This window comes from Aquimarina sp. AU58, assembly GCF_900312745.1.
GTDB classification, from domain to species: Bacteria; Bacteroidota; Bacteroidia; order Flavobacteriales; family Flavobacteriaceae; genus Aquimarina; species Aquimarina spinulae.
The window spans coordinates 288,358-343,948 of the sequence record NZ_OMPD01000013.1 but is presented as its reverse complement, the minus strand read 5'-3'; the positions used below and the strand labels follow the sequence as shown (position 1 = coordinate 343,948).

Genomic DNA, 55,591 nt, shown 5'->3' with positions numbered 1-55,591 from the left:
TGTTTTGAGAATCTCTAATAAATACTGTAGTTGTACCTCCTGGCAGATTATCTATAAACAAATTCGCAGGATCGGTAACAGCTTGATAAGTTACCCCATCGATACTCCAGAAATAACTAGGATCTGCAGGATTTGCCGGTGGTAATCCTCCTGTGATAGATAAGGTAGCTGTACCATTCATATCTCCCGCACAATCCTCTGGAGTTGTAGCATTTACAGTAGCCAAAATTGGTGCCGGTTCTATAATCTGAATATCAAGAATAGTTCTTGGACAACCGTTATCATCTTCTACTTCTACTCGATAGGTGTCTGCCGGTAAATCTGTAAACGTATGTTCATTATCCGGATTTTCAGATTCATCTTCAATAAAGGTAAATACTGCATTACCTGCGCTATTATATAACGAGAAGTAATATTGTGCAGTACCTCCAACAGCAGTTACTCGTATAGTACCATCGGTCTCTCCATTACAAGAAATAGGCGTTGCAAATGCTTGTGCTATAAACTCTGCTGGTTGACTTATTTGAAAAGGTACACGAACCTCATCACAACTTGTTAATGGATTTACGGGAATAGCCGTACTAGTAACAATATATTCATAATTCCCAGTACTTGCTAACAAGTCTCCAAAGAAACTGGTGTCTTGAGTATCAGTAGGACCAGGACCTGGCAGAAATACTGGATTACCTAAATAATCCGTTCCTTCAACCCTGTACCTATAATTTCCTATTCCTCCGGTAACACTTGCATCAATAGAACCTGTTGGCTCACCAAAACAAACAATAGACGTATTACTTAAGTCCAGGATTGTGGTTAGTGGAACAGGATCTCGTACTGGTATCGTATTAGATGCCGGAGAAACACATCCATTTATATCTCTAACATAGAAATTATAATCTCCCGCAAGTAAAGTAAATTCATGGGTGGTAGGAGTTAGATTACCAGCAACAAAGGTAGTACCATCACTACTAAATTCATATCCGCCAGGAGTTCCTCCTCCTGCAGTAACCGTTATCGGGTTAGGACTAGCACCACGACAACTTATAGGTCCTTGAACCACATCTATCGTCACAGCTGGTGGAGCATTGATAATTACAGGGTCTTGAGCAATTTCACACGCTAAGTTATCTGTAACTGTAACAATATAGTTTCCTGGTTTTAGATTATTCCATACATAACGATCTGTAGTACTTGCAATCGCTCCAGATTGTGAACCATCAGGGAATGTTAACATAAAGAGATATGTTCCTGGTCCCTGGCCATCTGTAGCAATAGCAGTAATTGTACCATCCTCACTATCAGAACAAGCTAATAGCGTTGGTGCAATTGCATTTAATCCTAAAGGTGTCGGTGGTTGGATATTAATAGTATCTGTTACCTCACAACCTCTGGCATCTCTAACTCTTACTACATAATCTATTCCTGCGGGTGCAGCGCCAGCATCCAATAAGAAACCTCCAAATCTTGGATCACTGCCAAATGGTACTATTGGTGCTCCTCCTGTATCTTCTAACTGGTATTGTAACGCTCCAGTACCTCCACCGGCAACTGCCTCTATTGTGGCATCATCACCTGGATTACAGGTTTCGTCTTGTATTTGATTTATAGTAAGATTAATAACTGGTGGCTGAGTAATGGCAACTATATTTGAATCAGCATCACAGAACGGTGCATTCGTAGCGGTTACAGTAACCACTATATTACCTGCTTCTAATCCTGGGATATTAAGCCCTGTAGCCGGATCTGTAATGGTATTACCTCCTCCACTAACAACAGTAGTCGTAGTAGTATTGGTAGCATCATAGGTATATGGACCTATATATCCTGTCACAATTAAGTTTACTGACCCATCTGGTGGAAGCGTATTGAAACATGTAATATCATTACCTAAAGTAATTGCAGCATCAATAGTGTCAAATGGAGCTACAGTATAAGGTGCTGTATCAATAAAACATCCTGTATCAAGATCGGTAATCCTAAACACATAAGTTCCTGGTGTTGTCAAGCTGAAGTTTCCACTTGTGTGTGTTCCAGAGGCATCTTCTACAATCGTTTGTACCTCTGGTCCTCCAACAGGTAGTAAATCAAAACTATATCCACTAAGATTAGCAGGAGTAGTAATTCTATCTACCGAAACCGTTACCAGCTCTGCATTAGGAGCATTACAGGTAATAGCCGCAACTTGATTAACTAACGGGTTAGTCATTATAGGAAGCGGATTTATAGTCTCTGTAATAGTAGGGCCAGGAGGTGTTGGTATATTACAACCATTACTATCGGTAACTGTAATTACATAATTACCTACTTCATCACCTGTAAATATATATTGTACTCCTGCTGTACCTCCATCAGCATCAGTTATATTCAAGTCAGTTACTACGGTTCCTAAGGGAGATGTATATGTTACACTGTATGGTGGTGTTCCATCTAGTATTGTTACTATAATATCGGGGAAATTCTCTGTGGTTCCCGTACACGTATATGGGGTTTGACTTGAACTTGCAGTTACCTGTGAAGCATTTGGTATTACAAAAGCAACTAAAGCAGAACATCCTCTTGCTGAAGTTACCTCTACCAAGTACTCTCCTGCAGTTGGGTGAGGAGCAGCCAATGCATTAAACGATAACCCAGTAAATGTAGGGTTATCTATCTGAGGAGCTCCTATAGCAGCTCCAGTTATTGCCAATGTTCCTCCATTATTCTCATATAATTGGTATGAGTATGGACCTTCTGTATCGGTACCTGCTTGTAATGCTATAATAACACTTCCATCACTGGCTCCAACACAAGAAACACCAGTAGGAGTTGCAGTTGGTATTGGATCTACTGGAATTGGAAGGTCAACTGTATCACTTGCCGTACACCCTGAACCAGTTGCAGGAAGTACATTACTGTCAGTAACGCTTACGGTGTAAGATCCTGCAGTAACGTTAGTAAATACATTCCCGCCTGCACCTATTTGAACAACTGGTACAATTGGTAATCCTCCACTATTTGTACCTGTTAATGTAAATATAAAGTTAGCTGGGTTAGCAACAAAGTCAGAACCTCCTGTTACCGTAGCAGTAATCACTCCGTTTACATCACTTCTACATACAGGGCTTCCGGTGAAATCAGCACTTACTGATAATTCTGAAACAATAACTACTGTTTCATCTGTAGATACACAACCATTTTCGTCATATACTCTAACTGTGTATGTTCCTGGTGTAGTAACGGTAAAGTCATGGGTAGTACCATTTACATTTCCTGCTACTTGTCCGCTACCCACAGGCCCTATTTCAAAAGTAAGGGCATTGGTAGCCGGAGCTACTACAGGTACATTACTTGTACCCACTACTCGAATGGTATAGTTATCATCAAATACACAAGAATCTGTCCATGTTACCGAGTCTACCGTTGGGTCTGGTGTTCTAAACACAGTTTCATTGATCGATACTGGTGTTGATGTACAAGAATTATTATCTATTGCACTAATAACATATGTTGTACCGGCAATAGTTGCTGGCAACAAGAATGTTTCAGTAGTATTCGCTGTCGTGGTTTCGAATAAAAACGGAGCAACACCATCGTCATCTGCTCTAAAGGTATATGGTCCTGTTCCTCCTGTTACAGATACCGTTACTCTGGCATCTTCATTACAATTCGCATTGATATTCTCAGGAATCGCCAGTCTTAATTGTTCTGGTTGTGTTATTGTCACAGCATCAGTTATAACATCGCAGAAAGGAGCATCAAGAGCTTCTATTTCTACCACATAGTTTCCTGCTGGCAATCCATTTGCTGGTAACCCAATAAGTACAGGGTTCGTAAATCCTGTTGCTACATTACCTGTCGTTTCTGGAAGCGCTGTTACTGTATTTCTTACAATAAAATTAAATTCTCCTGTATAATTTAACACATTTAAGTTAAGCTCTCCTGTCGATGCACCGTTACAAAGAACATGAGTAGCTACAGCTGCATTTGCTTCAATTTCGTTGAACGTAGCTACAGTATAGGGTGCTGTATCAATAGAACACCCTGTATCAAGATCCGTAATTCTAAACACATAAGTTCCTGGTGCAGTTAAACTGAAATTTCCACTTGTGTGTGTTCCGGAGGCATCTTCTAGTATTGTCTGAGTCTGCGCATCTCCTAGTAAATCAAAACGATACCCATTAATATTAGCAGGAGTAGTACTTCTATCTACCGAAACCGTTACAAGTTCTGCTGTATCACAATTAATAGGTGATACTTGAGTAACTATTGGATTAGTCATTACTGGGAAAGCAGGTATTGTTTCTGTAGGTTGTACAGTAGGGCAATTATTACTGTCATAAATGGTAAATACATAATCTCCTGCTACACTAGCCACAATCTGAATCCCAGCTGCTGGGTCCGTATCTAAGGTAGTAGGGTCAACTGGAGATGCTACCACAGGGGTTCCATCTACAGTATAAGAAATAGTATAATCAGGTCCTGTTCCTCCAGCAATATTATCTATAGTAATTACAGGGAAATTTTCTGTTGTCCCTGTACAACCGTATGGCGTACTCGAAATAGTTGCATTTACAGCAGTAGGATCATTTATGATATAATCATCTGTATCAAAACAGAATACATTTAGTGCTCCATTAGGCTTGGTCACCCTTACCTCTACTGTATATGTTCCATTATTTAAACCTGAAAATATTGGACTTGTCTGGTATGCAGTTGGTACTGCGATTGGTGGTATTGACGTAGTAGCTGTAATTCTATATTCATAGATTACTGTTGGATCCGGATCTATAGATGCTGGTGTTAATGCAGCAGTAACTACACCATCAGTATCTCCGGCACACGTTACAAATGTCGTTTCTGGAACTAACACTGGTGTTGTTGGAGCTTCTATACTTATTGGTAAGCTATCAAAAGAACAACCTGGTGCTGTCCCTCTTCCATCATCTGTAACTCGAACTATATATGTTCCAGGAGCCACAAGATTGTATGTACCATTAACATCACCACTCGTATTGCCAACTACTGGAGTACCAGTACCGTCAAGCAAATCAAATGTTTCCGTTCCTTGTACTACTCCCGTTATCGTCGTTGTAATTGTTCCTGTTGCATTCGTACAATCAGGTGCTACTGTAAATGCAGCGCTAATCTGTAATGGTCCATACACATCTACAGGAGTAGTTACCGTACAACCTGTTTGATCGGTAACTCCAATAGTATATGTTCCTGGTGTTGAAACTGTAAATTCATGGTTATTGTTATTAATACTTCCAACAACCGCAGTACCACCATCAAGCTGATATGTTAATGTTCCTAACCCACTAGCTTCAATTCGTATAACGTTACTATTGTCATAAGCACAATCATCTATAAAGCTAGCTGAAACTATTGTAGGAAGCGGATTCGCTACTGTTGTAACAGTAACTGGTCCAAAAGTACACCCATTATCATCTATAACAAATATATGTTGTACCTCTGTATCATTATTACCCAAATCAATGACATTACTAGTCAATGGGAAATCTGCTAACAACGCTGGTGTAGTAACCGGAGCTCCAAAACCATCATCGGCTATTAATGCATATCGATATCCATCGGCTGTTGGAGGAATTGCAAATGGTGTACCTCCATCGGTATCCATAATAACCTGTGCATTGGTACCACAACCATTGGCTGGAGTTTGATTTGTCGCTACTGATGTTAACGGATCTGGAAGATCAATTGTAAAATCATATCTAGTTGGACATTGCGTACCATCAACTTCTCGTATAGTTACATAATATTGACCAGGTGGTATATTGTTAATTGTAACCGGAACATTTGGTACTGCCGGACTTGGAGTAGTATTATCAGAGCCTGTATATGCAGCCCCTAAGCTTACATTAGTAAAGGCATTAAACACTTCCCAGGATATTTCTGTTACCGTAGGATCATATGCAGAAACATCAAATGTAACGCTACCATCATCTAAAGCCGGTGTTTCATTACAACTTACATCTGTAACCACATCATTTATAATACTCGGTTCTGATGGTGGGGATTCAGGAGGAACCATTTCTTGGTATAAACATCCTGTTGCATTATCTCTTACTTCTAAAATATAGGTTCTGTTAAAATCTAAACCACTATAGGTATGATCTCTTATTGGTGTATTTGCATCAACTGCTGTTGGTCCTCCAACACTATCATCTAGTGGCACAAAATCTCCAAGACCTGGAGATGGCTCTCCAACAATTCTAATATCAAATCCAGGTGGTGGATTTGTTGGTGGACTACTAACTCCCGAACCTCCTTGTACATCGATTTCAAACGTTACTCCCCCCGGACATGTTGCAGAAACCGTAATGTTCTGTACTAAGTCATTCGGTGGAGAAAAGATGTTAAACGGTCCAAAAGGAGCATTATCTGTACATCCATTCGCATCGGTTACAAAAATAAAATATTGACCAAAGTCTAAGCCTTCAAATCTTATAGTAGTTCCTGTAGGCACAGGGTTTGGGTTTGGAGTTGTAGCCGCTGTTGCAGCTGGCACCAATGGTCTAACTGCAAAATTCGCTGCAGTAACCAAAGTATAAGTATAATCTGCTGTACCACCAGCTATTTCAAAATCAATAGCTCCTAAATCGGTAACAGTCCCTGAACCTCCACAAGTAACCGGTGTCTCCACTCTGCTTACCTCGGTAATAGGGTCTGGTGTAGTAATTTCTACTGTATCTGTATCAGTACATCCACGATTACTTCTAACAGTAAATGGATAAATAGCTTCTCCCAAATTCGGGAAAGTAATCTCAGTACCTATTATGGTAACAAAGGTCCCTGTATTTTGGAAATCAATTTCATAAGGGCCTTCTGTACCAGTAACTTCAATTACCGCTGTTCCTGTATCCCCATCACAGTCTAAATTCACTGTTGGTGCATTAATATTAATCGCTGCAGGGTCTGTAACTGTAAATGGTGCTGTTGTAAAGGTGCACCCTCTATCATCGGTCACTCTAAACACATACGATCCTGCGGTACCATTTGTATAATTTGCAAATGGCGCCGTAGCATTAGTTAAGTGATCTGCAAATGCGGCACCATCTATAGAAACTGCTATATCGTAAGGGGTATACCCTCCATTAACCACAAATGAAAATTCTGCAGGAACTGGATTACCTAGAGCATTACAAGTATTATCTGCAACTTGAGTAACTACCAATTCTACTGCTGGTGCAATAGTTTGCGTTGGTAATACTACCGGACAACCATTACTATCTGTAACGGTTATTACATAATCTCCTGGTAAAGTTAATGCAGGAGTTGTCGTGAACGTAGTTAATGCTCCAACATTGGTATCTGGTATTACTACCACGCCACTTCTGGTTACGTTATATGTATAATCTGGGGTACCAGAATCAGTACCATCAATATCGATAGTAAAGCTCACTGTTCCATCATCTAAACAGAAATCAGAACTAGTGTTAACACTTGCATCTAATTGTGGTAATTGATTAATATCTAAAGTTTGTGTTGCCGAAACACAACTATTACTGTCTGTAACGACAAGTTGATATCCTGTCCCATTAGGAACATTTAAATAGGGATCACTAGCTGGTCTGCTAGGTCCTACTAACACACCACCTGAATCACTTAAAGTATATGTATATCCAGTTCCACTACCACCTCTAGGGTTGCTAATTGAAACAGTATTGGTGTTTGCAGCACAATCCTGAACAACCGGATCGATATCAAAATCAACTACATCTGGTTGATTAATTGTCACCGTAGTTGTTGCTTCACAAAGGGTTGCTTCATCGGTAACCGTTATGGTATAAATTCCCCCTGGTAAAACATCTCCTGTCACTATCGTAGCAGCAGTTTGTCCCGTTGCGGTAATTGGTGCTATTGGAGGTGTTCCTCCTGTAATTTCATATTCGTAGGTCGCAGTAGCCGGAATATCAATTCCTGTAACCGTAAATGACAATTCACCATCACTATCGCCATTACACGTAGGTTCATTTACTGGTGTTGCATTTACCACAATTTGATCGATATCTTCTATTACATAGTTTTCGGTATACTCACAACCATCATCTGTTCTTGCTAGGAAAGTATACGTTCCCGGAGCTAGATTATTAAATAGATTTGAGGCCTGAGGTCCAACAGGGGCAGGTGCTGTGATTTCATATTCAACTACAGTTCCTGTACCACTTATTGTAGGAGTTAATGTTACATTTGATGTAAGTGCCGGACACTGGACTGCAGTTTGAGCAAAATCAAGATCTGTTACTCTAGTTACAGGTTCTATTGTAATGTCTGTTTGAACAGCACATGTTTCTGGTGTTCCTTGATTAGCAACAAATACCGTATATGTTCCTGCTGTAGTGATAGGTATATCAACCGGAAAACCAGCAATATTAGTGTATCCTGAGGCAGGATTTAGACTATATGCCCAACTTCCTGAACCACCAACAATACCTGTTATACGAATAATAGCATCTGTTGGTGCAACACAACTTAACTCTCGACCTATTATTATTGTCGGTGTTAAGACAGCAGGATCTGTTAATGTTGTATTGAAATCAAAAGTACAAGGTGGTGCTCCTCCAGATCCATCAGTTATGGTTACAGTATGAGCTCCATCATCAACATTGTTAAATGTTACTGTAGTATCTCCTGTTGGTCCAATTTGAGTAGCCACATTACCATCAAGTACATAGGTAAAAGGACCTTGTCCTGCTGTTACTGTAACTTCAATTGTACCGTCGGTATCTCCATTACAAGTTGGATTAGTAGGAACCAATGTTGCCGTAACCACATCAAAAGGCGTAACCGTCACTGTATTGGAAAAAGCTGTACAACCAGCATTGTCAACAACTCCAACTACATAATCACCTGGCACTAGTATTGCGCTTGTAAATGGAGAAGCGATGTTACTTCCTCCTGCAATAGGAGTTCCTAAAGATCCTGCTGCATATAAATCGAATTGGGTATACACTCCACTTCCATCTGCAGCTGTAAATTCTATGGTAGCTTCAGGGTTGTTACAATCTATATCCTGAGTTAAAGTTGCTGTAATAGTAAGTTCTGGATTAATCGTAAAGTTTTCAACATTAGATACACAGTTGGTAGTTGTATTCCTTACTACAACAGTATAAGAACCTGCAATTAGATTCGGTATCTCAAAAGTATCATCATTAGGTGGAGCCAAAAATGTTACTGCAACATTATTTAAGTTTATCGGTCCGGTTAAGTCATACTCAAAAGGGCCTACCGCAGGAGTTGTTGCATCCGGTGTTATTTCAATCCATTGCGTTGCAGGGTCTGTATCTACACACACATCACCACCAGATATTGCATCTATTACTGGAGCAGAAAACTGACCTACTGTTACTGGTGTTGAAATCTGACACGCAGCATTAGAATTACCGTCTCTAACAAATACGGTGTAATTACCCGGTGCTAATCCTGTGAATATATTATTGGTATTTGGGTATCCAACAACTACCACATTTGCAGCGTTTCTTAATTCAAATTGATGATTACCATTTCCTCCTCCAGCTGTTGCCGTTATCGTACCAGTAGTAGCACTACAATTTGAACTTTGTGATGTTGCACTTAAAGTTAGTTGTGAAGGTGGACCAGTAATATCTACAGTGGTGGTTGCTGTACAATTACCTGATGGTAAACTAGTATCGGTTACCGTAATAGTATAAGTGCCTATCCCAACAGGGCCTATAACTACAGGTGTTCCTCCAACTCCTCCTCCAGGAATTACAGCTGTTGTTCCACCAGTAATAGTGTAGGTAAAAGCGGCACTGTTACCAACCGTAAATGAAAACTCTCCATCAGCACCACCAAAACATGTTACCGCATTAGTTTCTGTTGCGCTTGTAATTTGTACTTCAGGAACTGTAGTTCCTGTAAAACTTTCTGTGTTTATACATTGATTATCACTTCTTCTAGCCGTAACCGTATAAAGTACTCCATTAGTAAACGTATATGCTGCAGTAGTACTAAATGCTGTTGTACCTGTAGCACCAGTTCCTGTAGCAGGGTCTGGTGTAATACTATATTCATAAAATGCCGGTAAAGTAAGAGCCGGAGATGCCGAAACTACAACATCAACCGTTTGATTAGAACAATTCTGATCTCCAGGTGTGATGGTTACACTATCAACTTCTAATATCGGATCTATAGTAATTGGGAAAGGTGTCAAACAATCATCGGTAGCCTGATTTCTAATATATAATGTATAAGAACCATCAGTAGCAAAATCAATTTCAAAAGGTATTGCTCCTACTGCTGTAAAAGGACCTGCTGGGTTTAAACTCCACTCATAAGTTCCTGAACCTCCGTTTATAGCAGTTACCTGAGCTTGAGCACCAGGAGTTGCCGTACAACTCAATAACCTGAAATCATCATTTATTGTAGCTGTAATACTAGCTGGTGTTGTAAAGGTCACATCTGGAGTAACTGTAAAATCACAACCAAATCCATCTTGAACAGTAACGGTATGCGATACCGATGGGTCTACATTATTAAATGTTTCTGTAGTATTAACAGTAGGCCCGATTGTTACCTCTGAAGCTGTTCCTTGATCCAGAATATAGGTAAAAGGTCCTGTCGATCCTGCACCAATAGTTACCTGGATAGATCCGTTATCTGCATTACAAGCGGGATTAATAGGCGTAGCAGTTGCTGTAATTGCCGTATAAGGGCTTACATCGACACTACCGGCAGCAATAGTACAATTATTATCTAAGTCATTAACAAACACTGGATAGTTACCCGCAGAAGTCGCCCTAAATTGATAAGTAGTTGCTGTTATCGGTGCTAATGCAGTACCTAGGAAATCTGCCTGGTTATTAAATGCAAAATTACCCGAACCTCCTGTGACTGTAACCTCATAAATGGCTATTTCTGGATCATTATCATAATCGGGAAGACTAATATCTGGTTGATAATTTGGATTACAATGTAGATCCTCAACGAGTCTTATTGTAGCCGAAAATGCTGCAGGATCATTTATGGTTATTGTAAAAGGTTCTGAACAACTACCATCAGCAGATAATACCTGCACGTTATAGGTATCAGGATTAAGCCCTATAAATGTATGATTAGGAACCGTTGTAGGTCCTTCGGTATCATTAAAAGCTGTTGTAGTACTATTAATGATATACGTATAATTAATTTGAGAATCTGTTACTGTTATTTCAATCTGCCCTTGATCACCTGGACATGTAGGAGAGGTTGGAGTAACTGTCTCAGTAGCATCTAATTCATCTAAAAAGATAGTTTCCTGAAAAACACAAGCTGTAGGCAAACCTCCTACCTGACGAACATTTACAGTATATGTTCCTACTTCTGTTAATCCTGTAAATTCTGCCGAAGCCTGATATCCAATTACTGTATTTGTTATAGGTGTAATTAATTGGTATTCGTATTGAAGAGAAGAATTTTGTACTCGTATCGTTCCTGGCGTACCACAAATAATTTGTCGTATAACTGTAAGATCAGGGTCAAAATTATTCTGAAATACATTAAAGTAAAAAGGTATCGTACAATTACTATCAAAAGTAGCATTAATCCTATATTCTCCTGCTTGTGAAATTGTAAAACTATTAATATCTGTACTTAAAGTTTGCCAATCCCCATCACATCCTGAATCTGTAGTAGGACAATTAGGGTCTCTTGGTACTGCAGGACAATCCATAGGATCTAATAGTTGCCATTGAACTGTAGTTCCGACAGGAAAACCTAAGGTATTTCCTGGAGTTGGAATAGTTAATGTAGTTCCTGCTCCACATAAAAAGATCTCTGGTAGTGGATCTCCCGTGATTGGACAGGTACGAATATTACCATTTACATTAGGATTAGATCCTAAGTTATTTGCAATATCTACAACCGGATTTACAACGGTATTAAAGGCATCAACATTAAAAGTTTGTTGAGCATCCTGGCAACCAGGAGCACCGGTTTCGGTTACAATATAGGTTCCTGCGGCTGTAACTACTAAATCTCTATTAGTACCAATAACAACTCCAGGGCTACTTGCATTTACCCATTCATAAGAAGAAAAGCCTGCACCTGCTGTAAGCGTTAAAGATCCTGTACATATAAAAGCTGGTTGAGCCGTAGTAAAACAAATACCATCATTAATCAAAACGTTAGAGGAACCAACAATATCAGATCCACATGCATCTTGGTCCAAAATACTTTGCTCACCAGTTCGTGTAATACCAGATTCAACTCCTGTATAGGTTGAAATTGCTATATTATTAATTTGATTAGAACAAGCATCTCGTAAATCGGCACAAGTGGCCACTACGCTAACTCCAAAACGAACGGTATGAACACCACCGTTACGAACAATCAACGGATCTGCTATTGTAATATCTATCTGTCGATTTGTACCATTAGGAGTGGCAACTATACCCGGATTACTAGTCGTTATAGTTCCTAATGTAAAATCTACATTATCAGGAAGCACATCTCTAATACTTGCGGCAGTAATATCTTCATTTCCTTGATTCTCTATAGTAAGCTCATAAAACAACTGATCTGCAAAATTTACAGGATCCCCTGTAATATCAATACCGTTATTATCTAATACTCTCTTGGTTACTGTAAGCTCCGGTTCAATAATTTCTACCTGAAAAGAGTTAAAAAACACACTATAGGCATCACCCGTAGAAGTCGTAAAAAAAGTAGCTGAAGCTGTACTGCCAGAAGGAGTATTTGGTATAACACTATTACCAGGGTTAGGGATATCAAAAATATCAGCATCAAACCCTAAAGTATTACGTGAATGTGGTTCTCGAATAGGTGGATCACCAGGAATAGGTGCTACCGCAGCATTTCCATAACTCCCATCTACAGATATTGAACTATCAAAAAAGTTACCATTAGGGTTCGCAGGAGTAGTGAAGATGTTTTGTCTTACACCATCAGGTCTTAGGATCTGAAATACATCACCAGCAAATGGTCTATCTCCTTCCAGTGTTGCAATAGAATATCGTGCACGTACTGGTAACGGTGCTGGTAGTGTCTGGAAACCTGAATAAGTAAAGTTCTTTAAACATCCCGGATTAGCAGGGTCACAAGGTTGATTATTTAAATACCCTTGTCTGGTACTTATAAACTTTGCAGATAAGGTAGGATCTTCATACGCAACCACAAGTACCCATCCACCAGAGATACCATTAGAATTAAATCCAGAAAAACCTGTAGAAGCACGCATATCTGCAACAGTATAGGTTCCATTAGCATTTGCTAAGCCTTGTATTAATGTGGTAACATCTGCATAACATACATAAGGAATATCTAATACTGCAGCATTACTAGGATTAGTAGCGGTATTACGATATCCATCATAAATCACTTGTGTTTGAGTAGGTGGAATAGTAACATATCCACCTCCGCCTGGTGGTCTAATTTTTATAGTTCTAAAGTCTGGTCTATTATCAGGAAAAGGTAAACCCGTATACTGAACATTATTACCAGATGAAGTCATTTGCGTAAAATATGAGGCTGACCAATATAATCCAGCATATGCAACCCTTTCACAACCTGATGTTAATTGAAGATCTGCACTACTAGAACTAAATGTAGTTGGATCGCCATCTATATCAATATATCCAAAAAATTTCTGGTTATTAGAAGCGTTTCCATTATACTCATCATTAGGGGTAAAACCACTTTGATTTAGCCCAACGATAGCATTACCAATTATTTTAAGCTCTCCGTTAATTCTTAACGTACTGTTAGGTACCTCGGTAAAGGGTACCTGAGCAGATATTTGTTGTATGCCTATCATTAAAAAAACCAAAACGATAGCAGATTTCAGTCTAAGTTTCATAAGCCGTGGGGTGTTTGGGTATTTAGTCATCATAATCTCTTTCTTACATTATTGAATTTTCAATATATAAAGATCTCCATCATACGAGTTATTTACGTTAGAGAATAAGCTTTGTTTAGCTTCTTCAAGATTGTCATGTCTCTTTAAGTATACGTATATATAGTTGTCTTTTGGGTTCCTGAAATATTGAGGCTCTAATCCTTGAGCTCGTAGCTTCGCCATTCCTCTTTCAAAGTAATTTTCTCTTTTGAAAATATTCGTAATCAGATAATATCCATTTTCAATATTATGTCCTCCGATGTACGATAAACTCTCTGTTAATACTGTATCATCCTTAACCGTATCTTTGATAAGTCGAGTTTCTTGTAATAGCTTTTTATAGGATTCTACTCTACTCTTAGCAATGTGTAATATCCACATATCACCAAAGTATCTATTATCAATATTATTTAAATACTTTTCTGTCGCCTCATCCTTGTTTGTATAGCTTTCTATAGCTACATACTGGAATTGATTTTCTGGATTAAGTATTATTTTAGAGTCATTAAATCCTAAATCTTTTAATGTACCTGAAAATTTATCAGCATATGTTCCTCCCTTAAATACATTACCAATTAAGTAATATCCTTCTGGGTATCCCGGTATAAATTTGGTTGCAATTTGAGCCTCAGGTCTTGTTGTTTCAGCAAATTTTACAAATCTATTTCTAGCTGTCAATCTTTTAGAACTAGCAGGATCAGCTTCTTTTTTAGCCTCATCTGCATCATCATTCATACTAACAAGTGATTCTAAAAGCTTGCTAAATTCACGTTTATCTACATTTAAGCTGGTCGTTAGTAATGAGTCTCGACGAGCAAATATCTTACTTGTGATTCGACTACTATTATCTAGTTCTTTCTTAATCTCATCTAATCCCTCTTCATTTGCAGTTGCTGCTGCTTTTGCCGCTTCATCTGCTAATCTCTTCTCTTCTGCTAAACGAGCCGCCTCTGCTGCTGCTTCATCTGCTAATCTCTTCTCCTCAGCTAAACGAGCCGCCTCTGCTGCTGCTGCTTCATCTGCTAATCTCTTCTCCTCAGCTAAACGAGCCGCTTCTGCTGCTGCTTCATCTGCTAATCTCTTCTCCTCAGCTAAACGAGCCGCTTCTGCTGCTGCTTCATCTGCTAATCTCTTCTCCTCGGCTAAACGAGCCGCTTCTGCTGCTGCTTCATCTGCCAATCTCTTCTCTTCTGCTAAACGAGCTGCTTCTGCTGCTGCTTCATCTGCTAATCTCTTCTCCTCGGCTAAACGAGCTGCTTCTGCCGCTGCCTCATCTGCTAATCTCTTCTCTTCTGCTAAACGAGCCGCCTCTGCTGCTGCCTCATCTGCTAATCTCTTCTCCTCGGCTAAACGAGCCGCCTCTGCTGCTGCTTCATCTGCCAATCTCTTCTCTTCTGCTAAACGAGCCGCCTCTGCTGCTGCTTCATCTGCTAATCTCTTCTCCTCAGCTAAACGAGCCGCCTCTGCTGCTACCTCATCTGCCAATCTCTTCTCTTCTGCTAAACGAGCCGCCTCTGCTGCTTCATCTGCTAATCTCTTCTCTTCTGCTAAACGAGCTACCTCTGCTGCTTCGTCTGCTATCTTTTGCTCAGCAACCTCACGTTCTAACTGTTTTTGAGCAGCTAGACGTTCTTCTTCTATTTTTTGCTCTGCAACCTCACGTTCTAACTGTTTTTGAGCAGCCAAACGCTCTTCTTCTGCTTTCTGTTCTGCTTCCTCACGTTCCAGTTCTTTTTGAGCAGCTAAGCGTTCTTGTTCTGCCGCCTCGGCTTCACGAGCTGCTTCTTCTGCAGCTATTCTTTCTTCTGCTGCCTTTTGTTCTTCTACTTCACGCTCTATTTGTCTTTGAGCAGCCAAACGCTCTTCTTCCGCCTTCTGTTCTGCTTCCTCACGTTCTATTCGTCTTTGAGCAGCTAAACGCTCTTCTTCTGCATTTTGTTCTGCTTCCTCACGTTCTATTCGTCTTTGAGCAGCTAAACGCTCTTCTTCTGCGTTTTGTTCTGCCTCTTCACGCTCTACTCGTCTTTGAGCAGCTAAACGTTCTTCTTCTGCTTTTTTGTTTAGTAATTTTACTTCTTCTGCTCGTTGTAATTCTAACTCTCTAGCTGCCTTGGCTTCTTTCTCCCTAGCTTCTGCTATTGATTTTTCGAGCTCACTCATTGCCTTTTGTTCCTGGCTTCGAGAGTCTCCTTGTTCTTCTTGTAATTCTCTTATTAGTTTATTTTGTTCAAGAATTTCCTTCTTAAGTCTTCTAATTTCAGAATCTCTTTCTTCATATGCTTTTTGAGTACTTGATTTTGATCTACTTCCCCTTCTTCTTCTTGGTCTTTCTTTCTCAAAATTATATGCTAAACCTACCTCGTGACTTGCTCCAAAATTACTGGTATCTCCAAATCCTGTTTCATAGGTATATCCAACCGAAATATTAGATGTAATATTTCCTCCAATACCCAATGAAGCTCCATAAAAACTATTATACCCCGCTTGAGCCCAACCTAGTGCAGGTAATTCAACAATAACATTACCTCCATACCTAAGATTTGAATCTGCCCCCGAATCGGGTAACATATTGGCATATACCATTCCTCGTATTATCTTGTCTGACCTTCTTTCTAAGCTTGTAGTATACATAACATGACCCGTAAAAGCCATATTATCTGTCAATAACTCACTACCTGTTAGATTATAAGCCACAAGATTTGATACAGAAACCCCAACATCAAATTCTGTATAATTAAAGTTAACACCAGGAGTTAATTGAAAAACTGAGCTGTTCTCATAGTTAAGAATAACCGGGTCGCTTACTTCTACTCCATTATTTAAAACAATACTTGTTGCTGAATCAATGTTAGACTTAATTCCGCTTTGCGAAAAGCCGAGATTTAAACCAAATGTGAAGTTCATATCTCTGTTTAATTCGATATTATATGCAAAGTTTGCTATACCACCAAAATACCTGTAAATACCTTCATTTTGTTGATGCAAACCAATAGAAACACCTATTTTTTCGTCAAAATTTGATGTATAGTTAATTAAATACGTCTGAGGATTATCATTAAATGAAGCCCATTGTGTTTTATTATAAACATTAATAGACTTTTTGTTTTCGCGAACCAAAGAAAAGGTAGGGTTAAAATAAAAACGGTTATATTTTACTAAGGTATGAGTAGGAATATCCGTAGGAAGAATACCATAAGTAGTGGTATTTTCATCCTGTCCCCTAAGAAGGTTAAAGGATATACATATGATTATTAATAGTAATTTTCTGGCCATAAAATTATCTCATTACCGTTATCGAACCTTTTCTGACTACGGAATTATTTTTGGTGATTATATAATAATAAAACGGGTCCTGACCCGATGATTTCGAATTCTCTCGGGGCCAGTTATTCTGATAACTCGATGATGTAAAATCAACCTGACCTCGTGCATTATAAATCGTAACCTCTACTGCTTGCTGATTAAACAAACTCGGGGGAAGCAACCAATTATCATTGATACCATCACTATTGGGCGTAACTACATTTGGAATAACCTCTGAAGAACCCGCAACATCTGAAATACTCAGTATCTCGGAATCTATAACACAATCCAATAATGTAATCCTAACAAAGTAATCCCCTATAGTATCTATCTCTATAGAACTTGTTCCCTGACCACTTATAACTGTAGAACCATCTACCAAAGATTGGTTCTCGCCGTCTACAACTATAAACCACTCATAAGCATAATTACTACTCTCGGGAACACTTAATGTAGAGGTCTCTCCAAATGGAATAAATGCCGGGGAAGCTTCTATTACCACAACGTCTGATAAAAACTCAACCGTTAGATCATTAGATCGAGCAGTGGGAAATGTAGTGCCTCGTAAAGTGGCTTCTAAAGCATAAACCTCACCTATGTTAGACTCATTAACTGTAAATGTCGTTTCGGTAACTCCCGTAGACTGACTGCCTAAAAACCATTCAAAATCAAATAAAGAATATTGATCTGTCGTAATAGGAACCTCTGTACCACTAGAAGTAATACCAAATAAATTCTCTAAACCCAAAGTACCGGTATCCGCATCACAATCTAACAAAGTAGAAATCTGAGTCCTAAATCCTACAGGCTCAAAAACCTCGGTAGTAGCCTGAAGAGTATCCATACATGCATCATTTGCAAATACATCTACACGATACACTCCTGGGTTGGTGACATCAAAAGACAAAGCTCCCGGTGTATTAACCGCGAGCGGACCTTGGATACTTATTCCGTTCCTAAACCATTCTACTGTACTGCCAGCAACAGGAGCATTGGTTGTAATAGACAAAACCAACGTAGGCTGGGTCGGTAATAACATAATCTGGGGAGGAGGCTGGGTTAAAATATCTGAACCCAAATTAATAACCTCGACGGGACCAGTAGTTATATTACATGTTGGAGTTCCTGTAACTCTAACGGTGTAAATACCAGCAAAATTACTCGCCGGTAAAATCTCTGATGGACCATTAAAATCCGGTATTAAAACTCCGTCCTTAAACCATTCATAAGTGAATCCCGGGTCGGTAACACTAGTGGTTAATATTTTTACATCACTGGGGCAAAAGGATTGTGGCGAAGGTTCATTAATCCGTACTGTTGTATCGTTAAAATCAATAACTTCTACTGTTGCCGAATCAAAGTTAAAAGAAGGATTACAGCTTCCGAAATTGACTTGAACTGTATAAGTTCCAACTTGTGTCACATTTTCAAGAGTATTACCTGATTCACCAGGAATCACTGTGCCATTAAAAGACCAAATATATTCTGGAAAATCTCCAGGTAAAGTTGTCAATGTTGCCGATTCTCCAACGCACAATGCTACTGTGTTAGCTTCAATATTCGCTCCAGTTAATGTAACACCCTGAGAAAAATCAAAATAGTAAATAGGAATATTTTCTTGTACTGCACTTAAAATAGAACTTGCAGGGACATTAACTCGTAAACTATAATTCTCGCCTCGTAAATCTGTAGGAATAGGAAAAGAAGGAAATTCGATATCTCCCCCAGGAGGAATCGCTATAGGTGTAGTGAATCGTGTTAAAACTCTGGTAACATCATTAGAAAAAACACCATTCTCATCTGATAATTCTAAAACAAACTCTGTACCTGTAGCAAATAAAATATTTGCCTTAGCTATAGCTTCTCGATTGGGAGTATTTTGATTCACACAGAGTATTGTAGCAGTAGATCCGCTAATAGAAAATAATGGGGCACCAATATCCTGAGCAGTAGCTTTCAAAGAAGAAAATAGAAAGCCTGTCACTATAGCAATTAATGATATGAGGTTAAGTTTTTTTTTCATGATATCACACTTATGATTAAGGTGAATATACTATATTAACTTTGCGATTTGGGGCGCTTGTTAATAATATTGTTAATATATTTTTTACCAAGACATAAAATTATAAATTAAATGTTTATATCAAACTAAAATTTAACTTTTTTTTGTAATAATTTTCTGACCTTTTATTACTTGTTCTATTTTAACTAAAGCAAATACGATCCTAAAAAACATTTCAATATACATAAAATTTTGTTAATCAATGTCTTGAGCTATAGTAAAAAATCATTTCAAACTGATGAAAAAGGTTTAAATCTCCCCTATTTTCATAAAAAAACCGGAAGAATTTAGTAAAAAAATCATATTATTTATACGTTTTTGGGCGTATTTTCCATACACTAAATGTTCTAAAAAAGGTAATTTTTCTCGATTAAGTGTAAAAAACAACATTAAGTTTTTGGTCATAGAAAAACGATATTATAGAAAAAAAACCTTTTCCAAACAACTTATATTTCTTTAAAATCTTTTTTTTAGAAAAATCATAAAACTACTACTTCATTATTGTTATCGAACCTTTTCTGACTACGGAATTATTTTTGGTGATTATATAATAATAAAACGGGTCCTGACCCGATGATTTCGAATTCTCTCGGGGCCAGTTATTCTGATAACTCGATGATGTAAAATCAACCTGACCTCGTGCATTATAAATCGTAACCTCTACTGCTTGCTGATTAAACAAACTCGGGGGAAGCAACCAATTATCATTGATACCATCACTATTGGGCGTAACTACATTTGGAATAACCTCTGAAGAACCCGCAACATCTGAAATACTCAGTATCTCGGAATCTATAACACAATCCAATAATGTAATCCTAACAAAGTAATCCCCTATAGTATCTATCTCTATAGAACTTGTTCCCTGACCACTTATAACTGTAGAACCATCTACCAAAGATTGGTTCTCGCCGTCTACAACTATAAACCACTCATAAGCATAATTACTACTCTCGGGAACACTTAATGTAGAGGTCTCTCCAAATGGAATAAATGCCGGGGAAGCTTCTATTACCACAACGTCTGATAAAAACTCAACCGTTAGATCATTAGATCGAGCAGTGGGAAATGTAGTGCCTCGTAAAGTGGCTTCTAAAGCATAAACCTCACCTATGTTAGACTCATTAACTGTAAATGTCGTTTCGGTAACTCCCGTAGACTGACTGCCTAAAAACCATTCAAAATCAAATAAAGAATATTGATCTGTCGTAATAGGAACCTCTGTACCACTAGAAGTAATACCAAATAAATTCTCTAAACCCAAAGTACCGGTATCCGCATCACAATCTAACAAAGTAGAAATCTGAGTCCTAAATCCTACAGGCTCAAAAACCTCGGTAGTAGCCTGAAGAGTATCCATACATGCATCATTTGCAAATACATCTACACGATACACTCCTGGGTTGGTGACATCAAAAGACAAAGCTCCCGGTGTATTAACCGCGAGCGGACCTTGGATACTTATTCCGTTCCTAAACCATTCTACTGTACTGCCAGCAACAGGAGCATTGGTTGTAATAGACAAAACCAACGTAGGCTGGGTCGGTAATAACATAATCTGGGGAGGAGGCTGGGTTAAAATATCTGAACCCAAATTAATAACCTCGACGGGACCAGTAGTTATATTACATGTTGGAGTTCCTGTAACTCTAACGGTGTAAATACCAGCAAAATTACTCGCCGGTAAAATCTCTGATGGACCATTAAAATCCGGTATTAAAACTCCGTCCTTAAACCATTCATAAGTGAAATCAGGATCAGTAACACTAGTGGTTAATATTTTTACATCACTGGGACAAAAGGATTGTGGTGAAGGTTCATTAATCTGTACTGTTGTATCATTAAAATCAATAACACCTATACTTGCACGATTAAAAGCGAAATTTCTCGTACAGTCACCAAAATCAATTTCAACAAAATATCTACCTGATCGATTTACATTTTCTAAGGTAGCTCCAGATTCTCCAACGATTACATCTGCATCTTCAATACTAGTATTATTAATATCTGTGTTAAAATACCAAATGTACCTGGAAAAATCTGCAGGCATAATAGTTAACGTTGCTGAATCACCATCGCACAAAGCTACAGAGTTTGCACCAACAACAGGGCCATTTAGAGTAAAGCTATTAGACGAAGAATCAAAATAATAAATAGGAATATTTTCTTGTACTGCACTTAAAATAGAACTTGCAGGTACATTAACTCGTAAGCCATAATTTTCGCCTTGTAAATCTGTAGGAATAGCAAAAGAAGGAAATTCGATATCTCCCCCAGGAGGAATCCCTATTGGCGTAGTAAATCGTGTTAAAACTCTGGTAACATCATTAGAAAAAACACCATTCTCATCGGATAATTCTAAAACAAATTCTGTACCTGTAGCAAATAAAATGTTTGCCTTAGCTATAGCTTCTCGATTAGGTTCTTTCTGATCCACACAAAGCTTTTGTATTAGAAGAGGTGTTCCTTCTAAAGTAAAAATTGGAGGATCAATTTCCTGAGCTTTTGATTTTAACGATAATAGCAGGACAATAGTAGCAGTTAATGCTACTAAATTGTATTTTTTTATCATAATATCACATTTATGATTAAATAGTATTAGAATAATTATAGGGTTGTCTACAGAAAATAATGAAGTGCATTTCCCGATTTTTAAAGCACTAGCAGATAGTACTACAAAACATATAATAACAAAGACTATTCATGGTTTTAGATTTTAAGATTATTCCTACAAATTTATAAGGAAATTTTTCTTTCAATAAACTATAAATTGTTAATTTTTTGTTATTTAACAATTTATAATCATTTGACAATCAGATAATTAGTTTAGTGTTTTGTTTTTTATAATCAACACATTATGAGTGGATTAGTTCCTAAATAGTAGACAAAAAAAGTATGTATTTGATTAATTGATGTGATAATAAGAAAATTATTTTTACAAGTACAATATCGTAAGAAATCTAATATAATCTAACTACAAAAATGATAGATTCACACTCACATATGATATTAAAATGAGTTTTTAGGCATTAAAAAACCCTCATTGATACTCAACGAGGGTTTTTTAATATTTTAAAGAAAACTTACTCTTTTGTTTCAGTAGTTGTAGTATCTCCTCCGTTTAATGCCGTAAGAATCTTATCTGTAAGGTTTAATTCTTCTTTACCATACAGGATATTACTGGTTTCTGTATCTCCGTAGATATAAGTATATCCATTTTTCTTACCATAATCCTCTATAAAACTCTTCACCTTACCTATAATAGAATCTATCTCTACTTGACTTCCTTGTTGAATCTCTTGCATTTTAGCTTGCTGCTCTCTTTGTAAACCTTGTTGTTTAACCATTAGCTCTTGCTCTTTCTTTTCTCTATTGGCAGCAGACATAGATTTCATAATATTTTTATATCCTTCTACCTCAATCTGAAATTGTTTTGCTTTTTCTTCAAGTTCTGCACGCACTTCATTATTACGTTTAGTCCATTTTTCTTGCGCTGCTTTCATCTCTTTAAAATCAGAAACAACTTTGGTGTTATTTACATAACCCGTTTTTTCTATTTGTTGATTACAAGAAGCTAAAATTAATAGTGCACTTGCAACCCATACTATTTTTCTCATTTTTCAAAAATTTAATTCTGAGCAAAAATATCAAAGTTCATGCGATGTTATTCATTATATAGTCGTAAAAAACTACATATAAGAAAAAACAATTAGTTTACTATTTGTAATAACAAAAAGCTATTAAAAATAGACGAAAATAAAGCGCTCTAAGCTCATTTTTTAAAAAAGAGGTATAAATAGGTGTGGTTAACCCAAAAAAGAGAAAAAAAGCATCTAAAAATAAAAATTAATCGTTTTTAAGAACGTAAATATGTGAAGAATACTCGCCAGATCGTTTTGCTTTAAGATTAGAACGTAATCCAATCCAAAAAGCGTTTAAAAATTTCATTTTACCACTTTTATATTTTTCTGATAAAAGTGATACATAAAACGAATCAAATTTCATGGGGAGTACTTTTTCTAATTTTAAATTTTCTTCTTCAAAAAGTTTTTGGATAGAAGTTTTAGAAAAATGCCAAAGATGTCTGGGCACATCATATGCTGCCCAAAAAGAATTATACTGCTTTGCATCATATGATTTAAAATTTGGAACAGCTATAATTACAAATCCATTTGGTTTTAAAAGGCGTTTTAATTCTCTAATTTGAAGTTGCAAATCTGGGATATGTTCTAAAACATGCCACATAGTAATAACATCAAAACTTTTTGAATTTAAATTCACCGTTTCCGATTTTAAATCAATTCCCTTTTGTTTTGCTAATTCTTTTGCTTGACTATTTGGTTCTACCCCTTCGATTCTCCAACCTTTATTTTTTGCAGCACTCAAAAAATCACCTGTTCCTGCACCAATATCCAAAAGTACACCTACTTCTTGATTTAATGTAGAAATAAGTTTAACCTTTTTGTTTAAAGAATATGTTTTGACTACATGGTATAGTTTTTCAAAAAGAGATCGTTTTGAATCCGTATGAGAAATATAATCTTCGCTCTCATAATATTTACCCAATTCATTTTCATCAGGTTTTGGAGAAGTAACCAACATATCATATTCTTTATCGTAAAGCAACTGAAACTTTTCTCCAGAAACCGTATAATCTTTACATTCGATAAAAAAATTTAAAGTTTTTTGTGTATTCATTTATGTACTAGAAAAAATTTAAAATAACGGTTCTATTTTTATGTTGTTTTTAATATCAATTAAGAACGACCTGGTTTTATTATAAAATAACGATCTTGTAGAAAGGCAATTATCACCATTAGAATCTACAATAATAATTTTTACAAAAGTTTCAGCATCTCCTATTTCATTTTCAGTATCTTCTTTGTTCGATTTATTTATTAAATCACTAACCAGATTTGTTCTTACTTCTCTATCCACTTCAAAACTTATTTTAACATTAAATTTAATATCAAAATTATCAAATAGTTTTGTGTCAAAATCTGATAAATTTTGATCCTCTGTTAAACCAAACTGTTTTCGTAATGAACGTTTCGCTTCTTCTGGATACATATTGGGTTTAAAAAGAAATGATTCTTCATTAAACATGTTTTCGGTTTCAATTCTAAAATTATCAATCTGTCTTACTTTGTGTATCGTGATACACGAATAAAACGAGAATAAAATAAAAAATAATATAAACGTATTTTTCATCACCAAATTTCTTGTGTTTTAAAATTAGAAAAACTCATAAACACCTTCTAACAAAAAATGTTCCACGTGGAACTATTCTTTAGATCTATCATAAATCTCTACTCCCAAAAGTTCACTTAACTCATTAGCCTTTTCGGAAGCTTTATCATACTTTTCTGTTTTATAAAGTGTAAAATTCTTGTTTCCTGTAAAAAAGCGTACTACAATTTTAGGAGATCTTTCTTTTGTTCCAATTGCACTAACAGCACCCCATTCGTTATTCAAACTAAAAGAAGTTGAAAAAACCGAAATATAATCTGGATATTCTAAATTGAGTTTTGTTTTAAAAACAGGAAAACCGAAAACCGAAAAAAATTTTTGATTATTAAAGTCTCTATTAATTTTATAAGAAATAGAATATCCAAATATGATTAAAGACAAAATTAAAAAGAGCACTCTAAATAAAATTGACTCTTTTGTATAAAAAAGAAATGATACAGAAACCACCAAAAACAAAACAGAAAGAATTCTTGCTTTTAAAGGCTTTTCTTGTTTACAAAACACACTATCCATCACCTACCCATATAAACCAAAAGGACAGAAATATCACTTGGTGATACCCCACTAATTCGCGACGCTTGAGAAACGGTTGCCGGTTTAATTTTAGACATTTTCTCTCTTGCTTCAAAAGACAATGACTTCAGTTTTGTGTAATCAAAATTCTTAGGGATTTTCACATCTTCAAGTCGGTTTAATTTATCTGCATTGTTTTTCTCTTTTTCGATATAACCAGAATACTTAACCTGGATCTCTGTTTGTTCTAAAACTTCTTTATCCAAATTATTCTCCTCTATGTATGTAGCAACTTTTTCAAAGTGTCTTATATCATCCAAAGTAATCTGAGGTCGAGAAAATAACTTAAATAATTTTCCGCTCTGGTTAATTGGTGATGTTTTCTTTTCTTCTAAAACAGGATTTGCTTCTTCTGGAGAAACACTTGTATCTTTAAAAAATTGAACAAAAGCACTTGCTTTTTTTTCCTTCTCTTCCATTCTTCTCATTCGATCATCTGAAGCTAACCCAATCTCATGAGATTTTGGTGTAAGTCTAAAATCTGCATTATCTTGCCTTAACAAAGTTCTATACTCTGCACGTGAAGTAAACATTCGATATGGCTCTTCTGTTCCTTTAGTTATAAGATCATCTATTAAAACGCCTATATACGCTTCGCTTCTTTTAAGAATAAAAGATTCTTTTTCCTTTACTTTTAGAGCTGCATTTATTCCAGCCATTAATCCTTGAGATGCTGCTTCTTCATATCCTGTGGTTCCATTAATTTGTCCGGCAAAAAATAATCCTGAAATCAACTTCGTTTCTAATGTATGCGTTAATTGAGTTGGAGGAAAATAATCATATTCTATAGCATATCCTGGTCTAAAAAATTTTACATTTTCAAAACCCGCCACAGATCTCAAAGCTTTAAATTGAACATCTTCTGGCAATGATGTAGAAAATCCATTTACATAAACCTCTACGGTATTCCATCCTTCAGGTTCAACAAATAATTGATGTCTTTCTTTATCAGCAAATCTATTGATCTTATCTTCAATAGACGGACAATATCTGGGTCCAATACTTTTAATTCTACCATTAAACATTGGGGAACGATCAAAACCTTCTCGTAACAAATTATGAACTTCTAAAGAAGTATATGTCATATGACATGATCTCTGTTTGGTTAGTGGTTTGGTTGCATCGGTATAACAAAACTTTTCAGGATTATCGTCTCCTGGTTGCTCAATCATTTTAGAATAATCCAAAGATCTTCCATCCACTCTTGGAGGAGTTCCTGTTTTCATTCTTCCGGCATCAAAACCAAAATTAATCAACTGTTCTGTTATACCAGTTGCTGCTCTTTCTCCTGCTCTACCTCCACCAAATTGTTTCTCCCCGATATGAATTAATCCATTCAAAAATGTTCCATTGGTTAGCACAACAGTCTTTGCTTTCACTTCCAATCCTAAAGAAGTTTGAACTCCTTTTATTTTTCCATCTTCGACCAAAAGCCCGCTCACCATCTCTTGATAAAAATCCAAATTATGAGTTTGTTCTAACAATAATCTCCACTCTTCGGCAAAACGCATCCTATCACTTTGAACTCTTGGACTCCACATCGCAGGTCCTTTTGACTTGTTCAACATTTTAAACTGTATCGCGGTACGGTCACTCACGATTCCGCTGTATCCACCAAGTGCATCTATCTCTCTTACGATTTGCCCTTTTGCAATTCCACCCATGGCAGGGTTACAACTCATTTGCGCAATGTTTTGCAAATTCATTGTAATAAGCAAAGTGCTACATCCCAAATTGGCAGCTGACGCTGCCGCCTCACTTCCGGCATGACCTGCACCCACCACTATAACATCATACTCCTTATCAAACATAATTTCTGTTCTATTGTTCCACGTGGAACACCATTTTATTATTCAAAAAAACAGTTGTTCCACGTGGAACAACTGTTGCTTTATTACCACTTATTATATTCTAATGTTCCACGTGGAACATTAGTAATTTTTCATTTTCCTTTTGCCTCATAAGCTTTTTCTCTTCTTCTAGTTTATCCTTATAACCACAAAAATGCAATATACCATGCACTAAAACCCTCCTCATTTCTTCCTCAATAGAAACCATAAATTTCTTCGCATTCTCTGCCACTCTTTCTTCAGAAATAAATATATCACCATTTAGTTGATCACCCATTGTATTATCAAAACTTATAATGTCTGTGAATGTATCATGATTCAAAAAATCCTGATTAATTTTAAGTAGATACTCGTCATCACATAAGATGAAATTTATCTCTCCTTCTGTTTTGTTCTCCGACAAAATAACAGCACTAATCCAAAAAGATAATGCGCGCTCATTTAGTAACTCTATATTTGTCTCGTAAAAAAAATTAATCATTATCTTTCTTGAAATACTCTTGTACCTTTTGCTTATAATTTTGCCGCAAAGGTAATACTTGTCTATTTAATATTTCAGTAGTATTAAAATATTGTTTAGCCTTCTCTAATTGCTGGGAGTTTTGATTGCCAAATTGTACTTGATTTGTTTTACTTTCTCTTTTTTCTTCTTCACCTTGCTCTAACGTAGCATCTTCTAATTTTAACAACTCATGTTTTAAATTAAGCATTTTTGATAACGTTCTCTCATTAAATCCTTTTTCTAAAAGCTCCTGCTCCACCTGTTCCATTTTACGTAATAAACTACTTCCTATCTTATTCCCTTTTCCTTCTTTTCTTATCTTATCCTGTAAAGCATTTCTAAGTTGTTGCTGCTGTTTGTATATTTCATATAACTCACCATTCATATCTTCCTTCTGCATCTGCGATTCTCCTTCTCCATTTTTATTATTACCATCCTTTTTATTACCTTCTTTGCCTCCCTTTTCATTTCCTTGTTTACCACTACCTTTACCTTCTTTACCTTGTTTTTCTCCTTGTTTGCTTCCTTTTTGTTCTCCCTTCTTATCTCCTTTCTTCTTTCCTTTTTCCGCTCCCTCTTCCATCTTCTTATTCAATTCTTCTTGCTTCTTAATAATGTCTGGTAATTGAAACTCATTAGAGCCACTTTTTCCTTTACTTCCCGATGCCGACATACTATTTTGCATCTGATCCAAAGTTCTGCTTAGCAAGTATGCTAAATCATTAGAACCGGTAATAGTATACTGTTGATTAGCCGAACCTTGAATAACTTGGTTTTCTGCCAACCTCTCTAATGACTTATCTATATTAAATTCTATGTCGGTTAATTTTTGCGTCACCACTTCTGTTATCTGTGGAGTACGTAATGCTAAAGCATAAAGACTATCATCTATATGTATAAAATTCTCTCTTAATATACTTTGCTTTCTAAGCTTAGACGAATAGCTTGGGTTATTAATATCTATACCTTTAAACTTCTTCATTAAACCTTCTTGCCCAATAGAAAAATCTACCAGGTTATCCAAAATTTGTCTTAACATTTCCATATCCTCTTGCTGCTGTTCTCCTCCTGCCATTTGCATTTGCTTCATCATTCCATTGCTCATCTGCTTCATCTTCTGAGCAGCACTTTTCTGGTTCTTCTTAGCGTCTGATTTATTTTCTTTCTCCAGGTTTTCACTTGCCTTTTGTTGTTCTTTTTTTATTTCATTTTCATCTTCTTTTTTCTGGTCCAGACTCATCGGCTTTTTTAAATCTTCATTTTCCTTCCTAAGTTTTTCCATTTCTTTTTGGAAATTTTCAAACTCATTATTCAATTCTTCCTGCTTTTCTTTTGTGTTTTCCTCTTCTTTTTTCTCAGATAATTCTTCTTGTCTTTTGGATAAATCTTCTAACTCTTTAACCAATTTTTCATGTTTTTCTATTACATAATATCGCTTGGTTAATTCTAATAATTGTTCCAGGTTTTTCTTCAGGTTCTTATTTTCTTTACCTAGCTCTTCTAGTTTTTTTGTTAGTTCTTCCTTTTTAATTTTATCTGCTAGACGTTCAATCTCTTCTAGAAGTTTTTCATTCTTTTTAAGTTTTTCCTCGTTTCTTTCGAGCCTCTCTTTTAATGCATCTTTGAAAGGTTCTTCTTTTTCTTTATTCTCTAACTGGTCTAGATTGTCTTTTAATTTTTTAGAAAAATCCTGCATCATTTTCTCCTGCTCTTTTTGCCTTTTCAGAAAATCTTCAAGTTTTTTCTTGTCATTAAAATCTAAATTCTTTTTCTCTTTTTGCGTTTTACTTAAGCTTTTCAATTCCTCTTCTTGTTCCTTAAACTTGTCTAATGACTTATTCAATCCAGAAATTGCTTCATTCTGCTTTTTCAACAAATTGTCTTCTTTCTCTTCTTTTGTGAGTTGTCTAAAATTGAACACCTGGCTTTTTGTACTCTTATAATTATGAATCACATCATTATCAAAAACCTCAAAATAAAACTCATAATTACGTCCTTCTACTAGGTCAATTCCAGCCGGAAAAGCATAAATAAATTCATCAAAAACAGCCTTATTAATAGCTACATTTTTAATCATAATATCAGATGCATTATCCTGGTCATAATATACCAACCTTAGTTTATTTAATCCATAGTCATCACTTATTCTACCAAAAAAATAAATCGTTTGATTATCTACAGAATCCTTTTCAGATTTCAAATTCAACTCTGGATATTGATCTTTAATCACATTAAGATTAAACGCCAAATTATCATGATCTTTTACATTCTGGTTAGACGTAGTGATTTGGTAATCCAAATTAGAATACACAAATTTTTGATAAGAAAAATTGGTTCCATTCTGTGCCAAAGGAATAACAGAATCCTTAGTTTTTAATTCTACTTTATCTGTGTTTCTTGTGTAAACAACCCAATTAACTTTTGTTCCTTCTGGGATGGTTGCGTTACCAGAACTTTTTAGAATTTCATCAACTTTCTTAGTATAACCAGGGTAATCCAATTTCATTTCAAAATTAAGTAAAGCTGGAATTGGAACTACCGATAAACGATGTGGTATCGAATTTACTTCGTTCGCACTTATAACAAATTCTAAAGATTCTTTTGGTTGAATAAACCTATATTCAAACTCTCCTATGCCTACATTTTTTAAAAAATAAATTTCATCATTATATGTAATTGTAGCATTATCAGGTACTATATCACCAGCTGTTCTTACTTTAAGAACAAAATCCTTATTTTCAAAAGCATTTAAATCTTTATTAACTATAAAAAAATGAAAAGGTGCGGGTGGTTCGTAGGCAACTTCATAATTAACCACTCTTTTATAGCTATCAGAAATCCAACCTGTTTTATTAAAAACAAATAATAGTAGGAATATAGCTACAGGAATCGCTGCGTATTTAAGATATTTAGCATTCTTTTTTAAGTTAATAGCCAACTTAAAAGGAATTGGTTTTAGTTCATTTGACTTTTGTTCAATACTTGCTAGCAACAAAGCAGATGAATTTTCATTTTCACTTAATTGTAATAGGTTTAAAAGTCTATCACTTACTTCGGGAAAATGATTTCCAATTATACCAGATGCTTTTTCATAATCAATTCCTCTTGTAAGCTTAAATAGTTTAGCAATTGGTACTAGTATAAATTTCACAAACAAACCAAACTCTACTGTAATAAACAGCCAAAACAATATAGTTCTTCCTAGTCTACTAAGCCACAAAAAATTCTCAACAAGTAGTGTTATCAAAAAATATAGAACACCTATAGCGAAAAAAAGAATAACACCTTTTATAAGTTCATTGACATAGTATTTTCTTGTAAACTGCTCTAACTTGCTTTTTATGAACCGAAAATTATCCATATTTTATACCTTCCTTTTCCATTAACCACTAAATCTACAATTTTATTTTTAATAGAATTGTTATATTTATGATAATTCAATCACCTAGAACATAAGTTGTTATGAGAGATCTTAAATATATTTGTGCATTCACAATACCATTTATGGCAATTATTGGTATTTGGTTACAAGGAATTTATACCTATCTAACACCTATCTACGCCTTTGGATTGATTCCAATACTAGAATTATTTACAAATTCATCGACCAAAAATTTAAACGACGAGCACAAATTATTACAATCCAAAAAAAGGATATTCGACTGGATGCTTTATATCAATCTTCCTATTGTTTATGGTATTTTACTTTTCGGCATTTTTACCTGTACTACATCTAATCTAAATACTTATGAAATTATAGGTATCATTATTTCATTAGGTATTGTTTTGGGATCAAACGGAATAAATGTCGGACACGAATTAGGTCATCGATATACAAAAGAAAGGTATATAGGCAAAGCTCTTCTTCTCCCATCTCTGTATATGCATTTTTATATAGAGCATAATTTTGGTCATCACTTAAACGTGGCTACTAAAGAAGATCCTGCCACTGCAAGATATAATCAACCTGTCTACTTTTTTTGGATAACTTCGACAATACGGCAATACATAAATGCCTGGAAAATACAATTCAAATTACTAAAACAAAACAATCAAGCTTTCTTCTCTATAGAAAATGATATGCTTTGCTATTTTATTATTACTCTTTTATATCTAACATCACTTACCCATTTCTTTGGTTTTTTAGGATTGCTGGTTGCATTTTTAAGTGGAGTAACAGGTTTCCTATTGCTTGAAACTATTAACTATATCGAGCATTATGGTTTAGTAAGAAAGAAAACCAACTCTGGTCGCTATGAACGTGTAAGAGAAATTCATTCATGGAACTCAAATCATACTTTGGGAAGAATTATGTTGTATGAACTAACACGACATAGTGATCATCATCACAGAGCATCAAAAAAATATCAAATTTTGGATCATCATGATAAAAGCCCTCAATTACCTTTTGGTTATCCTACATCAATGGTATTATCATTACTCCCTCCCCTATGGTTTTTGATTATGAATAAACGCGTTCCACGTGAAATGAAAAGTATTTAAAAAGGTAATAAGAATTTCATGGGTTATCCCGAAAAATCATTTCCATAGCATATTTAAGATTGTATCTTTGCTATTTATTTGTAAGACTTTTTAAAGTTTAAAAAACACAATCATGACAAAAGACATTAGGGTACGATTTGCACCAAGTCCTACCGGACCCTTACATATAGGAGGTGTGAGAACTGCATTATTTAATTATCTCTTTGCCAAGCAACATAATGGAACCTTTGTTCTTAGAATAGAAGACACCGATCAAAACAGATACGTTCCTGGAGCTGAAGATTATATTAAAGAAGCGCTCGATTGGTGTAGTATTCCATTCGATGAAGGACCCGGAAAAGATGGAGGATTTGGCCCGTATAGACAAAGTGAACGCAAACATTTATACAAGCAATATGCAGATCAATTAATAAAAGAAGGTCACGCATATTTTGCTTTTGATACTACAGAAGCTCTTGATAGCCATAGAAAAGATCACGAAGCTAATGGTAAGACATTTATTTATAATTGGCATAATAGAGAAAAACTTACTAATTCTCTATCTCTATCTGAAGATGAAGTAACCGCAAAAATTAACTCTGGAGAATCCTACGTTATTAGGTTTAAATCTCCTAAAGATGAGATTTTACATCTTACAGATGAAATTCGTGGAGACATAAGTATAGACACAAATATTCTAGATGATAAAATCTTATTTAAAAGTGATGGGATGCCTACATATCATCTTGCCAATATTGTAGATGATCATTTAATGAAAATTACACATGTGATTCGAGGAGAAGAATGGTTACCATCCTTAGCACTTCATGTTCTTTTGTATCGTTCATTTGGTTGGGAGGCTCCAAGTTTTGCACATTTACCTCTCATTCTTAAACCTGTAGGTAAAGGAAAACTTAGCAAAAGAGATGGTGATAAAATGGGATTTCCGGTATTCCCGTTACAATGGGTAGATCCAAAAAGTCAAAGTATCTCTTCTGGATATCGTGAAGATGGCTACTTACCCGAAGCTGTTGTGAATATGCTTGCCTTTTTAGGGTGGAATCCAGGTACAGAACAAGAATTATTTTCTTTACAGGAGTTAATTAAAGAATTTGACTTAAAACGTGTTAATAAAGCAGGTGCCAAATTCGATCCAGAAAAAACCAAATGGTTTCAACAGCAACAGTTACAAAAAATCAATAGTACTATATTGTCTCAACAATTTGAGGTCATTTTATCTGAAAAAAATATTTCTACAAACTTAAATCTTAATGTTATTATAGATACGATAAAAGAACGGGCTACATTCACCAAAGATTTTTGGGACCTTAGTCATTTTTACTTTTTATCACCCAGTGAATATGATGAAAAGGCCATTAAAAAGGCCTGGAAACAAGATACATCTGGTTTAATGCACGAGTTAACACGAATACTAAATGACATTTCAGATTTCTCAGAAGATAATGTTTCAACCATTGTAAAAGGGTGGATTACAGGGAAAGAAATTGGTTTTGGTAAAATCATGATGCCACTTCGTATAGCTTTAGTCGGTTCGCTTCAAGGGCCAGATTTATTTCAAATTGCGTCTATGATCGGTAAAAAAGAAACTATTAAAAGAATAGAAAACGCCATCGAGAAAAACTAGTAAAAAAACACAGGTCACTACTTCATACCGATAGTGACCTGTATATATTATCAATTACTTTTAATAATCGAATTTTTCTAATGTTCCATCCAAATTATAAACGAAAGTAAAATCAGTCCCTCCATTTTCTGGTTTTAATTGAATGAAATAATTCATCTTTAACTTATCTCCATCATTAGGTGCCATGATAGAAGCTATATTCAAAACAGCTGCATCAATATCTTTCTCTTCTTTAAGCTTTTTTATAGAACTTTCTACAAGTTCTCCTAGTTTGCTTAAGTCTACCTCTTCATTTAAATTAAACATAAAATCTTGAGCCTTACCGCCAGATAATTCGAGAGTAACATCTGCTGTTTGCGACCATGAGCTGTTACTAAAATTCCAACTTTCCATTTTTAATGACGACGGATCTTTGGTTACTGTTGTAGTAATTATAGTTCCTACTTGCTTAACATATGTAATTGATAGTTCGGTATAAAAAGCATCATCTCCAAATTTACCTTTTAAGTTCTCCTCTACTCCTTCAAATCCTTTTGCATCGAACGAAAGCTTACTGTTACAAGAAGAAATAAAGATTGTTATTAATACTACAAGTAATAATTTTTTCATTATTTTCATTATTTTACCTTTTAAATTAAAGGGTGCTAACATACCAGAATCATAAAACAAATTAGTATTCTAAAAAAAGATTGTGATGATTATGCCCAAAAAAGTGACGGTTTACTTATCTATAATTCTTTTCTCCTAAAATGTAACATATATCAAAATTACTATACTGATATGGTAACTGCACTAAACTATTAAACTATGGGGAAACAATATAAAGTTATACGTATATCAGAAAATTGGTCTTCAGAAAAACTTAGAGAAAAGGTAGAAAATGCTATGAATAAGTTCTCTAAAGAAGGCTGGGAAGTTGTTGACATTTCTTTTTTAGCAAATACATATATCGCTATGATAACAATTTCAAAATAACAATCAATCATTTACAATTTATTAGTACATTGATTTTCAGAAAAACTTTTAACTCTTAATATATAAAACAATGGGACTATTTTTAATTCCAATAGTAATTCTCGGATTTATCATTCTGCTTTCAGGGATATTTACCGTAAAACAACAAACCTCTGCAGTGGTTGAACGATTTGGTAAGTTTTTAAGTATCAGAAACTCGGGATTACATTTTAAAATTCCGATTTTTGATAGAATTGCCGGGCGAATCAATCTAAAAATCCAACAGCTTGATGTTCTCGTCGAAACCAAAACAAAAGATGATGTATTTGTACGTCTTAAAATCTCTGTTCAATTTCAGGTAATTAAAGAAAAAGTATACGATGCTTTTTATAAATTAGAAAATCCACATGATCAAATTACATCTTATGTTTTTGATGTGGTTCGTGCCGAAGTACCAAAAATGAAACTAGATGATGTTTTTGAACGTAAAGATGATATTGCCATAGCAGTAAAACAAGAACTTAATGAAGCCATGGTAAATTATGGATATGACATCATTAAAACTTTGGTGACTGATATTGATCCGGATATGCAGGTTAAAGAAGCTATGAATAGAATTAATGCTGCAGAACGTGAAAAGGTGGCAGCAGAATATGAAGCTGAAGCTGAAAGAATTAAAATTGTGGCAAAAGCGCGTGCCGAAGCTGAAAGTAAAAGATTACAAGGACAAGGTATTGCAGATCAACGTAGAGAAATTGCCAGAGGTCTAGAAGAGAGTGTTGATGTTTTAAATAATGTAGGGATTAATTCTCAGGAAGCATCTGCATTAATTGTAGTGACACAACATTATGATACTTTACAATCTATTGGAGAAGAAACCAACAGTAATTTAATTTTACTACCTAATTCTCCACAAGCAGGAAGTGATATGTTAAATAATATGATTGCATCCTTTACTGCTTCGAATCAAATAGGAGAAGAAATGAAAAAACAAAATGCTAAAAAGGGCCTTGGCAAAAATCCAGATAAAAAATAATAAAAATATAATTTCTATTGCCAAACCCGATCATAAAATCTGATCGGGTTTATTTTTTCCTTAAAGATTAAAAATCACTACTATTTTTACCAAAAACTTAAAATAATGCGTTTTTATATCACCAACGCATAAAAGTGATACGATTATATTACTATTTTTTTTTCTTCTCTTATATCATTTTATATCAAGTAGTTTTTAATAAGAAAAATTAATGATTTCTTAAAAACTATAAAAATTACTTATACCACAAAAAATTATTATCTTTATAAAAAAATTTCCCCCATGAAAAATTACTTATTTATTTTCCTTCTTATTTCCGGAAGTGTTTTTTGTCAAAACATGACTACACTAAAAGAATTTGCATTACGAGATGCAAAAGCAACTTCTAAAGCGTCAATGGATAGAAATTTAAGTACCATACTCAAATACACTCATCCAGAAGTTTACAAAGCGTATGGAGAAAAACAATTAATGGATACAATGGATGAAATTTACAGAACCATGGATGCACAAAAAATAAAAATCCTTAGTTCTGAAGTAGATGAAGTAACCGAGATAAAAAAAGAAAACAGAGAATATCATTGTTTAGTTAAAAACACTGTAAAAATGGACTTTAATGGTAGATTAATTACATTAAAAAGTTCATTATTTGGTTTTTATAACAAGAAAAAATCTCAATGGTATTTTGTAGAATCTAATAAACTTCTTGATGATCCGCAAACCAAAAAGCTCTTTCCTGATTTTAAAACAGATATCGAAATTCCTTTAGATGAGCACATTGCAGATAATTAAAAATTAAAAAACTTATAGACACAAAACATTTTATGCATCTACAAGTTTTTCCTTTATATATCATAGTCAGAAGCCACTTTTTGGGCTTCTAATTGCAATAATTCATTCTTATCCTCAAGAGCTTTGGTAACAAAATCTTTTGCTAACTGATCCGGTTGAATTCCTTTATTTTTAAGGATTTCACTCAAGGCAATCATAGTAGCGATACGAGTTCCTGCTTTTTTTACAGCAGTTTCATAAAGAGGTACAAGCTCTTCTATTTCTACAGTTTTGGCAGCTTCTATAATTTTGATTTTAAGCCCTTCTCTTTTAACATCTGGTACATTTGTATACTTCTTCCCTGCTCTTTTTATTTCTTCGATTGAAGGTATCGCTTTTTGCTGATTCTGAGGTTGTTTTTTAATATTTTGATCTGTTGGAACTGGTTTTACCTTTGCCCAGGTATCTCGTAAACCAACAGTTTTATTAAATACCAAAGCACCAGGGGCACTATCAATATCCACATTAAAATACCCCAATCTTTGAAACTGAAACTGGTCTAATGGTTTAACATCCTTTAGACTAGGTTCTATATAACCTGTTATTATTTTTAAAGAATCTGGGTTTAAAAACTCAACAAAATCTTTGTCTTTATGACTATCTGGAGCTTCATCATTAAATAATCGATCATAAATCCTAACTTCTGAAGGAATAGCATGACTTATTGATACCCAATGTAATGTACCTTTTACATTACGTTTTGATTCTTCGGTACCACTTCCCGACCTGCTCTTTGGATCATATGTACATTGGATTTCTGTAATATTTCCTTCGGCATCTTTTATCACCCGTTCTCCTTTGATGATATACGCATTTTTAAGACGTACCTCTTTTCCTAAAGTCAACCTAAAAAACTTTCTACCAGCTTCTTCTTTAAAATCTTCTCTTTCGATATATAATTCGCCAGAAAATGGTACTTTTCTAGAACCTGCAGCTTCATCTTCTGGGTTATTTTCTGCTTCTAACCACTCTTCTTCTCCTTTTGGATAATTGGTAATAACAAGCTTAACCGGATCCAAAACAGCCATTACTCTTGATGCTGTTTTATTAAGATCTTCTCGTACACAGAACTCTAATAATGATACATCAATTACATTTTCACGTTTTGCAACGCCAACAGTTTCAACAAACTTTCGTATTGATGTTGGAGTATACCCACGTCTTCTTAATGCCGAGATTGTAGGCATCCTGGGGTCATCCCATCCAGATACTACTCCTTCTTCTACTAACTTGAGTAATTTACGCTTACTCATGATCGTATAACTTAAATTAAGTCTTGCAAACTCCCTTTGTTTTGGTCGTATATTCGTACTATATACTTGATCAAGGAACCAGTCATACAATTTTCTATGTGGTTTAAATTCTAAGGAACATAAAGAATGTGAGATGTTTTCTATATAATCACTTTCGCCATGTGTCCAGTCATACATCGGATAAATACACCAATCATCACCAGTTCTATGATGAGATTTTTTTAATATTCTATACATCAAAGGATCTCGCATTAGCATATTTGGATCTGCCATGTCGATCTTTGCCCTCACTACATGATCACCTTCATTAAACTCACCTTCTTTCATTTTCTGAAAAAGGTCTAAATTTTCTTTAACAGAACGGTCTCTGTATGGACTATTGGTTCCTGGTTCTGTGGTAGTTCCTTTTTGAGAAGCAATAGTTTCTGCAGATTGAGAATCTACATAGGCCTTCCCACTCTTAATCAGTTGAACAGTCCAATCGTACAATTGTTGAAAATAGTCAGACGAGTAACATTCTTTATCCCATTGATATCCCAACCACGTTATATCTTCTTTAATTGCATCTACATATTCCTGTTCTTCTTTGGCAGGATTAGTATCATCAAAACGTAGGTTTACCGGTGCATTATACCTAAGACCAAGACCAAAACTAATACCTATTGCTTTGGTATGTCCTATATGCAAGTATCCATTGGGTTCTGGAGGGAAACGAAAACGTAAATTTTCTGTACTCATACCGGTTGTAAGGTCCTCCTCTACAATATGCTCAATAAAATTAAGCGATTTTTTTTCTTCTGACATCTGTAATCTAATAAAACACAAAACTACAAATTCTAATGCTGCCCTGCTATTGTATAAAAATCTTTAATACAATTATTTTATTATTACCAAAATTCATTAGAAAAGGGGTATTCTCCCTACACAAATCAAAAAGATTCTTTTTACATTTGCTTAAAAACCCCGTGGGATTAATAAAGTTGAAAAATATCAAGGTTTATGCCTATCATGGATGCCTTGTCGAGGAGAAAAAAATAGGATCTGATTACAGAGTGGATCTAAAGATTAAGGCCGATCTATCAAAGTCTGCAATATCTGATCGTTTAGCAGAAACTGTAGATTATGTTCATCTTAATCATATTGTAAAAGAAGAAATGGCTATTCGTTCTAAATTGTTAGAACATGCTGCAGAGCGAATTTTAGTTCGTATATTAGATGAATTACCATTGGTTGATAAAGTTATTGTAGATGTTTCAAAAATTAATCCACCTATTGGTGGAAATGTAGAAATGGTTACTATAACAAGGAGCAAAAAACGATAACTATAGTGTTAAAATTGTATGAAAAGCGTTTTATTGTAAAATCATTTAAGAAGTAATCATAAATTTTTTTACATTTGCCTTCCAACCAAAAATTGGGTGTCGTGGCCGAGTGGCTAGGCAGTGGTCTGCAACACCATCTACAGCGGTTCGAATCCGCTCGACACCTCGAAAATCCTGTACTTACGTGCAGGATTTTTTATTTAAATCTGGATTCTGGTGTTATTTTTTCAATTTCGTCCTGAATTCGTTTCTCCATTGTATCTGGTAAAACACCTTTTAAAATAAGAAATACACCAAATACAATCATAATAATACTAATGACCCTTTTGATGATATAGGTTCTTTTTGGAGTTAATTTTCTCTTCAATCTCTTTGCTAGCAACATTTTAAAGAAATCAATAAAAAGATATGTACCTAAAACCATTGCGAAAAAACGTAGAATTCTATTGGTATTCATATCTAACTGTGGTCCTATAACGATAATAACACTTAACCAAAATCCTAATACTCCAATATTTATAAAATTGAGTAAAAACCCTTTTATAAATAACATAAGATAGTTATGTTTATTGATAATTTCTACCGTAGTATCTCTAAGTTTGTTATAGTTTTTTCTTTCCTGAATAAAAGAAATTACACCATATGTAGATAATAACATCCCTCCAAATATAAATAAGGCAGGATCATCTTTTATTTTTTCTAAAATCTGATTGGTACTAAAATAAGCGATAAGAATAAATACTATATCTGCAAAGATAACTCCTAAATCTACAGCTAAAGCTGCTCTAAACCCTTTAATAGCTGCTGTTTCCAGAAGTACAAAAAAAACGGGTCCAATTAGAAAGGCTAATAAAAAACCTAATGGTATAGCTGCTTGAGCATCTTGAAGCATAGGGTCTAAGCGTATTTATTACAAAGTTAAAAACTACTTAGTTAACTTCAACAATTTTTCCACCTAAAAATTTTTTAGTATCCTTTTGTTTCGGATCTCCATAAATCCTTATACTTCCTCCTGCATTAGTATTTGCTTTGATATAATCTTTAGCATTTACTTCTGCTACTCCACCAGCACTAATTTTTACTTGTGTTCTTTTTGTTTCGAGTTCACTACCAAAATACTTTCCTCCAGAATTAATAACGACTTCCTGTTCTTTAGCTATACCCTCTAAATGTACTTCTCCGCCTGTAACCGCTTTAATAAATAATGTTTCACTTTCAGTTTTTGCTTGTATAATTGCTCCTTCCTGAGCTCTAAGATCAAGTTTATTTCTGGTAAGAACATCTTTTACTTCTACTGTTGATCCTTCATTAGCATCAATTTTTCTAAGTTCTTCATAATGAACCAAAACCTCGGTATTACTTTTATCCCACAGATTATCCAAAGACATTCTAATTTTTAAAATAAGACCTTCTTGAATAACTTCTACGTCGTATCTTTTATAACCAGTGATTATAACTTTATGTTTATCACTTTTAACAAGAGTTACTTTTATTTTATCAAAAACTTTTACTTCTGTAAAATAATCTAGATTTTTAGTTTTAACGTCTTCTTGTGCTTGCCCTAATGCAACCCATAAAAACATAAAAAGAAATATCAATTTTTTCATCGCCCAGTTTTTAAGATTTATATTTCAACTCTGATCTTACAAAAAATAAACGACACCAATTTTTTGATTATTCTATTTCTTCCTTGTTTCCTAACAAGGTAAAATCTAAGTGTCGTTTTATAAGATCAGCATTTTTCACTTTTACATATACCTCATCTCCTAATTGGTATACTTTTTTAGTTTGTTCTCCTATAATAGCATATTCATCTTGATCAAAAACATAGTGATCATCACTCATGTCTCGCAGACGAATCATACCTTCGCATTTATTATTAATTATTTCTACATAAATCCCCCACTCGGTAACTCCAGATATGACTCCCAAAAACTGTTCATCTTCGTGATCTTTCATAAACTTTATCTGCATAAACTTTATAGAATCACGTTCTGCACTAGCAGCTAGATTTTCCATACTACTACTATGATTACATTTTTCTTCATATTCATCTTCTGCAACAGATTTTCCTTTATCTAAATAATGCTGTAACAAACGGTGTGCCATAACATCTGGATATCTTCGTATTGGTGAAGTAAAATGTGAATAATAATCAAATGCTAATCCATAATGACCAATATTATGAGTAGTATATTCTGCCTTACTCATACTACGTATAGCTAAAGTATCAACTAAATTTTGTTCTTTTTTACCTTGAACATCTTTTAATAATCCATTTAATGAATTGGTAGTGGTCTTTCGATCTCTAAGATCTAATTTATATCCAAATCTTCCAATAATATTTTGTAATGCTGCTAATTTTTCGTCATTAGGCTCATCATGAACCCGATAAATAAATGTTTTTTTAGGATTTTGCTTTCCTATGAACTCTGCGACCTTTTTATTAGCTAATAACATAAACTCTTCAATAAGTTTATTAGCGTCTTTAGAAGTCTTAAAAAACACTCCTACTGGTTCGTTATTTTCGTTTAGACTAAATTTTACTTCTACTTTATCAAAAGAAATAGCTCCTTCTCCCATTCGTTTACCTCTCATAACTTTGGCAAGCTCATCTAATTTGAGTACAGCATCGGCTATTTTTTGATCGGCTTTATATTCTTTTCTGGTAAGTGAGATCTCTGCCGGAATTACATTATCGCGGGTTTCTATAATATGCTGCGCTTCTTCATATGCAAATCTCGCATCAGAATAGGTTACTGTTCTTCCAAACCATTGGTTTTTAATTTCTGCTTTATCATTTAATTCAAACACTGCAGAAAATGTATATTTCTCTTCGTTTGGTCTTAATGAACAGGCATTATTAGATAAAACCTCGGGTAACATAGGTACTACTCTATCTACCAGGTATACAGATGTTGCTCTTTCATAAGCTTCATCATCAAGTATTGTTCCTGGTTTTACATAATGTGATACATCAGCAATATGAATTCCGATTTCATAATTACCATTTTCTAAAACCTGAAATGATAATGCATCATCAAAGTCTTTGGCATCTTTAGGATCAATAGTAAACGTAAGAATTTTTCTCATATCCCTACGATTCTTGATCTCTGATTCCTGAATAGATGTATCTAAAGTGTTAGCATAATTCTCTACCTCCTCAGGAAACTCGTAGGGCAGACCATACTGAGCCAAAATAGCATGTATCTCGGTATTGTGTTCTCCTGGTTTTCCTAATACTTTAACTATTTTTCCAAAAGGTGAATCTGCTTTTTCTGGCCAGTCTTCTAGTTTTACTAAAACCTTATCTCCGTTCTCTGCATCGGCTATTTTATTCTTTGGAATAAAAATATCGGTATACATTTTGCCGTCTTGCATATTTACAAAAGCATAATTTTTTTGAATCTCTATTACACCAACAAACTCACTTCTTTTACGAGAAATAATCCTCGAAATCTCTCCTTCGCTCTTTCCTCTTCGTTTTCTGCGATACACATAAACCTCTACCTCATCTCCGTTTAACGCTTTATTAAGATTGTTATTTGGAATAAAAATATCATCTTCAAGATCTTTTACAATTACATATCCTGTACCTTTTGAAGTGATTTCTAAAATACCCGTATAGGTATTAATATTAGGGATGATTTTAAATTTTCCTCTATCTACCTCTTCTATCTGTTTCTTAGCAGCAAGTTGAGATAATTTTTTTATAATCTGGTTTCTACTACTTGCATCATCTACTCCTAGTTTTGATGCGATTTGCTTATAATTAAAACTTTTATTTGATTCAGCTTTTAATATTTTGAGTATTTCCTGGGTAATATTCTCTATTTTAGGTGACTTCTTTTTTCTTCTTCTACTCTTTCTTTTCATTAATGTCTATTCTATATATTTATGATAAAAGTACAGCTTATCTTTTAACATCAGTAATTTTAACTTTAAACTTTTATTAATACTTAAATCATATTACTACCAAATAGCTATAAAATCCATTATCTGTAAATCAAGATATTACATCAAAAAAAAGTAAATAATTACAGCTATTTTTCTTAAAATTTACTTAATTTTAGTACACTAGGATTCGATTTTATCCGTTTAGTATTTAATTCGATATGCACAAAATCAAAAAAATACATAAAATCATATTACTCTTCATACTCATATTTCTATTGGGCATATATTCGTTTACTTTATACATTAATAATACAATAGATCATAAACAAGATACTTTAGAAGGATCAGAAATAAATAGTTCTGTAAAAACAGATCGTGAAGCCAGTCAAATCAATTAATCTTTTACTATAAAAAATTATTTATCAATCTAAGAGAAATTGATATTCGTTTTGATTAGTATCAATTTGATTGTTACGCTTATTTTGTATCTTGTAGAAATAAGATTATCAAGGAATAATTTTAAGAAATGAAAGATTTTATTACTATTAAAACATATACATATCCTTTTGAGTATGCAATACTTAAACTACTTCTAGATCAAGAAGGTATTTCTTATTTCTTCGAAAATGAAACAATGGTCGGTGTTTTTCCTTTCTACTCAAACGCACTGGGAGGTATTAATTTAAAAGTTCATCAAAGAGACAAAAACAAAGTACTTCAGATCATAAGTGATCTTAACACAAATTCTCATCTTAGAATTGTATAACCTAATATTCATATTTTCTTTATAGTTTTCAACATATATTAAATATATCTTTTTCTTTTTTTTAAATTTAAAATTAATAATGATGATTATAATATAGTGTGGATAGCGGTATAACTTTTTTAACTTTTATTTGTTTTTTAAGTTAAACTGAATTTTAAAATATATATGAACAGGATATCATTATTCTAATTGCTTGAAAATGTTCTAAAAATGAAATTTAATTAACAACTGTTAATAGTTAATCAACAGCTTAAATTTTTAATATTTTTACGGTAAAACCGTAGTTTATAACATTGACTTAACATTTGAAAACTTAGCCAAAAAAACAGGGTTTAAAATTTTGATTTCTTCCTACGATACTTGTATTCTAATAAAAATCAAAACCACCAAAAAAACTTTATGAATTTTAAGAACTGTTTATTCACACTCAGTGTTAACAGAAGGTTATGAGTTATTAACATTACCGTAATATTGGGTTAAATTATTGGTTTTTTGGAGTTTACTTTTTTTAGATTAAATTATCTTTGCTTTATTAATGAAACGAACAAAAAAATGAAAATAGCTATTGGAAATGATCACGCAGGAACTGAATACAAATTTGCAATTGCAGAATATTTAGAATCTGAAGGTATTGAAATTACTAACTACGGCACTAATGAAAACAATAGTGTTGATTATCCTGATTTTGTACATCCTGTAGCAAAAGATGTAAATACTGAAAAAGTTAGTTTTGGAATTTTGGTTTGCGGAAGCGGAAATGGTGTTGCTATGACAGCTAATAAATACAATAATGTTAGAGCTGGACTTTGCTGGACAAAAGAAATTACAGAATTAACCAGACTTCATAATGATGCTAATATCATATGTATTCCTGCAAGATTTACATCTCTACCTCAAGCTGTTGAAATGGTAAAAACATTCTTAGCAACAAAATTTGAAGGAGGCAGACATTTAAATAGAGTACATAAGATACCAATGTGTATTTAATCTATGGTAAAAATTCACGCTCATAATCATTCATATTCTCATGATAAACTTACTGGGCGTAATTTATTATTTTCTATTCTCTTAAATATTGGAATTACAGCTGCCCAGGTAGTTGGTGGTTTGATTTCTGGTAGTCTTTCTCTATTATCAGATGCATTACATAATTTTAGTGATGTACTTTCTTTGATAGTTAGCTTTTTTGCTAATCGATTGGCAAAAAGAGAAGCTTCTATTAAAAGAACTTTTGGTTTTAAAAGAGCTGAGATCATGGCAGCGTTTATAAATGCTATTTCATTAGTTATAATAGCATTTATTCTTGTGTTTGAAGCAATAGAGCGATTACTAGATCCACAGGAAATAAGTGCACGTGTTGTAATTATTCTTTCTGTAGTAGCAATTTTTGGAAATGGACTAAGCGTTTTGCTTTTAAGAAAAGATAGTAAGGTAAATATGAATATGAGATCGGCATATTTACACCTGGTAACAGACTTAATGGCATCTTTTGCGGTTTTGATAGGGGGATTGTTAATGAAGTTTTATAAACTATTTTGGGTAGATAGCCTGTTAACTTTTGTAATTGCAATCTATCTGATTATTGTAGGCTATGATCTCTTAAAAAAATCATTCAAAGTATTAATGTTGTATACTCCCGATACTATTGAGTTAAAGGAAATAGTAAGAGTAATTAATGCTTTGCCAAAAGTTAAAAGTATACATCACATACATGTGTGGCAACTTAACGAAGAAGAAACACACTTAGAGGCACATGTAGATTTTGATAGTGATATTTTGGTTTCAGAATTTGGAGAAACACTTAACACTATTGAAAATATACTTCATAAAGAATTTAAAATCAACCATGTTACGCTACAGCCAGAATATGGAAATAAGGATAATAAAGATATTATTGTACAGGATTAAAAAATATGGATATCAAATTTAAAGTTAAACGTTTTGATGAACTCTCTGCACTAGAACTATATAAAATTTTGCGCTTGCGCGCAGAAGTATTTATAATAGAGCAAGAATGTATATATCAGGATATTGATGATATGGATCAAAAAGCACTTCATGTGATAGGATACAAAAACGAAGAAATTGTTGCCTATACACGATTATTTGATGCAGGCGATTATTTTAAAGATACTAGTTTTGGACGAGTGGTCATACCTAAAAAAGAAAGGCAGTATGGATATGGTCACAAACTAATTAAAGAATGTGTGAGTGCTATAGAAACATATTTTAAAACTAAAGTGATTAAAATATCTGCTCAGACATATTTAAAAAAATTCTATGAAACACACGGTTTTACGCAAATAGGAGAGGAGTACCTCGAAGATGGTATTCCTCATATTGGTATGATTAGAGAATAAAGAAAGACTCATTAAGTCCTAATGAGTCTTTCTTTATTCTTATTTTAAAAGCTCTTCGTACTTATTTTTATTACCTAGTATTTCCTGACTTTTAGCTACTTCTGGGTTATGTGTTACATAATAATTATATAATCCTTCACGATAGAAATAACGTTTAATAATCTCATCTGTTAACAAATTAACAATTTCGGTCTTATAAGTGTCTAAAGCTGCTTGTTTAGAAGTATTTATCGAAGCAACAAGGGTATTATAAGTAGAGATTATATCTTTATCGAACTTTTCCTTTTTTGCTATTTCTAATGATTTTTTAAATGATTTTTCGGTTTCGGTCTCAAAATTAAACTCACTTTGTTTTACAAAACTTTTAAAATCTTGATAATCTTGATCTGTAAATTTAAAATCAGAGGATTTTTTTAATTGATGAGAATAATAATATTTTGTTCCATATTCAAAAATAGCATCAGATCGTAATAACGCGGTAGTAATTTTACTAAATTTAGAGGTCTCTAATTCAATATCAGGCTGTATACCACCACCATCATATACTGTTCTTCCGTTTTTGGTTTTAAAGGCTTTAAAATCTTGCTCATTGATGCGTACAGCATTGTTATTTTTATCACGATTCCAATAATCTAATGCCTGAATACATCTTCCGCTTGGGGTATAATATCTAGAAATAGTAATTTTTAATTGAGTACCATAAGTTAGTTTTTTTGGTCGCTGCACTAATCCCTTACCAAAACTTCTGGCACCAATAACTATTCCTCTATCTAGATCCTGAATACTACCCGCAACAATTTCACTTGCCGATGCACTTCTTCCATTTACTAATACGACTAAGGGAATTTGGATATCAATAGGTTCTCTCTTTGTAAAATATTCTTTATTATATTTTTTAACCACCGATTTTGTAGTAGTGATTAACTCTCCTTTTGGCACAAAAATATTAGTAACGTTTATAGCTTCACTTAATAAACCACCAGGGTTACCTCTTAGATCTAAAATTACTTTATTAGCTCCTTTGGCTTTTAAATCTTTTAAAGCATCAATAGTTTCACTAGAGGCTTTGTTATTAAATTTTGATAATACAATATATCCGGTATTATCGTTTAGCAAAGTATAAAAAGGAACAGCATCTACTTCTATTTCTTCTCTTGTTAATACAGTAGTTTTAGTTACTCCCTGTCTTTTATAGGTAATGTCAACTTTAGTTCCGCTGGCTCCTTTAAGAAGTTCTCCTGCATCATCTTTAAAATCGGCTACTTTTACATCTCCTATTTGTATAATTTCATCACCAGCTTTAAGACCAGCTTTATCTGCAGGATAACCTTTATAAGGTTCTATGATAATAATTTTATCTTTTATTGTTTTTACAGAAGATCCAATACCTGTGTATTCTCCTGCATTACGTATTTTTGAAGCTTCAACATCCTGCTCGTTCCAATATTTAGTATAGGGATCCAAATCATCTAACATGGCTTTGATTGCCGTATCCATTAATTCTGCAGGATTTGTTTCATCTACATAATTCATATTTAATTCTTTGAACATAGTAGTGAAAATTTCAATCTGCTTAGCGATTTCAAAAAAATCTGACTTAAAACTTACCGTAGATAGTAAGATAATCACGGCAGCTACGGGGTAGATAATTCTCTTCTTCATTGATGTTTTCTTTAAATATTGCAAATCAAGTAAACATGTGATGTTGTTATTTTGATTTTATTTCTTGTTCGACAAATTTTTGTAATATTCCTTTTATTTTAGATTCTATTAACGAATATTCGGGCATTTCTTTACCCGAAAATAAAAACATAAAAGTGAATTGATGAGTAGTGTTGGGTACAATATACTTATTTTTTCTATAACTTTCACGCATTAAACGCTTTATACAATTACGATCTACTGCTTTTTTAAAGTTACGTTTGCTAACCGATACGCCAGCCCTAATTTTAATACTCTCTTCAAAATTTAATTTTTTATATACTAATCTAACGGGATATTTGGATATAGATTTTCCTTCAGAAAAAAGTAATTCTATTTCCTTTTTGCTTTTTAATCTTTCTTTTTTATTAAAAGTAGCATTCATTGGCATTAAATGTAGTGAATAGATTTTTTATAGAAGCAATAAAAAAACCGGTACTAAAACCGGTTTTTAATAAGACTTTAGTCTATGTGATTTATTCTTGTTAATAACAATTATTCTGAAAAACTATTATTTTTAGGGTTTATATCAGCCATAGTATTTGTAATATCGATTCCAATCGATTTTATTTCAGATTTTGGTTTAGAAAGATCTAAAGAATACGTTGGGTTTGTCCAAGGCCAATCAGGTAATATAGTTCTTTTCATTGATGGGATTGGGTTTTCCTTTTCATTACGCATCACTCTTAAAGGGATATAAAATGACTCTATAGTGCTATCTTTATATTCTACATAAAGATCAATAGGCATTGGCATTAATCCGATACGTTCTAAAGTGATTTTGGTAGTGTCATTATCTTCAACGACATCTTTAATTCCGTAATCTATTGTATTTGTCGTTTGCGTCCAATCTGTTAGATACCAATCTAATTGTATTCCAGACACTTTTTCTGCTACCCTTTTAAAATCATTAGGTGTAGGGTGCTTAAATTTCCATTCATCAAAATATCTTTTAATCGTTTTTGCAAGATTATCTTCTCCAATAATATATCCTAATTGTGAGAGAAAAACAGCTCCCTTCGTATAAGCAGAAGCTCCATATGCAGCATTATGCGAATAGTGATCTGCTTGAGTGGTCTGTGGTTGTTCTATACCAGAAGTAGCTAATTGATAATATCCCTGGTACATCCCTCTTAGTGAATTAGGATTATTCTGTTTCATTACATCATTCATCGCCAGGGTAGAAATATAGCTGGTAAATCCTTCATCCATCCACTCATGTTTAGATTCGTTATTAGCCAGAATATGTTGAAACCATGAATGTGCCATTTCGTGTGCTGTAACGCCAACAAGGCTACCAAAATTTCTTTCTCCTGTGATTAGAGTCGACATGGCATATTCCATACCACCATCACCACCTTGTAATACAGAATATTGATCATATGGGTATTTTCCTATCTTTTCGCTAAAATACTTCATCAACTCTACAGTTTTGGGCTGTAGATCTTTCCAGTTTTCTATAATTTCTTTCTTATTTTTATACAAGAAATGAAGCGTAGGACCATTGGTCATCTTTACAGTGTCGTGCAAATATTCTGGATCTGCAACCCATGCAAAATCATGTACATTGGGAGCTTTAAAGTGCCATGAAAGCTTCTTACCTTTTCTACTTACTTTTGTACCAGGCTCTTCATATCCATACCCTATTTCTTGTGGGTTTTGCAAATATCCTGTACCACCCAAAATATAATCTTTATCAATAGTTATGGTTACATCAAAATCACCCCATACTCCGTGAAACTCTCTTGCGATATAAGGAGCTGCATGCCACCCTTCAAAGTCATATTCTGCAATTTTTGGGTACCACTGTGTCATTGATAATGCAATACCTTCTTTGTTATTTCTTCCTGAACGGCGTATTTGTACAGGTACCTGACCGTTAAATTTCATAGAAAAAGTAACCTTTTCTCCTGGTGCAATAGGTTTATCTAGTGATACTTCTAAAACAGTCCCTGCAGTTTTATATGTTAATGGTTTTCCGTTTTGTGTTAAAGAAGAAACCTTTAAATACCCAATTTCTTCGGGAGTAAGTTTACTTATTCTGTTTCCAACCCTGGGATCAGGATCAGGAAGATTGCGAGAACGTATGTCCATTTCACTTCCTGGTTGAAATGCATTAAAATATAAGTGATAAAACACTTGATATAACGTATCAGGAGAATTATTAGAATAGACGAGTTCTTGTGTCCCTTCATATTGAAAATTTTCAACATTCATATCCACATTCATCGTATAATCTACCTGTTGTTGCCAATACGAAGTATTGTTTTGTGCTGTAACGCAAAAAACACCAACTAAAAAGCCAAAACCAATTTTTTTAAACATAATAAATGAATTATTTAGACAATTTATCTGCCATAATAAGGGCATTATACAAATTAACCATTTTACCCGATTTAGATAACCCAGAAAAGCTTCCTACATTAGTTTGCTCTCCACCAATAACTACAGAGGATTTAGTGCTTAATCCACTATCCATAAGTATCTTTTTTACCTGAGGAGCTTTTAAATTAGGGTAATATGATCTAATTAACGCAGCAACTCCTGCTACAGCTGGAGCTGCCATAGAAGTTCCTTGCAGATATTCGTAAGAATTATTAGGTGTTGTTGACCATATTTTAACTCCAGGAGCAAATGCATCAACATTGTTTTTACCGTAATTAGAGAAATCTGCTACCAAATTAGAGCCATATGCATAATTTAAAGCACCAATGGTAATAAAATTATCAGCAATTTCAGAACCATTACTAGTTTGATCATTAGGGTATACTGCTTTTTTATCTAAATCTGTTCCTTCGTTTCCTGCTGCATTTACAATCAATACATCTTTTGAGGCTGCATAAGTAATAGCTTCTCTAACCCATTCTGGATGTGTACTGTAGTACTTACCAAAACTAGTATTAATCACTTTGGCCCCATTATCTACAACATATCGTATTGCAAGTGCAATATCTTTATCGTATTCGTCTCCATTAGGAACTGCTCTAACTGCCATTATTTTTACATTTTGTGCTATACCATTCATTCCTTTTCCATTATTTCTCTCTGCAGCGATTATACCAGCAACGTGAGTCCCATGTTTTATACCTTCTTTTTTTGGATCAGGCCCCATAACATTATTGTTCCCATATTTGACATCTGTGATATCATCTACGTTATCACCTACTACAGTTCTACCATCAAATTCGGGATTTAAGTTATAATTTAACTGATCTGTGAAATGATCAACACCTTCTTTAAGGTTTTTGATAAAGTCTGGTATCGTATCGCCCGGATCCATAAACCCAAACATTTGAGCAAGAAAAGCGACATGTTGTTGCATCTCTTGAGTCTTTGCTTCTACTTTTAAAAGTTCGTCTCGAGAATAGTCTTCTTTTCCTAGTGCGTCTGTAATTGCTTTGTGCGAAACGTTAGATTGCTGAAGAATTTGTTCGTATTGTACTTTTTGAGCAGAGTTTTCCTGATATTCTTTTTCGAATTCTGCTTTGGCTGCAATATAATTTTGGTATTCACCTCGATCATTTTCGGGTACAGAAGCAAGAGTTTTACCAGCATATTTTGGTTTAAACTTTTTTATGATTCTCACATATTCAAGATTTTCATCTTCAGAATCCCCTAAAAAATTCCACCCATGAATATCATCAATATAACCGTTGTTATCGTCATCTTTTCCATTCCCTTTAACCTCTTTTGGATTTGTCCAGATCACGCCATCCAGATCCTCATGCTCAATATCTACCCCACTATCGATAACACCAACAATAACAGTCTTACCCTTTTTGTTTTTAATAAGAGTATTATAGGCTTTATTTACACTCATTCCGGGAATGGTATCAGAAACCAAATCAAACGAATTCCAACCTTTAAGTTGAGCATCGGTAAGATCTATATTTTTTAAAGGAATTGTATCAATGTTCTCTATAGGTGTAGAAACAATGGTTGGAGCACCACAGCTTACCAAAATCATAGATGAGGCAATGGTGGCAATAATTTTATTAGATGAGGGAATCATTTGATCTTTTATTTTAATTAAATATTTCATGACAAGTAAAGACTTCTTTTAATCGCACCCCCTTTTGGGTGTGTTGTACTGTTATTATTTCATTATGGGCATCATGTTGCAAGAATAAATACCATCCATTAGTAGCGGCATTATCAAGAAACAGTTTTTTTTCATCCAAGGTTAATAAAGGCCTAGTATCATAACCCATTACATATGGTAAAGGAACATGACCAGCTGTAGGCAGAAGATCTGCCATAAACACAATCGTTTTACCTTTATATTCTATATGCGGAATCATTTGTTTTTCAGTATGTCCATTAACAAATAGTACGCCAAAACCTAATTCAGTGTTTTTTTGGAACGATGTACCTGATCTGGAAATAAAATTTAATTGACCACTTTCTTGTATCGGCATGATATTTTCACTTAAAAAAGAAGCTTTTTCTCGAGCATTAGGCTGTGTGGCCCATTGCCAATGTTCTTCATTGCTCCATATTCGAGCATTTTTAAAAGCTAATTCATATCCTGTTCGGGCTTTATTCCATTGCACTACACCTCCACAATGATCAAAGTGAAGATGAGTAATAAAAACATCGGTAACATCATCTCTGTGAAATCCTTTTGCTTTTAAAGAGGTGTCTAAGCTATCATTTCCCCAAAGTGAATAATGACTGAAAAATTTTTCGGACTGCTTATCTCCCATTCCGGAGTCAATAAGAATTAACCTATCTCCTTCTTCAATTAGTAAGCATCTTGCTGCAATATCAATTAGGTTTTTTTCATCAGCAGGATTGGTTTTGTTCCATAAAACTTTTGGAACCACTCCAAACATAGCGCCTCCATCAAGTTTAAAATTTCCTGCTTTTATGGGATGTAGATTCATTTGTTTATTTTTAATTCTGTCTTTAATTAATATGATTGTCGCCAAAAGTTATTTAGATCTACACGTCTAAAGCACAAATTATTTTCTGGGGTCAAAAATGTTTTTAAGACATTTTCTATATATCTGATCCAATGGCTTATTTTGGTACTAATTAAAAATCTTTGCAAAATAGAAAAAATGGCAGGGATCAAGATTTAATTTTTGGACTTTTTAACAATAATTCATCATATTGTATACTTGATATCACTTTTTCTAAGCGAGTTCCGTAATCTAATAAAGCTTTGATCTCTTTAATACTAGCCAAACGTTCTTTTCTCATCACCAACAAAGAGCTACCATTACATTCAATATGATAATATGGATTACTCTCTAAAAACAGCACTAATTCATCAGTAAAGAACAACTTAATTTTTTCGGGTTTTTCTCCTAAAAGGAAGAACCGTTTAGAAAAATCAGGATGGCCAGAAATTAAAATATCTTTAAATCCTGAGAACTTATATATAAACTCAAGTAACCCCTCTTTGTCTAAAGTAAATTTAGGAACTTCAGTTTTTAGTTTTATAGTCATGATCGTGGTTCTCACCAAAGTACGGGCAATAAATTCACCTTCAGAAAATTCGGTATCAGAAATTCTAAAAATAGACTTTGAGTCATAAATAGAATTATTTAGATAATTGATTTTTTTAGTTTTAAAGAACACAAAATCATGCAAACCAGAGACATCATGACCTTTTTTAGGGTCATATTGCCAGGAAAAGTCATTTGCAATATTTTGTAAATCTTTTTGTCTTTTGGTAAGATTCGATTTTGCTCCTATTTTAATTTTTTTAGAAAAAGGAATCAAACTTCTTATGGCTAAGGGGTGTTCTGAAGAAGTACCATGAATATCTAGTCCTGTAATCTCAAAAGATCCTCCTTTTCTCTTAAAAGTTTCCTGATATCCTAATAAACTCTCCTGTACAGTATAATCTACAAAATCACAAAGAGAAAAATCTATTATAGTATCCTGATTCTCAGGAATTGTATCTAATTTTCTTTTTAATCGAGAATAATTAAGAAAGCTTGAAAAACTCTTTACACTAACAAAATAAGTGTCATTGAAACCTTCTTTAAACATAAGCACATTAGGTTTAAAAAGATTTCTGATAAAAAAGAGTACACTTTTATTAAGGATAAAATGTATAATAATCGTTGTTAGGATTCCGATAAGGATTCCTGTGATTAAGTTTGTTGTTATCGTTGCTATAATTGTGGCAAAGAAAATAATAAGTTGTTCTTTACCAATTTTGGCAACAATTTTTAAGTTTCTGGGAGCTGCCAGCTTATATCCTGTATACACCAAAATAGCCGCCAGTGCCGTTAGTGGAATTCTTTTAAGTTGATCTTGAAATAAAACTACAAATAAGATTAAGAACACAGAGTGAAAGAAATTAGAAGTTCGGTTAGTACCTCCGTTATTAACATTTACAGAACTACGGGCGATTACAGTAACTACATTAAGCCCTCCTAAAAAACCACTAACAATCGATGCAATACCTAATGCAGTAAGATCTTTGTTTATATTTGACCTTCTTTTTAAAGGGTCCAACTTATCTACAGCCTTAATACTTAATAGAGATTCAATACTCGAAATTAAAGTTATTGCAATAACTACTCCTATAAATTTAAAGTCAAGAATTAATGAAAAATCTGGAGTAGGGAAGTTTGAAAAAACATCATTGGGTATTTGTACTAATAAGGAGTCATCTATAGGGTAAGGAGCACTCGAAAAGAATTCGTAATAATAACTTAAACCAACAGCAATAAGAACGATCCACATGGGGGCTGGTACCAATTGAAAATATTTATTCCTGATTTTACCATAAAAAAACATAATCAATAAGCTCAAAACTCCAACTAATGCAGCAATAGCAATGGCACTATATTCAGGTTTAAATAGTAACGAAATACTATGAGGAATATCTGTTAACAAGGAAATAGTATCTCCTTTAATACTTGTATTAGCAAGCATAACATGAAACTGTTTTGCAAAAATACTTATTCCTATAGCAGCAAGCATTCCCTGAATTGCCGAAGAAGGAAAAAAGTCACTCAGAATCCCTAATCGCAATTGCCCAATAATGATCATTAATGCTCCAGAGCATATAATGGCAGCTAACGTAAAAATATAACCTTGATAAAGATCACCATTAGCAAGTGTTGTGATAGCCCCTAATAAAACAACAACCAATCCATTACCTGGACCTGTAATTGTAACTTTAGATCCTCCAAAAATGCTTACAATAATCCCCCCAACAACAGAAGCAATTACTCCAGAGATAGGAGGAGCTTCAGAAGCTAAAGCCAATCCTAATCCCAATGGTAATGCTATTAGTGAAACCACAAAACCCGAAAAAATATTCTTAGGCAGTTGAGATAAAAAACCAGATGTAGCGTTATTCGTTTTCTTCATTTATCTCATAATTAAAACATCTGTTGGTAATTCTGATAAAATATGCTCGAGATCATGAAGAAAAATACGATCTAAAAACGTAGTTCTTTTCGGAGCATTCATAATAAGAAGATCTGCAGCTACTACTTTCGCATAATGACCAATAGAATATCCTCTTTTTCCAAATATAGATTGTGTTTTTATTAAAATACCAGTTTTAAGATCTTCAGGGACATCGCTTAAGATATGTTGTACTCTAAGATCTTCTTTTTGTGCTAATTGCTCTTTTATTAATGTGTCTTTAAGCAAAGATTGATCATCTTCTACAACAACCTTAACTTCTTGACGAGAAATCTCTTCTACAATAGTGAGTTTTTGTGCACCAAGATTCTGGGCTACTTCAAATGAATCAAGAATTGTTTGTCTGGTTTTCTCATCTTTAAGACCATTTACTACGATATGATTACAAGGTCGTAAATCCTCTGATGGTTTTATTAACAACAAAACAGAACAATGTGCATTTCTGGTAATTTTTCGTGCAATTGACCCAATATAAAATTTAAGGAAATCTTCTCTTGGGATAGCACCAAGCATGATAAGATCAGCATTATTTTCTCTGGCTGTTTCAATAA

Annotated in this window: 33 protein-coding genes and 1 tRNA gene (1 of these 34 cut by a window edge); 11 read left to right on the top strand and 23 right to left on the bottom strand. The window is 34.2% G+C overall.

From position 1 onward, the window contains the following. The 11 genes from DK441_RS11680 to DK441_RS11630 all read right to left on the bottom strand — a co-directional run. On the bottom strand, positions 1–13,816 hold a 13,816-nt coding region (locus tag DK441_RS11680; protein WP_160112063.1), incomplete at its 3' end, for a SprB repeat-containing protein. Positions 13,817–13,864: 48 nt separating this feature from the next. Then, the gene (locus DK441_RS11675) at positions 13,865–17,128 is read right to left on the bottom strand and encodes a PorP/SprF family type IX secretion system membrane protein (RefSeq protein WP_109098882.1); all 3,264 of its coding nucleotides are present in this window, start codon (positions 17,126–17,128) and stop codon (positions 13,865–13,867) included. A 4-nt stretch (positions 17,129–17,132) separates the two neighbouring features. Next, positions 17,133–19,181 carry a gliding motility-associated C-terminal domain-containing protein gene (locus DK441_RS11670; RefSeq protein WP_109098881.1) on the bottom strand — a complete coding sequence of 683 codons (2,049 nt, stop codon included), beginning with the start codon at positions 19,179–19,181 and terminating at the stop codon, positions 17,133–17,135. A 529-nt stretch (positions 19,182–19,710) separates the two neighbouring features. Beyond that, positions 19,711–21,792 carry a gliding motility-associated C-terminal domain-containing protein gene (locus DK441_RS11665; protein ID WP_109098880.1) on the bottom strand — a complete coding sequence of 694 codons (2,082 nt, stop codon included), beginning with the start codon at positions 21,790–21,792 and terminating at the stop codon, positions 19,711–19,713. 511 nt (positions 21,793–22,303) lie between these two features. After that, positions 22,304–22,837 (bottom strand): OmpH family outer membrane protein, encoded by a 534-nt coding sequence (locus DK441_RS11660; protein ID WP_108808243.1) that lies wholly within the window; start codon positions 22,835–22,837, stop codon positions 22,304–22,306. Positions 22,838–23,066: 229 nt separating this feature from the next. Beyond that, complete coding sequence (locus DK441_RS11655; protein ID WP_109098879.1) at positions 23,067–23,918, bottom strand: bifunctional 2-polyprenyl-6-hydroxyphenol methylase/3-demethylubiquinol 3-O-methyltransferase UbiG; 852 nt, start codon at positions 23,916–23,918, stop codon at positions 23,067–23,069. 18 nt (positions 23,919–23,936) lie between these two features. Then, positions 23,937–24,431 carry a hypothetical protein gene (locus tag DK441_RS11650; protein WP_109098878.1) on the bottom strand — a complete coding sequence of 165 codons (495 nt, stop codon included), beginning with the start codon at positions 24,429–24,431 and terminating at the stop codon, positions 23,937–23,939. A gap of 72 nt (positions 24,432–24,503) precedes the next feature. Next, entirely contained in the window at positions 24,504–24,983 is a 480-nt protein-coding gene (locus DK441_RS11645) for a hypothetical protein (RefSeq protein WP_109098877.1), read from the bottom strand. Continuing rightward, a complete protein-coding gene (gene mnmG / locus DK441_RS11640) occupies positions 24,983–26,854 on the bottom strand; it encodes a tRNA uridine-5-carboxymethylaminomethyl(34) synthesis enzyme MnmG (RefSeq protein WP_109098876.1) in 1,872 nt (623 codons plus the stop codon). The genes DK441_RS11645 and mnmG overlap by 1 nt, the downstream gene beginning before the upstream one ends. A gap of 100 nt (positions 26,855–26,954) precedes the next feature. After that, a complete protein-coding gene (ybeY, locus tag DK441_RS11635) occupies positions 26,955–27,374 on the bottom strand; it encodes an rRNA maturation RNase YbeY (protein ID WP_109098875.1) in 420 nt (139 codons plus the stop codon). Continuing rightward, the gene (locus DK441_RS11630) at positions 27,367–30,756 is read right to left on the bottom strand and encodes a DUF4175 family protein (protein WP_109098874.1); all 3,390 of its coding nucleotides are present in this window, start codon (positions 30,754–30,756) and stop codon (positions 27,367–27,369) included. Before DK441_RS11630 ends, ybeY begins: the two co-directional genes overlap by 8 nt. Positions 30,757–30,857: 101 nt before the next feature. Here DK441_RS11630 and DK441_RS11625 point away from each other — a divergent pair, with 101 nt between their 5' ends. Together DK441_RS11625 and gltX are read left to right on the top strand one after the other, a co-directional pair. Then, positions 30,858–31,898, top strand: coding sequence for an alkane 1-monooxygenase (locus DK441_RS11625; RefSeq protein WP_109098873.1), 1,041 nt, complete (start codon positions 30,858–30,860; stop codon positions 31,896–31,898). A gap of 112 nt (positions 31,899–32,010) precedes the next feature. Beyond that, positions 32,011–33,522 (top strand): glutamate--tRNA ligase, encoded by a 1,512-nt coding sequence (gltX, locus tag DK441_RS11620; RefSeq protein WP_109098872.1) that lies wholly within the window; start codon positions 32,011–32,013, stop codon positions 33,520–33,522. A gap of 60 nt (positions 33,523–33,582) precedes the next feature. Here gltX and DK441_RS11615 read toward each other — a convergent pair whose 3' ends face one another. Then, on the bottom strand, positions 33,583–34,131 hold the full coding sequence (locus tag DK441_RS11615) for a hypothetical protein (RefSeq protein ID WP_160112062.1): 549 nt from the start codon (positions 34,129–34,131) through the stop codon (positions 33,583–33,585). A gap of 198 nt (positions 34,132–34,329) precedes the next feature. Between DK441_RS11615 and DK441_RS11610 the strand changes: the two genes are divergently transcribed. From DK441_RS11610 to DK441_RS11600, 3 genes are all read left to right on the top strand, one after another. Then, positions 34,330–34,497: a DUF4177 domain-containing protein gene (locus DK441_RS11610; protein ID WP_081748282.1), complete on the top strand. Its 168-nt coding sequence runs from the start codon at positions 34,330–34,332 to the stop codon at positions 34,495–34,497. A 70-nt stretch (positions 34,498–34,567) separates the two neighbouring features. Further along, the gene (locus tag DK441_RS11605; protein ID WP_109098870.1) at positions 34,568–35,512 is read left to right on the top strand and encodes an SPFH domain-containing protein; all 945 of its coding nucleotides are present in this window, start codon (positions 34,568–34,570) and stop codon (positions 35,510–35,512) included. Positions 35,513–35,794: 282 nt separating this feature from the next. After that, on the top strand, positions 35,795–36,304 hold the full coding sequence (locus DK441_RS11600) for a hypothetical protein (protein ID WP_160112061.1): 510 nt from the start codon (positions 35,795–35,797) through the stop codon (positions 36,302–36,304). Positions 36,305–36,357: 53 nt separating this feature from the next. Here the strand turns inward: DK441_RS11600 and DK441_RS11595 are convergent, their stop codons facing one another. Then, the gene (locus tag DK441_RS11595) at positions 36,358–38,400 is read right to left on the bottom strand and encodes a glutamine--tRNA ligase/YqeY domain fusion protein (RefSeq protein WP_109098868.1); all 2,043 of its coding nucleotides are present in this window, start codon (positions 38,398–38,400) and stop codon (positions 36,358–36,360) included. Between the two features lie 161 nt (positions 38,401–38,561). On the opposite strand from DK441_RS11595, the gene folB reads away from it, so the two are divergent. Further along, the gene (folB, locus tag DK441_RS11590; RefSeq protein WP_109098867.1) at positions 38,562–38,918 is read left to right on the top strand and encodes a dihydroneopterin aldolase; all 357 of its coding nucleotides are present in this window, start codon (positions 38,562–38,564) and stop codon (positions 38,916–38,918) included. Positions 38,919–39,013: 95 nt separating this feature from the next. Continuing rightward, a tRNA-Cys gene (locus tag DK441_RS11585) sits at positions 39,014–39,084 on the top strand. A gap of 30 nt (positions 39,085–39,114) precedes the next feature. On the opposite strand, the gene DK441_RS11580 is transcribed toward DK441_RS11585, so the two are convergent. From DK441_RS11580 to rnr, 3 genes are all read right to left on the bottom strand, one after another. Further along, positions 39,115–39,810, bottom strand: coding sequence for a LysE family translocator (locus DK441_RS11580; RefSeq protein ID WP_034240356.1), 696 nt, complete (start codon positions 39,808–39,810; stop codon positions 39,115–39,117). Between the two features lie 37 nt (positions 39,811–39,847). Then, the gene (locus tag DK441_RS11575; RefSeq protein ID WP_109098866.1) at positions 39,848–40,525 is read right to left on the bottom strand and encodes a head GIN domain-containing protein; all 678 of its coding nucleotides are present in this window, start codon (positions 40,523–40,525) and stop codon (positions 39,848–39,850) included. Between the two features lie 67 nt (positions 40,526–40,592). Beyond that, a complete protein-coding gene (gene rnr / locus DK441_RS11570) occupies positions 40,593–42,794 on the bottom strand; it encodes a ribonuclease R (RefSeq protein ID WP_109098865.1) in 2,202 nt (733 codons plus the stop codon). A 547-nt stretch (positions 42,795–43,341) separates the two neighbouring features. Here rnr and DK441_RS11560 point away from each other — a divergent pair. From DK441_RS11560 to DK441_RS11545, 4 genes are all read left to right on the top strand, one after another. Continuing rightward, the gene (locus tag DK441_RS11560) at positions 43,342–43,581 is read left to right on the top strand and encodes a hypothetical protein (protein ID WP_109098864.1); all 240 of its coding nucleotides are present in this window, start codon (positions 43,342–43,344) and stop codon (positions 43,579–43,581) included. 552 nt (positions 43,582–44,133) lie between these two features. Next, on the top strand, positions 44,134–44,568 hold the full coding sequence (gene rpiB, locus DK441_RS11555) for a ribose 5-phosphate isomerase B (protein ID WP_109098863.1): 435 nt from the start codon (positions 44,134–44,136) through the stop codon (positions 44,566–44,568). A 3-nt stretch (positions 44,569–44,571) separates the two neighbouring features. Continuing rightward, positions 44,572–45,489 (top strand): cation diffusion facilitator family transporter, encoded by a 918-nt coding sequence (locus DK441_RS11550; protein WP_109098862.1) that lies wholly within the window; start codon positions 44,572–44,574, stop codon positions 45,487–45,489. Positions 45,490–45,494: 5 nt separating this feature from the next. After that, a complete protein-coding gene (locus DK441_RS11545; RefSeq protein ID WP_200822846.1) occupies positions 45,495–45,941 on the top strand; it encodes a GNAT family N-acetyltransferase in 447 nt (148 codons plus the stop codon). Between the two features lie 39 nt (positions 45,942–45,980). Here the strand turns inward: DK441_RS11545 and DK441_RS11540 are convergent, their stop codons facing one another. From DK441_RS11540 to DK441_RS11510, 7 genes are all read right to left on the bottom strand, one after another. Next, the gene (locus tag DK441_RS11540) at positions 45,981–47,603 is read right to left on the bottom strand and encodes a S41 family peptidase (RefSeq protein WP_109098861.1); all 1,623 of its coding nucleotides are present in this window, start codon (positions 47,601–47,603) and stop codon (positions 45,981–45,983) included. Positions 47,604–47,649: 46 nt separating this feature from the next. After that, entirely contained in the window at positions 47,650–48,027 is a 378-nt protein-coding gene (gene rnpA, locus DK441_RS11535) for a ribonuclease P protein component (protein ID WP_109098895.1), read from the bottom strand. A 110-nt stretch (positions 48,028–48,137) separates the two neighbouring features. Beyond that, positions 48,138–49,967: a M1 family metallopeptidase gene (locus DK441_RS11530; RefSeq protein ID WP_109098894.1), complete on the bottom strand. Its 1,830-nt coding sequence runs from the start codon at positions 49,965–49,967 to the stop codon at positions 48,138–48,140. A gap of 10 nt (positions 49,968–49,977) precedes the next feature. Then, positions 49,978–51,684 (bottom strand): S8 family peptidase, encoded by a 1,707-nt coding sequence (locus DK441_RS11525; RefSeq protein ID WP_109098860.1) that lies wholly within the window; start codon positions 51,682–51,684, stop codon positions 49,978–49,980. After that, positions 51,668–52,528, bottom strand: a complete 861-nt coding sequence (locus DK441_RS11520; RefSeq protein ID WP_109098859.1) for an MBL fold metallo-hydrolase — start codon at positions 52,526–52,528, stop codon at positions 51,668–51,670. Before DK441_RS11520 ends, DK441_RS11525 begins: the two co-directional genes overlap by 17 nt. A gap of 187 nt (positions 52,529–52,715) precedes the next feature. Next, positions 52,716–54,980 (bottom strand): SulP family inorganic anion transporter, encoded by a 2,265-nt coding sequence (locus DK441_RS11515; RefSeq protein WP_109098858.1) that lies wholly within the window; start codon positions 54,978–54,980, stop codon positions 52,716–52,718. Beyond that, a protein-coding gene (locus DK441_RS11510) for a universal stress protein (protein ID WP_235015753.1) crosses the window boundary here: on the bottom strand, positions 54,981–55,591 show its 3' portion. 250 nt of this gene lie beyond the right edge of the window; only the last 611 of its 861 coding nucleotides appear in the window; its start codon lies beyond the right edge, outside the window — the gene reads right to left on this strand; the stop codon is at positions 54,981–54,983.

Coding starts and splice junctions, on each gene's coding strand:
- DK441_RS11675 (WP_109098882.1), bottom strand. CDS start 17,128: ATGGCCAGAAAATTACTATTAATAATCATATGTATATCCTTTAACCTT.
- DK441_RS11670 (WP_109098881.1), bottom strand. CDS start 19,181: ATGAAAAAAAAACTTAACCTCATATCATTAATTGCTATAGTGACAGGC.
- DK441_RS11665 (WP_109098880.1), bottom strand. CDS start 21,792: ATGATAAAAAAATACAATTTAGTAGCATTAACTGCTACTATTGTCCTG.
- DK441_RS11660 (WP_108808243.1), bottom strand. CDS start 22,837: ATGAGAAAAATAGTATGGGTTGCAAGTGCACTATTAATTTTAGCTTCT.
- DK441_RS11655 (WP_109098879.1), bottom strand. CDS start 23,918: ATGAATACACAAAAAACTTTAAATTTTTTTATCGAATGTAAAGATTAT.
- DK441_RS11650 (WP_109098878.1), bottom strand. CDS start 24,431: ATGAAAAATACGTTTATATTATTTTTTATTTTATTCTCGTTTTATTCG.
- DK441_RS11645 (WP_109098877.1), bottom strand. CDS start 24,983: ATGGATAGTGTGTTTTGTAAACAAGAAAAGCCTTTAAAAGCAAGAATT.
- mnmG (WP_109098876.1), bottom strand. CDS start 26,854: ATGTTTGATAAGGAGTATGATGTTATAGTGGTGGGTGCAGGTCATGCC.
- ybeY (WP_109098875.1), bottom strand. CDS start 27,374: ATGATTAATTTTTTTTACGAGACAAATATAGAGTTACTAAATGAGCGC.
- DK441_RS11630 (WP_109098874.1), bottom strand. CDS start 30,756: ATGGATAATTTTCGGTTCATAAAAAGCAAGTTAGAGCAGTTTACAAGA.
- DK441_RS11625 (WP_109098873.1), top strand. CDS start 30,858: ATGAGAGATCTTAAATATATTTGTGCATTCACAATACCATTTATGGCA.
- gltX (WP_109098872.1), top strand. CDS start 32,011: ATGACAAAAGACATTAGGGTACGATTTGCACCAAGTCCTACCGGACCC.
- DK441_RS11615 (WP_160112062.1), bottom strand. CDS start 34,131: ATGAAAAAATTATTACTTGTAGTATTAATAACAATCTTTATTTCTTCT.
- DK441_RS11610 (WP_081748282.1), top strand. CDS start 34,330: ATGGGGAAACAATATAAAGTTATACGTATATCAGAAAATTGGTCTTCA.
- DK441_RS11605 (WP_109098870.1), top strand. CDS start 34,568: ATGGGACTATTTTTAATTCCAATAGTAATTCTCGGATTTATCATTCTG.
- DK441_RS11600 (WP_160112061.1), top strand. CDS start 35,795: ATGAAAAATTACTTATTTATTTTCCTTCTTATTTCCGGAAGTGTTTTT.
- DK441_RS11595 (WP_109098868.1), bottom strand. CDS start 38,400: ATGTCAGAAGAAAAAAAATCGCTTAATTTTATTGAGCATATTGTAGAG.
- DK441_RS11580 (WP_034240356.1), bottom strand. CDS start 39,810: ATGCTTCAAGATGCTCAAGCAGCTATACCATTAGGTTTTTTATTAGCC.
- DK441_RS11575 (WP_109098866.1), bottom strand. CDS start 40,525: ATGAAAAAATTGATATTTCTTTTTATGTTTTTATGGGTTGCATTAGGG.
- rnr (WP_109098865.1), bottom strand. CDS start 42,794: ATGAAAAGAAAGAGTAGAAGAAGAAAAAAGAAGTCACCTAAAATAGAG.
- DK441_RS11560 (WP_109098864.1), top strand. CDS start 43,342: ATGAAAGATTTTATTACTATTAAAACATATACATATCCTTTTGAGTAT.
- rpiB (WP_109098863.1), top strand. CDS start 44,134: ATGAAAATAGCTATTGGAAATGATCACGCAGGAACTGAATACAAATTT.
- DK441_RS11550 (WP_109098862.1), top strand. CDS start 44,572: ATGGTAAAAATTCACGCTCATAATCATTCATATTCTCATGATAAACTT.
- DK441_RS11545 (WP_200822846.1), top strand. CDS start 45,495: ATGGATATCAAATTTAAAGTTAAACGTTTTGATGAACTCTCTGCACTA.
- DK441_RS11540 (WP_109098861.1), bottom strand. CDS start 47,603: ATGAAGAAGAGAATTATCTACCCCGTAGCTGCCGTGATTATCTTACTA.
- rnpA (WP_109098895.1), bottom strand. CDS start 48,027: ATGAATGCTACTTTTAATAAAAAAGAAAGATTAAAAAGCAAAAAGGAA.
- DK441_RS11530 (WP_109098894.1), bottom strand. CDS start 49,967: ATGTTTAAAAAAATTGGTTTTGGCTTTTTAGTTGGTGTTTTTTGCGTT.
- DK441_RS11525 (WP_109098860.1), bottom strand. CDS start 51,684: ATGAAATATTTAATTAAAATAAAAGATCAAATGATTCCCTCATCTAAT.
- DK441_RS11520 (WP_109098859.1), bottom strand. CDS start 52,528: ATGAATCTACATCCCATAAAAGCAGGAAATTTTAAACTTGATGGAGGC.
- DK441_RS11515 (WP_109098858.1), bottom strand. CDS start 54,980: ATGAAGAAAACGAATAACGCTACATCTGGTTTTTTATCTCAACTGCCT.